Consider the following 57,671-nt stretch of genomic DNA (forward strand, 5'->3'; position numbering starts at 1 on the left):
ATCGCTAGAATCATTTAACACAATCTTAAAAATATTCTCAATGATTGATAAGCCGTCAAATATTGCAATAATAAGCGGTGCAGCCATGGTGCGACCACAATCATGGAAACGACGAACTGAAATACTAAATAGTGGAAATAAAGCAACAATTTCAACAAGTGTTATCATTGAGTCTTTAATAGGACGTGATATAGGAAACACAATTGATAGGATAGCTATCAAAAAATAAGCCACAATCACTAGCCCCCACGTTATTAAGACAGACGGCCAAAATTCTTTGCGTCTTGTTCTTCCTTCAAGCTTAAATGTATTTAACCAAAATTTTTTGTAAAAACCCACAGCATGATCTCTCCTTATTTGTAATCAAACATTCTTTGTTTATACTTTACCACAGATTAAGATGCCTATTATCTTTTAAGCAATATAGGCACGAATTGCTTCAGAGATATAACAATTTAGGCCTTCTCTTCTATGTCGATTAATATAAGCACTAAAGCGTGTATCCTCTTCATAGAGTGTCGCCATATAGTTTAAAAATATAGTATCGCATTGGGGTACTTGTTGCAATATAATGTTTTTTAACTTAACAATATTAAGGTAAACTTCTGGTTGTGTAGCTGAAACTCCTTGTATTAAATATTCATTCATGCAATCAAAAAATTGATTCATGGGTACTTCAATACGTTCATCCCACTTTTTACAAGCGCTATTTTGTTGCACTTGCTGTATGCTATAGGACTGATAATAGTCTGTTTGCCCATACTTTATTTTTGCTTCTTTAGCATATTGCGCATGCAAACGTACATGATCATAATCAAGTTCATCTAATGCTTTCTGATGTGATGAAGTGAGATGGTGTTGTAAATCTTGTAATCGCTGTTCTAACTCATAATAACGTTTCAAAATTTGCTGGTAATGTGCTTCAAGCAACTTGTTTTTAGCTTCTATATCACTATGACAATACCTATGAATTTGTGACAAAGATAGTCCCATATTTTTCAAAAACTGTATTTCTTGTAACTTCTCAATATCTGATTCACTATAATAACGATAACCATTTTCCGCAATGATAGAGGGGATGAGCAACCCTATCTCATGATAGTAACGTAATGTTCTAGTACTACTTCCCGTAATATGCGCAACTTCATTAGGTAAAAATGTGTAATGCAAACAACTCACCCCTTTAATATTTTTCATTCATGCATACTTATCTACTACTATAAACAATAACGTTACGTTAATGTCTATATTATTGTTCAAAATATTCATCTAAAAAGTTGTACTTTTTACTATTTGAACTATTGAAATAATTTTTACCAAAATTATCTAATAATGCATGAAACTCATTCGCATCTTGATTTGTAAAATTTACTGGTAATGTGATATGCTGCTTTAATTTATCATAGCTAGCTGTTTGTTGATAGCCTAATTTATGATATAAACGCCGTGTATAACTGTCAGGAATAAATTCAACACCATTGAATATATAAACCATTAAGACATCCGCTGTTTCCGAGCCAATCCCTTTAATTGCTAACAGTTCATCTCTCAATCGCTTATCAAATAAATGTGCAATGTGTTCATAGTCAAAGTGATACATATGTAACCAACTGAACAATTCATGTAGTGCCTTAGCTTTATTTCTATAAAATCCACTAGGACGAATTATACGCTGCAACGTTTCTAACGATAAAGATAAAATACTTTGCGGTTGAAATTGTGTTGCCTCTTTAAGACGAAGCAATGCCATATGTGCATTGTTCCATGCTGTATTTTGAACTAATATCGCACCTGCTATCATTTCTTCTGGAGTTTCTGCAGGCCACCACGCTTGTGGGCCCATCTCTTCGAATAATTTTTTATAAAGTTGCTCAGTTGTTAGCGTTGGCACATTATCACTCCCATTCATAAGATAAAAATACCCTCATAAACAACAGGCTATGAGGGTACTTTAATTCATTTATTTTACATAGACTCAGGTGCTGACACGCCTACTAAAGTTAAGGCATTATGCAATGTAATTCTTACCGCTTCAATAAGTGCAACAAGTGCTTTTGTCTTTTCTTGATGATCTGTCAAAACCTTTTCAGCATTATAAAATTTATGGAATGCTGCAGCTAAGTCTTGAATATAATTTGTTAAACGATGAGGTGCACGGTGCTCGGCAGCATTGTCAATAACTTGTTCAAATTCAGCAACCTTTTTCAATAAGTCAATCGCTTTGTCATTCGTGATCAATGAAAAATCAACATCTGTAGTGATGTCTATTCCTTGCGCTCTTGCTTGTTTCAAGATAGAACAAATACGCGCATGAGCATATTGTGCATAGTAAATTGGGTTGTCTTGTGATTGTTCTTTTGCAAGTTCCATGTCGAAGTCAAAATGTGAATCTGGACTACGCATGGTTAGGAAGTAACGCGCCGCATCTACGCCTACCTCGTCCATAATTTCACGTAAAGTAATGGCATTTCCAGTACGTTTACTCATTTTTACTTCTTCGCCATTTTGCATTAGACGAACCATTTGCATGATTTGTATTTCTAAACGATCGCTATTTACGCCAAATGTTTCTAAGCTTGCTTTAATACGATTAATATAACCGTGATGATCTGCACCCATTAAATCAATTAAGATATCATTACCTCGATTAATTTTGTCATAATGATAAGCAGTATCAGGTGTGAAATAAGTATACGAGCCATCACTTTTGATTAAAACACGGTCTTTATCATCTTTAAAATCAGACGTGCGTAACCATGTAGCACCATCTTTTTCGTACGTATAACCGTTTTCTTTCATACGTGCCAATGTGTTTTCAATAGCACCATTGTCATATAACGTTGTTTCACTAAACCAACTATCAAAGTGCGCATTGAAATCAGCCAAATCTCTCTTCAGCTTTACCATTTCGTATTCAACACCTAATTGTCTAAATGTTTTTAAACGGTCATGGTCAGAGTAATCTTTAATTTCCGGATGTTTCTGCGCTAAGTCTTTACCAATTTCAATAATGTCTTTGCCGTTATACCCATCTTCCGGCATTTTATGACTCGTATCACCTAATGCTTCAAAGAATCTTGTTTCAATAGAACGCGCTAAATTCGTGATTTGATTACCGGCGTCATTAATATAATATTCTCGTGTTACATCATATCCTGCAGCAATTAATATATTGGCTAGTGAATCGCCTACTGCTGCGTTTCGAGCATGACCAATATGTAAGTCCCCGGTAGGATTGGCAGATACATATTCTAATAAAATACGTTTGTTTTTAGGCTCACTTGCATAACCATAATGCGCTCCCTTAGAAATGGCTTCAGGAATGATTGCCGTCAAATAATGATTATCTAAATAAAAATTTATAAAGCCTGGTCCTGCGATGTCTACTTGTTTTACATGTGCTTTCGTTGTATCAAGATGATCTACAATGGCTTGAGCAATTTCGCGTGGATTCCGCTTTGCTAATTTAGTTAAGACCATCGCAATGTTGGTAGAATAGTCACCATTTTTACTATCTTTAGGAATTTCGATTTTTATTTCTGGTATTGATTGATCTTGAATGAGTTTAGCTGATTTTATGCTCGTTTTAATTTCATTAATTAATGTCTGCTTTACTTGTTCGATAATATTCATTCGCTTATCTCCTTATAGTTTATTTCATACTGGTACGTGCCCATTTTTTCATCTTCTTGATACAACTCATAATGTATCTTCAATTTGCCACCCGACTTGTTGACAAAATGCAGGATACTCAATGTTTTAACCGTTAAAGTGAGTCGTCCTGCTGAAATATCGTACAAAGTCGTTGTTGTTTTACCTTCAACAAAATGGAGGTTCATATTAATATCGCTTTTGCGAATGAGCTTGACCCCTTGTTGGTCTATTTTAATCGTTACATTTACATTAGCATCTTCTATATTTTCTTCATATCGAATGAATTCGGACTGACGCTGTTGCCATACACCAATCGTTGTCATATCAAATTGTTGCTTATCGCCATTTTGCTTTAAGACTTGCTTTGTATTAATCTTTACAGTCTTAGTCAAAAGTTACTCACCTTAATCTCTAAATAATTACACCACATTATAGCATAAATACTATAGCGCTTGTAGTCGTCAATATACTAAAAATATGGACTTATCGACATATTAAATATCTTATCATTAAAATTAATCTTGCTTTAAAAAACTTTGCTATTGAACTACATGGACCAATATCAGAAATACAATATGCATTCGTTAATCATATTCAAAATAGCGATATAGTCAGCATGAGTATGCCGATAAATATGCATCATTCTATGACAATTATTCCCCTTATGAAACTGGACATATCGCTAAGCTCATCATCAACTGCTTCTTTTTTAAAATTATATTGCTTTAACTACTTAAATCGTTAAAAAGCTGAAACAACTCTTGCATAAGTTGCTCCAGCTTTTGCTTTGCTTCTTCATTTTAATCTATCATATACTGTAATTTGCCATCTGCGTCACAATATTTATCTATTCTTTCTAAAAATATCTGCTTCTGATTCAAGTTCTACTATGTCATAATTATATTTATCTACCAACATTTTATACTTATAGAAATAGATGATGCCAAAACAAAGCGTTGTTACAAACAATAATAGTTTAGTCATTTGTTGTCCTCTCATTCTATAAATCAATTCACTTACAAAAATTATACCATTTATTAAGTTGATTACAATATTAATTGATTAATAGACTGTGCTACATTAACATAGAGCAACCTTTTCAAATATATGTATCGCTCTGGTTATTACATAGCGTTTAAGCATCTTGTAATATGTTTATATATAGCAGCTTAGAGTTAATCTATGCTTGATACAACATAGGTTTTTTGACATTTCAAATAAATCATTAACGGTGATTTTAGACAAATTTCCCATTTTTAAAAATGACACGTTCTTTTTGACCATCTATAAAATAATTAAAGTTTTCTGTTTGGAAATCACTTAATAGCACTTTGGAAGTACCATATTTCATACGTTCATTTTCAGTTGTAATAATCATTTTGCGATATAGCCAACCTTCTTTTAACGTGATATCCTTCACTGCAGTGTAATCTAATAGCATAGCTTCTCTCGTTTCAAATGTGTTAAATGCCACAATGATAGCGGCAAACAATTCTTCACCAAGATAATAGACTGTCAAATCGTCACGATGATGTTGACCAACTAACATTCTCCCTTTTTTAAATTCTTTATCTGGAAAATTTATTTCTAAAAAATCTATAAGTTCTTGTTCTCTTAATTTCATCTGCATAACGTCATCTCTCCCATATAATTATTAATTTTATTATATATAAAATTTCAGTATTTGTATATTTTATCACTATGCGCTGAACAGAAATAATTCATATTTTGTTTTAAAATTAATTCATTTAAATGGGAAAATCACGTTAAACATTATTATTCAATCTTACTATATTGCTCATCATCGACGGGTTCTAACCATTCGTTAGAGCTATTTTCTGCTGGAACTTCAATCGCTAAATGTGTAAACCAGCTATCTTTTGTAGCACCATGCCAATGTTTGACTTCTGCTGGTATATGAACCACATCACCTTTCGTTAACTTACGTGCAGGTTCTCCCCAGGCTTGATAATAACCTTCACCTGCTGTTACAAGTAAGATTTGTCCACCTTTATGATGGATATGCCAGTTATTTCTACAACCAGGTTCAAATGTTACATTACCAATAGTTATGCCTTCTGTAGACAACATATTAAGATAACTATCCCCAATAAAATATTCTTTAAATGCGTCATTTTTTTCACCCATTTCAAAAACTGTATCAATATTTTTGTTAGTCATTTTTATCACACTTTCCTAAATTTGTTTCTTTAACCAATGAAAACATATAGAAGCTGGAACAGTAACAAAATGTCCCAGCTTGATGTATAGCTATAATGATGTTGTATCGTTCAAATTAAAACTTAATAACCATACGACCAGTGATTTTACCTTGTTCCATTTCTTCAAAGATATCATTAATATCCTCTAAGTCACGTGTTTTAACTTTAGGAACAACTTTACCTTCTGCAGCAAATTGGAAAGCTTCTTTTAAGTCTTGACGTGTTCCTACTAAAGAACCGACGACTTCAATACCATCTAACACAAGACGTGGTATATCTAAATCCATTTTGTCTACAGGTAAACCAACAGCAACAACACGTGCACCAGCTTTAACAACATCAACTGCTTGGTTAAAAGGTGTCTTCGCTACTGCAGTAATCACTGTGGCATCTAAACCTTTATTATTGGTTAGTTGATTAACGATTTCAGTTGCATCTTGATTTTTAGTGTTCACGACTGCATCGGCACCTAATTCTTTGGCAAAATTCAACTTATCATCACTAATATCAAATGCAACGACTTTAGCATTAAACACATTCTTAGCATATTGAATTGCTAAATTACCTAAACCACCGATACCAAATATTCCAATCCATTGTCCAGGTTTAATTTTGCTCACTTTAACCGCTTTATATGTTGTAACACCAGCACAAGTAATTGATGAAGCTGCGGCAGGATCTAAGTCATCAGGCACTTTAACGGCATAATTTGCATTTACAATAACCTCTTCTGCCATTGCATCATCGACCGTATAACCTGCATTTTGGACATCACGACATAATGTTTCACGTCCAGAAGTACAATATTCACAACGTCCACAAGCTGCGTACATCCAAGCGATTGACACACGATCGCCGACTTTTAATGCGGTAACATCATCGGCAACTTCAATCACTTTTCCGATTCCTTCATGACCTAGTATTCTACCTGTAACATCACCAAAATCCGCATTTTTCACATGTAAATCAGTATGACAAACACCACAAAATTCTGTCTTAACAAGTGCTTCTCCAGGTTTCAAAGAACGTAAAGTTTTATCTTCTAAACTTACTTTATGATCTTGCGTAACAACAGCTGCTTTCATGATTACTCCACTCCTATCATTCGTTGTAATACAACACTATTATAGTTTAATTATACCATGCAAAAGCTTACTATCGTTAGCAATAACCTAGCTCACAATGTTTTTCATTAAATTATATTTTAAGCATAAAATATATAAAGCATCCGGGATAACAATGTCTTTGACAAGTTAAACAAGCATGTAAGACAGCATTCATATTCCCACGCAGGCAAGCTTGACTAAGATTGAAAAAACTCAGTTTAAGCGTATTTTCTATCCAGTCAACTACTGCCAATATATTGTTACGAACCTAAAATAAATGAGGCGTTATCTCTCAGGCGCTTCTTTATTCTTTGTTATATTACCTACCACTTAAGACCAAACCAAGTGCTTTTAAATACGACGTATTGAGCATAAAAGAAGCACAAAGACGATTTTTAATTTTTAATCATCTTTGTGCGATTATGCTGGGATTTATGTCCCAACCTGATATCTATATCCAAGACTTTACAAGTTTAGTGGTAAACGTGTTGTCTTTATATTTAAATAATATAAGCTTGTATAGCTCAATCTTATTCAAATGCTAAATGTAGCTCAGAGCTCGAATTATTCCACATTTCACTATTATGTGATTGTAAAAATTTCTTGAGTACCTGTTTGTTATTGTCACCAATATGATCTATGATAACATGATGTTTCATTGATTTATCCATCATATTAACATGTTCAGGCATGCTTTTATAACCACGGCGAATGGACTTATTAACGAGCAAGTAACATGCAGTAACGCCTGCATAGTATGGACCTTGTTCACTACGTTCAGTCGTCACCCAACAAAGCCAATATTCCTTTGCATCGTCACCTTCTACTGTTTCTTTATCAGTTATCCATTTCACACCTTTTTCTACTTGAGCTCGTGCATGCATACCTCCAATATCAATAAAAGCTTCTTGGTTGGCAACATCAATAAATACAGGTGCAATATTATCTAAGCTAATTGAGCCAATATTTGTACCTTTATGGCCATCTAAAGGGTCATTTTTAATAATATTAAACTTAAATCCTTTATTCTCTGCCAATCATGACACCTCCATATAAATCAAAAAGTATCTATTTGAACTTTAACTATTATCTATTCTACGCATCAGCTAATGTTACTGAATGGTTATATCAATCATTAATTTAACTCATTGAGTAAATTAATAATTGAACCTTTAACTTCAAGGTCAGCAATATTAAGGATGCGCTCCTTAGGATAGTATAATTTATAATCTTCACGATTAATACCTGTAATACTGGAAATTACTAATGATTGACTACTAATTTCTCGAATATGACCATTTTTTCGTAGCAAATGAATCGGTTGACGGTTAGATCCTGGTCTATCATAATCGTAGGGTAAATCTGAAAAAGCTTCACTAACAAAATAATACGTTGGATCTATGCCAGCTTGAATAAATAATTCTTGTAATTCCGTAATTGTTATAATAGAACCATCAAAAGGAATGTACTTAAACAAATCCCTATTGATAAACCGTCGCGATAAATCGCTTAATATTGCATCATCTTCTTTAATCCAATTTTTAAGATAATAAAGAACAACGGCTTCGTCTAAATCAATATATTGTTCTATGGTCATTGTTCCTTCAAAAAACGGTACAAAGTCATGTGGATGCATTTTAAATATATAGCCTTCTTGATATAAGTGTTTCGCTCGTTTCAAACAATTATTAAGCAATACTTCTCCTCCACGACTAACTGGGTGAAAATAGATTTGCCAATACATTTGGTAACGACTCATAATAAAATTCTCAACAGCATGCATACCACTTTCTTTAATTAGTACTTCATCCTTAGAAGGTCGCATTAATCTCAATATCCGTTCCATATCAAACGTGCCATAAGATACGCCTGTAAAATAAGCATCACGTTGTAAATAATCCATTCTATCTGCATCAATTTGTGATGAAATCATTGAAATCACGAGCTTATTATTATGCGTCTTATTAATAACATCTGCAACTTCTTGTGGGAAGGTATCCGAAACGCGACTTAACACTTCGTTTACTTCTGTATCTCCAACAATAATTGCTTGAGTAAAGGCTTCATGATCAGTATTGAAAATTTTTTCAAAGCTATGTGAAAATGGTCCATGTCCTAAATCATGGAGTAGCGCAGCACATAAAGCGAGTGGTCTGTCACTGTTATCCCACGCTTCACGCCCGTTAAATGACTCATCAATAAGACGTCTGACGATTTCATAAACACCTAAAGAATGACCGAAACGACTATGTTCGGCTGTATGAAAAGATAAATACAACGTTCCAAGTTGTTTAATACGTCGTAAGCGTTGAAATTCCTTCGTTTTGATTAAGTCCCAAATCAGTTGATCTTTGACATGTATATATCTGTGTATAGGGTCTTTAAACACCTTTTCTTCTGCTAACTTTTTTGTCGCGTATGATGATAAATTCAAAGTTATCCTCCTTTTGAGGCTTGAAATATCATGAATCATGTTGCTGTCTGCTGTGCAAAACGAAGCTATTTTATTTCCTTTTTCATTAAAGCTAAATCCATATGTTCGCCATACATTTCTGGCTGATACGAACGCACGATTTCAAAGCCATGATTTTGATAATATTCAATACCTTTAGCATTTTTATTGTCTACTTCTAAATATACTGTATCGTACTGACCTTTAAATGTTTCTATACCTTTATTTAATAAACTTGTGCCGTATCCTTTATGCTGTGCTTCAGGATGCACATAATGGGCAGATAAAAATAGTTCTTTACCATAAATAAAGTTGGCAAATCCTACAATAATCCCTTCTTCTTCAGCAACTAAAAATAATTGTTCTTTTAAACGTTTCGCTAAATGTTGCTCATTATAAGAAGCTGCCAATAGTTCGTTGACTGTTGATGCAGCATAAATTGCTAAATACGTGTTATACCAAGCTTTTGTAGCAACATCTCGAATGGCTACTGCATCTTGCTCAGTCGCTTTTCTAACTCTATACATGCCTGTCTCTCCTGACCGTTAATGAAGTAATAATAGTTGCATTATATCACATTTTGAGTTATTCATATCATTATTATAGATATGAGACTTAAGCCATTAACTTTTTAGAAATGTTACCCTAGAATATCTCTTTAAAATTTAAAAATCACGCATTTAAAAGATAGCTTATCATCCAACTTGCTAGCTTATATCTTATTACTAAATGCTTGATTCCATTCTGTTGCTCTATCTAATGCTAGTTTATCTTTCATAATATCTCCGGGACGTTCGGCTGTACCAATAATGTATCCTGATAACTCTGCTTTTACAAAATCTAAACTATATTTCATTTGTGTAATACATGGTTTAGCTTTTACTTTAGGTACATCTCCACCTACTAAAATCAAACGAAAATCAATTTGGGACATACGCATTTTAAAATCTTTGTATTGTGGATCTATAAGTGTTTCTGACCAATGATCGATAAATGCCTTTAATGAAGCTGAAACACTATACCAATATACGGGTGATGCAAAAATAACCACATCACTTGCTAACACTTGGTCAATAAGTGCTTTATAATCATCATAATAAGAAGTGATTTCTCCCTTATCATGTCTAGCATCTCTAACTGGATTTAGCTGATATGTTGTCAAATCTATCCAGTTATATTCAAGTCCTTGTAATGCATATTTTGTTAATTGTGCCGTATTACCATCAGGACGACTTCCTCCAAATAACACTGTAATCATCATACTCATTCTCCTTTAATTCATAATATCATTATTATTTATGATGCCAATCTTGACATTGTTCTTAATACCCATTCTTCTTACTTTCAAGTTCTATAAATACACATTAACATACTCAATATAAAAAAAGACTTCTGACACTTATATAAACGTTATCAGAAATCTTTTTACTTATTATTAAGACATTATTTTTCTATTGGAAATAATTGTTCAATCGTCTCAATATCTTTGTCCGTCAATGTAAGCTGTGCTGCTGCAATATTTTCTTTAACCTGTTCAACTCGTTTAGCTCCAGGTATAACGACATCCAAGGCTGGTCTTGTTAAATAAAAGGCTAATACAATATTAGCTATTGATGTTTGATGCGCTTCCGCAATTGGTTTTAAAGCATTGACACGGCGGACATTATCTTTAAATGTTTCAGGTTGAAAATCCCGACGTGGAGCTCGGTGATCGTCAAATGTCATATCTTCTGTGTATTTGCCAGCTAAAATGCCTGAAGCTAGCGGAAAATATGGAATAAATGTAATATTATTTTCAGCCGCATAAGCCATAATATCCTCATTTTCACGATGCAATAAATTATACTCTAATTGCACAACGTCGACATAACCATCTTTGTTGGCTTCTTTAAGTTGTTCTAAAGTAAAGTTAGACACGCCAATCGCCCTAATCTTTCCTGCTTCTTTCAATTCTTGCAATGCAGCAACAGCTTGATCTTTAGGCGTTGATTCATCCGGAAAATGTATATAATATAAATCAATATAATCTACTTGTAAACGCGCAAGACTCTCTTCTACTTGTGACTTTAAAAATGCCGGTTCATTATTATGATAAACTTTACCGTCTTCATTTATGACATGAGATCCCTTGGTTGCCACTTGAACTTGCTCTCTTGGATATTCTTTAAGTACTTGACCTACAAGTTCTTCGGAACGTTTAGGTCCGTAAATGAAAGCTGTATCAATTAATGTAATACCATTATCAATTGCTTCACGTACAACTTGTTTACCTTGTTCTTCATCTAAATTAGGATATAGATTGTGTCCACCAACTGCATTGGCACCTAACGCAATAGGGTAAACATCAACATTTGATTTGCCTAATTGTACTTTAGTGGTCAAAACAATACACTCCTTTAACTTTATCTATTTATTATTATTTACCCACATCATGTAAAAACATTCCATACTTCTGCTCAATAAGACTAATAAGTTGACACATTGCTTAACATTTTATTTAATGTAACTATAATAGTTACATTAAGGTGGTGACATGATGAACTTAGAATTTAACATTGCTGTACATGTCTTATGTTTTTTAGCAAAGCATAAAGATAAGCATTATAGTAGTACTGAATTAGCAGAATTGACGTGTTTAAATCCAGTACAACTCAGACGTGTAATGTCACAATTAAACAATAGTAATTATATACAAACAATTCGTGGTAAACATGGAGGATATCAAGCTAATCAACATACGGCTGCTATCACCCTAGCAGAACTTTATTCACAATTTGTTCTCGATAAAACACACACACAACGCTTATTCACAGGCAGTATCGACAGTGATTGTATCATTTCAAATCAAATTGCCACTACCATGTCACACTATCGCGAACAAGAACAGCAACTGATTTTAAATTTTTATCGTGATAAGACAATCGATGATGTGATTGAAGATATAATAAAGGAGGCATAATGTTATGACACATTATGATTTATTAATTATAGGTTTTGGAAAAGCAGGAAAAACGCTTGCAAAATTTGCTGCGAATCAAGGGCAACGTGTCGCAGTAGTTGAACAATCTGCAAACATGTATGGCGGTACATGTATCAACATTGGTTGTATTCCTACAAAGACACTCATTCATGATGGACTTCATAACCGTTCATTTGCTGATGCTTTTGCAAGAAAAAATGAAGTCGTATCAGCATTAAATAAGAAAAATTATGGAAATTTAGCAAATGATACGCATATTGATGTTTTGGACTATAAAGCTACGTTCAAATCTAATACTGAAGTTAATTTAATTAATGCTCAAGGACAAGTTGAGCGTACCATTAGTGCAACAGATATTGTTATTAACACAGGTGCAAAAGCGCGTATTCCGAATATTAAAGGTGTAGATCGTGCCACGCGATTATATGACTCTACTGGCATTCAAAATCTCGCTACGCAACCTCAACAGTTAGTCATTGTTGGCGGTGGATACATCGCACTTGAATTTGCTTCACTATTCGCTAACTTAGGAACACATGTCTCTGTGCTTGAATCTAGTCAAACACTCATCCCAAATGAAGATCGTGAAATTGCTGAACTTATCATCCATGATTTAGAAAATAAAGGCGTCGAGATTCATACCGATGTTGAAACATTTGAATTTATTGATAGTAATGATCATACAATAGTGAAAACATCTCAAGGAGATTTTGTAGCTGATGCCGTTCTTCTAGCTACTGGCCGTATTCCGAATACAGATTTAACCCTTGAAAATACAGATATTGAATTAGAAGAACATGGTGCTATCAAAGTGAATCCACATCTACAAACTACAGTACCGCATATATATGCTGCTGGAGATGTAAAGGGTGGACTACAATTTACGTATATTTCTCTAGATGACTTTAGAATATTGAAAGCTAAACTATTTGGTAATAAGGATAGAACAACAGAAAATCGTGGACAAATTCCTTATACCGTATTTATTGATCCGCCACTATCTCGAGTTGGTTTAACTGCTGCTCAAGCAGAGGCACGTCATTATAACTATTTGGAAAACAAGCTAGCCGTTAATAACATTCCTCGTCATAAAATTAATAATGATCCTCGCGGCTTGTTTAAAGTAGTCATTAATAAGGACACAAATGAAATTTTAGGCGCAACGTTATACGGTAAGGAATCTGAAGAAATGATTAACCTTATTAAATTAGCTATGGATCAACACATACCTTATCAAGTATTAAGAGATAATATTTATACTCATCCAACAATGACAGAAGCATTCAATGATTTATTTAATTTATAATAAAAACAGACTGGAACATAAATCCCAGAAAAATGGCACTCAGATGAATTGAATTCAACTCAATCTGAGTGCTGATTTTTTATTCAATACTACGTATTAACATGTAATTTCACCTTTAAATGCTTAAAAAATAAGGCAGTTTCGTATCATTTAATAAATACTACTAAACTAAATGAACGAGGTGCCTTATGTATAATAATGATAACATGACGCAACATACGTTATTAATAGAAGCTTCAGTTTTAATCACTTCAAATTATATTGTAAAAATCATACCGAAGAAAAGATTTTAACATTACAATTTTAATACTTTGTATTTATGTTCCAAATTGTTTATTTTGCAGCTTTGCGTTGTTCTAATTTTTCTTTTAGTTTTCGATCTTGCTCTTCTTTACGTCGTTTACGTTCTTCATTACGTTTTCTCAAGCGTTCTTCTTCTTCAGGGTTACGTGGTTTTTTTAATTGTTTTACCACTTTCTCCATCAATTCGTCTTCTGTCAATGCTGCTAACGGTCTATTATTAACAAATGCAAAGGTTTTTCGTCGGCCTGGGCCACAATATGACTGGCATCCAATCTCAATCTCTGCATCTGGATCAAGTTTTTCTAATTTTTTCTTTAGCGACTTCATATTAACTGCCTGACATTCATCACAAATTAAAAATTTGTTTTTCATTGTGTCACCCACCTTTACTTCGCATTCATATTTAACTCTATTTATTTTACTCTATTGAGAGAAAATTTCAAGCTGTTCTCTTTAGACACATCATCACATTATTACATTATATTTCAAAAAGAAAAACAACCTCTTCATTAAATTCAAAAGGTTGTCACATCTGATTTACTGTCCATGATATATTTTGAAAGGTAACGGTTTAATGCCATCATGCGCCCATGCTTCATATATTTTGTGTTTATCAACGTTCGTATCAATAATCGCTATGCCGCAATCGCCGCCACCTGCACCAGACGTTTTAGCTGCGCCACCATGGGCTTCTGCAATATCACATAACCGTTTTAATTTATTTGTTTCGATATCTACAGATGCTGCATCATCCATTTTACGTATCACTTTACGATTTTGGCGAATCATTTTCTGAACACCTTTAATATTATTCATCTTAAAGGCATTGATTAATTGTTCAACACACAAATGTGATTGCTCAATAAAATCACCGTAAAATGCTGGATCTGATTTTAAACGTTTCACTTCACTAACTAAATGTGGTGAAGATGCTGGAGATCCTGTCCATCCGATAATAACTTCCATATTTTCAGGTGCTTGTAAAGGCTCAATATGCAAGCCAGGCCAGTTCTTTTCTAGAACATCACTTACATGGCCTTCTTCCATTTGTTGCTTCACCCAATCATGATCAAAGGTACTATAGGCTAACCAACCACTGTAAACACTAACAGCTATATCACCACAAGAACTTAAACTTTGTAATTTCATATTTGCAATAACAGCTAATTTATAGATATATAAATTAGATAACTGCATATCATAAAATTTATTGAGTGCTTTAACTACAGATACTAATACTGCAGCACTTGAACCTAAACCATATTTCTGACCTGATTCATCTGCAAGATTACTATCAATAGTTAAATGAAAATGCTCAAGCTTAATATCACAGCTTCTAGCATATTGCTCAAAAACTTCAATTGCAGTGACAACATATTTCAACTGTTTCGCTGCATGTGTATCAGAAATTTCAATTTGATTATCATTACGATTATATGATACTGGATCATGATGCAGCGTTTTAGAATGAATAGTTCCAACAACTTCATTAGAAGCTTTAATTGTAGCTGTGACAAAACGATTCACTGCAATCAAAACGGATTTATAACCCGGTTCAGTAACGGCATATTCACCTGCAATATAAAGTTTTCCGGGAGCTTTCACACGAATCATTTTATCTCTTCCTTACTTAATAATTTCGACGCCTGATGAAATGATGTCACTCGACATAATCTGTGATGTTTCAAATGTTTCTTCAAAAGCTGATTGAACAGCTTGTAGATTTTTCTTTTCAACAATGACTTTGACATTGGGCCCTGCATCCATAGTGAAGTAACAGGGAATACCATTTTCACGACATTGGTGAACAATTTCCATAGCCAAATAGCTTTCTGGTACTAAATAGGTAAAAGGTGGCTGCGCCCCTAAATTTGTTGCATGCATACGTAATCCATTAGCTTCAATTGTTTCACCAAACCGTTGAAAATCTTTGGTTTTGATCGCTGCTTTTGCATCTGCTAAATCTTGCTCTACATAATCTAACCAATATTGATAAAAACGCGATGTTTCTTTAGTCAGCGACATGCCCGCTCGACTAGAAACTTTTTTAGATTGTTTGTTAATAACAATAAAGATCATGGCCAAATCCTTTTCCCAATCTTTGGCATCGATTTGTTCAGCATATGATGTTAAGTCATCATAGCCTTTATGCCATTCAACAAATCCACCAAAAATACTGCGACTTGCCGAACCAGAACCACGACGTGCCAATCTCGATAAATCTTTATCTGTCATTTGTAATTCTAAGGCTTCATTACAAGCGGCGGCCAAAGCAGCATAAGCACTTGCAGATGAGGCTAAACCGGCAGCTGTTGGCACATGATTTGTACTTTCAATAAGGGCATGCATTGTTATTCCCGCTTTGGCTCTAACAATATCCATAAAACGTTGAATTTTTTGGTTTTCTGTCGCGCTAACATGTTCACCATTTAAAATAAGCTGATCTGAATTATAACTATGATTAAATGTCACTTGTGTTTCAGTATAAAAACGTTCTAACGTAACAGATAAACTATTATTCATTGGGATGATTAATGCTTCATCTTTTTTTCCCCAATATTTTATAACAGCAATATTTGTATGTGCGCGTGCTTTGCCACTTTTTACCAACGCCCTAACCTCCTAAATATTCAATCCAAGTATGCTCAGCCCCAGCCTTTTCTGCAGCTGATACTACACGTTTCGCGGTATTCAGGTCTTCTGCTAAAATCAGCATGCTTCCACCACGACCCCCACCAGTTAATTTACCAGCAACTGCACCATTTTGTTGCGCCGTCTTCAAAAATAGTTCTATTTTGTCATGACTCACTGTTAATGTTCTTAAGTCTTCTTGACATTGATTAAATATCTCAGCTAATTGTTGAAAACTATGGTGTTCAATTGCATCGCTTGCTTGATGTACTAACTGACCTATATGCGTTATTTTATCCATATAATAAGCATCATTATTACATAAACGATGAACGTCCTCGACTGCTTGTTTCGTTGATCCTTTCACACCAGTATCAATAACAACCATATAGCCATCCAATTGTAAAGTTTTTAAATGTTCAACTTTACCTTGCTGATACCATACCGGTTTATTACTAATAATCGTTTGTGTGTCAATGCCACTTGGCTTACCATGGGCAATACGTTCAGCCCAATTGGCATAGGTTAAAAGGTCGTCATCAGATAAAGGAATACCTAAATAGTCATAGCTTGCTCTAACAAATGCAACTGCAACAGCAGCACTTGAACCTAATCCACGTGATGGGGGCAAATTGGCTTTAATTTTAACCAATAGTGGATCTTCTATGTGATGTTTATCCACAAAACGGGTAACGATGGACTTTAAATGTTCTGGCGCATCATATAAAGGCCCATCATAGACATCACTTTGAATCGCAGAGTAATTTCCTTTTTCTAAGCTTTCTATTAAAATTTTAACCTTTCCAGCGTTAAACGGAATCGCAATGGCTGGTTGTCCAAATGTTACTGCATGTTCACCTATTAAGATAATCTTACCAGTCGATTCACCATATCCTCGTCGCGTCATGTTAGCTCACCTTTAGTCTTTTTTCTATTTACTTATTTGCAATTAAAAAACGCGAAGCTCGAAATCTTCACATTCTATCTTTTGCTTTATTCAACTTATTATTTTATCGAACTTTGTCACGTTTCCGCTACAATTATGTCATAAAACTTTGTTTTTATAGTAGACTAATACCACAAAAATGTAAAATAACAATTATCATTCGTTGCACAACACTTAAATAGTATATAGCGATTGTATTTTTGTTTCAAAAATTTAACTTACTCTACCTTAAATCTTGATTTTATAAACATTTATAGTCTTAATTTCATATTCTTTATTTTCTACCTAACCCATCATACTACAATTTCAATTTAAATGTGCACGTTATTTGTATCAAAATTAAAAAACATCCTAAATCATTGTAGATAATCATACAATGATTCAGGATGCTCACATCTTAGTGCTATAACAATCGTGACATTTTATCGTTGCGCTCCACTATTTTATCAAAATGTCCTTCATATCGTTGCCATTCATCTTCTGTAATGGCATCCATGTTTAGCTTGCCGCCTAAATCTTGAATCGCATGTAATAATTGGAACATAACATCTTGTACTTTAATATCACGTTCTAACAACGTTTCTAGTGATGCCATACATTGGGGTTCGATGTCTGGATATTTAAATTTTGTTGTTTCTCCTTTAAGTGCCTGTTGGTAAAAATGGCGCATCATCTCAGCACGCTTTGACCCAGAGCCTTCCACGCACAAATAAATTTGTACGGCAATGCCACCTCGGACACGTCGTTGCGAAATACCGGCAAACTTTTTATCATTAATGCTTAAATCAAACTTTCCAGGACAATAAGAACGTTCAATTTCATGTGTTTCAATTTCAACATCATCGTCTTCAAACATTTTACAAATTAATAAATACATCACTGAGAAAGCTTCATCAATTGTTGTTTCTGTCTGTCCTTTAAAAATTAAAGATATATTCAGTATGCCTTGATCTAATACAACTCCTAAACCGCCAGAGTTGCGCACAATCGCATTATAACCAACTTCATCAGTTAAATAGCGAATACCATCCTTGAGATAAGGTAAACGTGAATCATGAATACCTAATATAACAGTATGTTGATGAATCCAAGTTCTTACAACATTACATGATAAATCTTTACCCACGCTCTCTGAAAACGTATCATCAAATGCAAATGATTGCATTGGCGCAAGTCCATTCGTATGGTCTATATAGCGCCAATCCACACCATTAAAATATTTACTACTTAGTTCCATTATTGTAATGTTTGAGCAGCAGTAATAATTGATAAATTATACACGTCTTCGATTGAGCAGCCACGTGATAAATCATTTACTGGAGAATTAAGTCCTTGCAATACTGGACCAACCGCATCAAATCCACCTAAACGTTGTGCGATTTTATAGCCAATGTTTCCTGCTTCTAAACTTGGGAATACAAAGACATTTGCATCACCTTGGATTTTAGCGCCTGGCGCTTTTTTCTCAGCCACTGCAGGTACGATGGCAGCATCAAATTGGAATTCTCCATCAATAATGACATTTTCTAAATGATCTGCTGAAACTTTTTCTTGTGCTAATTGAACGGCATTAGCCACTTTTTCAACATCATCAGATTTTGCTGAACCTTTAGTAGAAAAGCTTAACATTGCCACACGAGGATCCATACCAAAGCTTTGAGCAGATTTAGCACTTTCTACAGCAACTTCTGCTAAGCCCTGTGCATCTAATTCTGGGTTGATTGCGCAATCACCAAAGATATATTGTTTGTCGTCTTTAATCATAAAGAAGATACCTGATGTTCTTGAAACACCTGGTTTTGTTTTAATAATTTGTAATGCAGGACGCACTGTATCTCCTGTTGAATGTGCGGCACCACTTACTAAACCATCTGCTTTACCAGCATATACAAGCATCGTTCCGAAATAGTTAACATTGTTTAGTAATTCTTTAGCTTGTTCTTCTGTCGCTTTCCCTTTACGACGTTCTACAAATGATGACACTAGTTCTGGTTTTAGTTCGCTTGTTGTAGGATTGATAACTTCAATACCAGTAAGATCCAATCCTTTGTCTTGTGCTAAAGCATTAACTTTAGCTTCGTCACCTAATACGATAGGCGTTACATAGTCTGTTGCTTGTAATTGCGTTGCAGCTGTTAAAACACGTTCGTCTTCACCTTCAGGTAGTACGATTCTGACATTTTTTCCTGAAAGTTTACTTTGTAATACATCTAATAAAGACATAGTACCCTCCTATTTGTTATACATAATAATATTTGCACTCTTAATTATACTTGATTTATCATGAGAATTCCATTTCACTAATTTGTAATCTTTTATTTAGAATAAGCAACCAAACTTATGCTAAAATTTTAAATAAATGATACGAAAAGGAGCGATTATTAATGAGTGAAGCAGCAGAAACTTTAGATGGTTGGTATAGTTTACATTTATTTTATGCGATAGATTGGACAACATTTAGACTCGTACCTGAAGATGACCGTCATGCTATGGTTCAAGAACTACAACAATTTCTTGCCGATAAAGCAAATGCTAGAGCCTCTCATACAGGTGATCAAGCACTCTATAATATTACAGGTCAGAAAGCAGATCTTTTATTATGGGTGTTGCGTCCAGAAATGAAAGAATTAAATATAATCGAAAATGAATTAAATAAATGTCGAATTTCAGATTTTCTAATTCCAACATACTCTTATGTATCTGTCATTGAGTTAGGTAATTACCTTGCTGGTAAATCTGATGAAGACCCATATGAAAATCCACATATTAAAGCACGCTTATATCCAGAATTACCACATTCTGAATATATCTGCTTCTACCCAATGGATAAACGACGAAATGAAACATATAATTGGTATATGTTACCGATGGAAGATAGAAAAGAGCTCATGTACAACCACGGTAAAATCGGTCGTAAATATGCTGGTAAAATCAAACAATTTATTACTGGTTCAGTTGGCTTTGATGATTTTGAATGGGGCGTTACATTGTTCTCTGATGATGTACTACAGTTTAAAAAAATCGTCTATGAAATGCGTTTTGATGAAACTACAGCGCGCTATGGTGAATTTGGCAGCTTCTACATTGGTCATATTCTAGAACTTGATCAATTAGATTCATTTTTCGCTATTTAACAAAAACATTTAAGACATGAACTGTTAATATTTTATTCCAATTGTATTATTGACAATTGAGTCCCAAAACCCTTAACAAATTCAAAAACTGTTGATGCGGCAGGTTAATAGCTCGAGCTATTCCGATATTCGTCACTTCAGTTTAGTTAAGGGTTCTTTTTAATGCACAATAAATTTTTCATCATAAAGTATGGGGAGCAGGACAGACTTCATTATGAATTCGTAGTTCCGCCCGGCAAAGCTGAATAGGATTGGAAAAAGCTTGGTATAAGCGCATTTTCAATCCAGTCAACTACTGCCAATATTTAGTTCATAGCCTAGAACATAATGATGGCCCATACTGTTTATTTAAAACTTGCTAATGTTTAAAAACACTTTAAATACTTCTCAAATGAAAAGTTTCGTTACATCTTGTGTACCTAGCACAGAAAATGGCAATCTGATATTTTCTCTTAAATCCCCCAAAAATCATCGATCTGAACTTTCCCGTGCTTATCAACAGGGATATTCCTTCCATCTTTATTGAGTTATACTTATCTTGTCGAAAATCTGTAACTTTAAATCATTTTCATTATTTTTATATGTAACTGTGATATATGAAAAAGTACAATATGTAGTATCGTTATTATATAATTCATCCATAGATTTCACCTCAGTTTAGGAGTTGATTCAATGTCAAAAAAACACATTTTTATGATTCTTGGCATAATCTTGAGTTTATGCATAATTAGTGGAGGTGTCTATCTCAAAATGAAACATGACGAACGTGAAAAACAAAAGGAAATCTACTACAAAGAACAACAAGAACGTATTTCACTTTACCTTAAACACAACACCAAAGAACCCAATACCATTAAATTCGTAAACTTTACTAAATTGGAAAACAGCCCTATGGGTAGTGTTGTAATTAAAGGATACATAAATAATAAAAAAGATGATGACTTTGTAGCCTATGCATCCCCCGAGAGTAACTTTCAATTTGTAGGTGATATGATTAAAAGTCAAGGCGTTGATAAATTGTTAAAAATCGCACATGAAAGAAAATCACCTGATGAAATCAAAAAAGAATTAGACAAAAAAAAAGACCACTAAGTTTAGTGGTCTTTTCAAGTTAATTTGCGCTTTAAGAATGTATCAAATATCTATGTTTGAATGTTTTATTTTCAGTAAATTGTCAATCTAATTCATAAATCTGATTGTTTTGAAATGGATTAACAGCGTTTTTCGTTTCAGCTTTTATGTCATCGAGTTCATCATTTATCGCTGATTGGAAACCTTGTTTTAAATCAGCGTTATTAATCCATTTAATATTATGTTTAGTGATACTCATAAACCATATTTCAGTTTGTTGCGCTCGTTCTCTTGATTCCTTTGAAATTTTCATCAGAAAATCTTGCAAACTCTACTGCATGTCAACTACACTGAAGTTCTTTTGTAGCTTTAGCGAATTTGTCCCAATATGTATTTTTAAAAAACAGGGCTTTAAACCCTGTTCTTACTTAGTATCTCTTGGGAGAACTTTAATTACTACTACTCTATTCGTTAACTACACAAAATATACTGTCGCTACCCAGTATATTTTCCCTGTTAACACTTTTATTTTAACCCTTTTTAATAAAAATAAACATATTTCGTTAAGTTCTCGCAATAATACTGATAAAAAAGTAATAAAAATACAATTTTTGTTACTAAAGTTTAACCTTTCATCATTATAATATCGCTACATGATTTAAATTATTGTGTAGCCATTTCGATACGCATCTACTATAATTAATGTAACATTCTACTTGATATGGTGATGAAATGAACAAAAAACAATATATAGATACAGAGCGAGAAACTCTAATTAAAGATGTGATAATGTTAGCAGGTCGTATCTTATTAGAATCAGGCGCAGAAGGTACACGTGTTGAAGATACAATGACGCGTATTGCTAAATCATTAGGCTATTCAGACAGCAATAGTTTCGTCACAAATACTGTCATTCAATTTACTTTACACGATGAAACATATCCCCGTTTATTTAGAATCAACGCCCGTGATACTAATTTAATTAAAATATCACAAGCTAATGAAATTTCACGAATGATTTCAAGTAATAAAATTGATTTAGAAGATGCCAAACATAGACTCGAACACATTTATATTGCTGAACGCGATAGTAGCTTAAGTTTTAAAGGAATAGCAGCTGCAATCATTGCGCTAAGTTTCTTATATCTTCAAGGTGGTACGCTCATCGATACCTTAACAGCCATTTTAGCTGGTGGTCTCGGTTATTTAGTCGTTGAGATCTTAGATAGAAAGCTTCACGCACAATTTATTCCTGAGTTTGTTGGTTCTTTAGTCATTGGAATGATTGCTGTGACTGGGCATCATTTTATTCCCAATGGTGATCTTGCCACCATTATTATTGCTGCTGTAATGCCTATAGTTCCTGGAGTATTAATTACGAATGCAATACAAGATTTATTTGGTGGTCACATGCTGATGTTTACGACCAAGTCATTAGAGGCGCTCGTTACTTCATTTGGTATCGGGGCAGGCGTAGGTTCAATCTTAATTATGGTATAGGAGAAATGTCTTATGTTTTGGTTACTAAACTTTATATTTAGTTATACCGCATCATTATTCTTTTGCGTCATTTTTGATGCGCCTAGAAAATTATATCTGACATGTGGGCTTGTAGGTGCATGTGGTTGGATGGTCTACGTTATATTTTTCAACGGCTTAGGCCTCCACACGATCTACTCTAGTTTCTTTGGCAGTTTAGCTTTAGGCCTTATCAGTCATTTTATGGCGCGAAAACAGAAAGAACCTGCAATTATATTTATGGTTACTGGAATCATACCACTCGTCCCTGGTGGTCTTGCTTTTGATGCCACTAAAAGCCTTGTCTTATTGGAGTTTGGAAAAGCTATCAATACAATGTTAGAAGTAACACTTATCGCAGGTGCCATCGCTTTAGGCTTATTATTTGCAGACCAAGTTTCTAAAATTAGTGTGTCCGGTTTCGTTAAAAGATATAAGCGTCTATAGTGTTTCAAACGTTTGAACACAACAATTTAAAATAAAGACACACAGTGCATAGATTGACGCTGCGTGTCTTTTTGTATTCTTAAAATTTATATATTCATTGATAGTCATTATTCATTTTTATCTTCGTTCATCATGTCATTCACTTCATCTTCAGAGTGATTTAATATCAAACGACTTAGCTCATCATTGTTCATCGCTTTTATTTTTGGATAGCGAATAACAAAGAATACTAAACCAATAATTAACCAGCCAGCTAAAGCAACATATGAAGGTAACGATAACGATGCCGGAGACCCTGGTATTAATAATAAGTATAAGAATATAAATGAGATAATGGATCCAATAATACCAAAACTCTTAAATACTGGGCCGTATGTTTCACTCTCTTTATTAAAACTAAATAATTTAGCAGCAGATAAACAAGTAATAAAGTATGCAATCGATACACCCGTGGATGACATATTAACGATCCACGTCAAAGCTGTACGCCCCAACCATGGTGCAATTAAAGTAACTGCAACTAAGAAGACAATTGCCACATAAGGCGTTTTATATTTGGGATGTAATTTACTAAACATCGTAGGCATAATTCCAGAACGCCCCATTGAAAAGAGCAGTCGACTAGCACTCATCAAGAAGCCATTTAATCCAGTAAAAATCCCCATAATAATAGCAATCGCTAGGACAAACAATCCAATATAGCTAAAGGTCGATTGTGTCACCGCACCAGTCAACCATAAATTGCCATTCACACTTTTTGCTGACGTGCTTAACCAACCTGTATACAAAATCATTAAGACATAAGTAAATGCTGCAGCTAATAAGCTATAAACAATTAGCTTAAATGTCTTATTGGGTGAAAAGTTAAACTCTTCTGCCGTTTGTGGAATATTATCAAAACCAACGTAAGCCCATGGAGCAACCGCAACAATCATAATAATAGATGTAAACCATCCACGTTTAGGATTTGCTAATGGTTGCAAATGACCGAAATCAAAGGTACTACCAAAAAATGAGCCTACAAACATTAACAATACGACAAGCACCATAGCAACACAAAAATAATATTGTAGTGACCCAGAGACACTTGCACCACGAATCGAAATAAGCATAAACACGATAAGTAATACGCTTGCTATAATAATTTCAGTTATGTAAACATCCCAACCAGCTATAGTATATAACTTTCCAGTGTTTAAAACATTGGGCAGTAAAAATTTAATTAATAAACTAAAAGCCGTTGCATTTAACGCCACGACACAAACATATCCAAATGTTAGAAACCATGATGAAAAGAAACTAACATATCTACCAAAGCTTAAATAGCTAAATGCAAATGCACCACCAGAAACGGGAAAGCGCTCAACTAATGCACCATAACTGACAGCGATTAAAATCATCAACAATGCGCCTATAAAAATACCTAAAGATGCGGCTACAGGTCCTGATTGCATAATCCAATCACCTGGTAAAATAAATGCTCCCCATCCTATACATGAACCATAAGCAATGGCCCATACGAATTTCTCAGATAGATTTTGCTTTAAATCGCCTCTATCAACTTTATTTTGTTTTTCAGTCATAAAAAAACTCACCTCAAGGTAACTGTATACCCCAAAAGTGAGTTCTCTAACATATTTATATGACCATTACTTTTATACTGGCAGTTTAAACGCTGCGATAACTAGCATTAACCAACCCGCAATAAATAAGACACCACCAATAGGCGTAATTGCACCTAAAATACGAATCTCTGTTAATGCTAAAATATAAAGCGAACCACTAAAGAAGACGATACCCAAAAACATTAACCAACCTGCCCAATTAACATTCATGGATGTAGTTCCACTAATTATGCCAATTAGAATTAATCCTAACCCATGATACATTTGATATGTTGTTGCTTTTTCCCATACAGAGATATATTTTTCATTGAGTTTATCTTCAAGCACATGGGCACCAAAAGCACCTGTACCAACTGACATCATAGTACATAAAGCACCTAAGATAATAAATACTTTCATCATTATTTGTTCTCTCCTTACGCTTAAAAATCAAAAATAGAATCGCCGTTACCAATTTCATCATCTGTGACCATAGTATTTGAAGAAGCGACGTTCGTGTTGTGTGATGATTTCATGGAATTTGGTACTTTACCGCCCATAGCTTCTATTTCAGCAGCTGTTACCTTTGCTGCTTGCTTATGTCCTGTCTGTTGCACTGCTGATTTTGTATTTGACTTCACCGTGGTTGAAAAAGTTGGTCCCATAATATCATCCTGGGATGTTTCTTGACTTGCTCGATGGCCTGATGTTGTGGTTGTATATAAAGACGTTAGCGTATGAATCGCATATATGTGCTTCTCAAATTGTTGCTCATTACTTGCTTCATCCGCCTGAACTAATTCTTGTTCAATTAACTGGATGATTTTCTCTCTATCCATGAGTATTCTCCCCACTTTCACACCAATGTACTGGTGCTATTCCTTTTGACTCTAAATAAGCATTGGCTCTGGAATAAGGTTTTGAGCCAAAAAAGCCACGATAAGCCGATAACGGACTGGGATGTGACGATTTAATAATATAGTGCTTTTGCGTATCAATCAATTTCATTTTTTGTTGCGCTGGTTTGCCCCATAATATAAAAACCACATTTTGCCTATATCGTGATACAGCCTGAATAATTTCATCCGTGAATATTTCCCAACCTATATCTTTATGCGAATGTGCCTGGCCTTGGCGCACAGTCAACACCGTATTTAATAGTAGAACACCTTCACGTGCCCAATCCTGTAAATGCGGCGATGTCCTATGACAGCCAATATCATCTTCTAATTCTTGGTACATATTTTTTAAAGATGGTGGGAATTTCGCTTTAGGTTGTACCGAAAAAGCTAAACCATGCGCTTGATTTGGTCCGTGATAAGGATCTTGACCTAAAATCACAACTTTTATATTTTCAAAAGGCGTTAAACTAAAAGCTTGATAGATGTTTTTTCTATCTGGGTATACAATTTGCGTCGTATATTCTTTTTCTAAAAAATCATGCATCGCAGAAAAATCATGTCTCGATGTTATATCATGAAAAATTTGTGCCCACTCCATTATCTTCACCTCAAGCAATAGTTTAACATATACCTCTTAAAAGGTTCACTATCTATATAATGTAAACTTATAATACACAAAAGTTTACAAATCATATCTATTTCATTATGCTATGAATAAATAACAACACTGGAAATAAAGGAGAAATAACGATGTGTACTGGCTTTTCTTTTTATACAAAACAAAATCATCATTATTTAGCACGTACCATGGATTTTGCCTTTGAATTTAATGGCATACCTACTGTAGTGCCAAGAGATTTCAAATATGATTTTGATTTAGAAGATGCTTTGCAATTAACGTATGGTTTTGTAGGTACTAATCTTAAAGTGGGACGATATCGTTTTGGTGATGGTATCAATGAACAAGGACTTGCTATCTCCAATCATTATTTCACCGGCGAAGCCTCTTATTGTAAACATAAACGCTATGGATATTTTAATTTAGCACCTGAAGAATTTATTGTTTGGGTATTAGGCTTCGTAAAAAACATTGCGGATTTAAAGCAAAAGGCAGCACATATCAATATATTAAATGAAAAAAATACGACATTAAATATTGTGCCCCCATTACAATTTATGATCACAGATAAAACAGGTCATACTGCTACAGTTGAACCACGTAATGGTAGGGTCATTATCAAAGATAATCATGTAAACGTCCTTACCAATGCACCAAGCGTAGAATGGCATATAGAAAACTTACGCAATTACGCGTTTCTGTCACCAACGAAAACTGCTTATCCTATTGTAGGAAAGATACTTACTCGTCCTATGGGCATCGAAGCAGGTACAAATGGTTTGCCTGGAGGCTATACTTCGACCGAGCGTTTTGTTAGAGCAAGCTATCTTCGACAACAGTTACACAGTGCCACTGACGAAAGCCAAAATCTTAACAACTGCTTTAAGCTGCTGGATAGTGTGAGTATTCCAAAAGGTGCTGTATTAGATGGTGGCACACCTCACTATACTCAGTATCAACTAGTCATGGACAGTGAAACATTAACGTTTTACATCAAGCCATATTCAACGAATCAAATTTTTTCGCTTACATTAACTGAAGAAATACTGACACAAAAAGAGATGGTGTTTTTCCCATTGAAACAAGAAATTCAATTTACACCGCTAAAAAACACTAAAGACTAGCAACCTATGTAAGTGTCCCTGCTATTTCTTAACCGTTAAAACATGATATGATAAAAACGTATTAGAAAATAATTGGGAGTGAACTTAAATGGCTTTTAAAAAAGTTTTAACAATTGCCGGTTCTGACACCAGTGCTGGCGCAGGAATGCAAGCAGACCTAAAAACATTCCAAGAATTAGACACTTATGGCATGGTGGCATTGACTGCTGTCGTTACCATGGACAAAGATACGTGGTCTCACGATGTGACACCATTACCAATGGAGTTACTCGAAAAACAACTTGAAACTGCAATTTCAATTGGTCCAGACGCCATTAAAACAGGTATGTTGGGTACACAAGAAATTATTCAACGTGCTGGCGAGGCCTTTGAACAATCGGGTGCAAAATACTTCGTAGTAGACCCAGTGATGGTTTGTAAAGGCGAAGATGAAGTACTTAACCCAGGAAATACTGATGCGATGATTAAATATTTATTACCTAAAGCAACCGTAGTGACACCTAATTTATTTGAAGCAGGACAACTTTCAGGTTTAGGTAAATTAACTTCAATCGCAGACATGAAACAAGCAGCTAAAATCATTCATGATTAAGGTGCACAACATGTCATCATTAAAGGTGGTAAAGCACTAGATCAAGATAAATCTTATGATTTATACTTTGATGGCGCAAATTACTATCAATTAACAACAGATATGTTCCAACAAAGTTACAATCATGGTGCTGGTTGTACATTTGCAGCAGCAACAACAGCTTATTTAGCTAATGGCAAATCACCAAAAGAAGCTGTTATTGCCGCTAAAGGTTTTGTGGCATCTGCAATTAAAAATGGCTGGAAAATGAATGCGTTTGTTGGACCGGTTGATCATGGTGCATTTAATCGTGTTGAACATATCGACGTAGAAGTAACAGAAGTATAGTTTTTTAACATGAAGCTTTTAATTATTCTCTTGGCTTTAACAAAAGCAAACGGGAATAGTTAAAAGCTTTTTTATATAGTATTAAAATATCAACTTGTTCATTTTAGCCCCTATAAGTTACAGTAACTATTTCTACTTCGTCTATTTTACTTTCTAATATTTTAGTAATATAAACGATCAAAATCATCGACGAATAGGAAAAACTATATCACATTTATTATTTTATGTTTAAACTAACTGTTTTTTGCGTAAAGTAAGAATGCATTTAATTATTGAGTTTTAAAGGAGTTTTATGATGAATAAAGTAAAAGAACCTATTACAATTATTGGTGGCGGTATCGGTGGTTTAACACTTGCCCGTGTGTTATATGTGAATGGCATACCTTCAAAAATCTATGAGGCAGATGCATCGCCGAATGCTCGTACACAAGGTGGTCAATTAGATATTCATGAATATAATGGTCAGGTTGCTTTAGAAAAGGCTAATTTAATGGATGAATTTCATTCGATTATTCATGAAGGTGCCGATGCAGCAAAAATTGTAGATACCAATGGAGAATTACTTCTAGAGGTGCCTGCTGATGAAGAAAATGGACGTCCTGAAGTATTACGTGGTGACTTACGCCAAATTTTAATTCACTCACTTCCAGAAGAAACAATTGAATGGAATAAAAAAGTAGATCATATAGAAGAAATTCAACACGGAGAATATAAAGTCGTATTTAGAGATGAAAGCTTTATAAACACTACAAAATTAATTGGCGCAGATGGTGCATGGTCAAAAGTACGCAAATTATTAACAGATATTACACCGAATTATGTAGGTACAACCTTTATTGAAACTTATTTACACGATGTTGATAACAAACATCCTAAAACAGCTGAAATTGTTGGTGAAGGAGCGATGTATGCCCTTTCTCCTGGAAAAGGTTTTGTAGCTCATCGCGAAGCAAATAATATTATTCACACTTATATAGAAATGAACCGTGATTTAGATTGGATTAATCGAATAGATTTTTCTAATAAAACAGAAACGATCAAAACGATTTTAGCTGAATTTAAAGGCTGGGCACCAGAAATTACTGCATTGTTAACTGAGTCAGATTCAAATATCGTAGCTAGAAAAATCAATGCTTTACCTGACAAACATCGCTGGGAACCTAAGTCAGGCATCACTTTAATTGGTGACGCTGCACATTTAATGGCGCCATCTGGTGAAGGCGCTAACTTAGCTATGCTAGATGGTGCAGAATTAGCAGAAGGCATCGCTAAAAATTACAATCATTTCGACGAAGTAATCAAAGAATACGAAAGTCAAATGTTCCCTAGAAGTGAAGCAGAGCAACAAGAATCACACGAACTATTGGATATTTGTCTAGGCCAAGATAGTCCTGAACGTTTTGTCAAACTATTTAAAGGTGAAGCATAATCACTGATAGCATTGCGTATTCTAAGTATTTAGTCGTAGAAGATTATACGTAGTACGTCGTATTAAAAGTTGGTACTTGGGGCTCATGATTTTGAATTAAAAATTCAGTAAGATATGAAGTGTAGAGAGATAAAGGAGGAGCAAGTCAACATGATTATTCACAAGCAAAATATAGAAAACGGTGTCCCTATCTACGAAATCATTACGCGAACCTTCAAGACAATTACGGTAAAATTCGATGAAACGTTTAATAAAAACGAAATCTATAAATTGCTCTCTCTACTAGAAAATGACGTTGATAACATGAAATTAAGTTATTAACCTCATTGGCCTCCATGTTATTTCGTCATGGATCCACCCTTAAAAAGTACGATGTTACTGACCCCCTATCATGTAACAAACGTCAAATAGTATTCCTAAATTCACCTTATTAAAGTCAAACAAGCACTGAATTCATTCCAAAGTTGTCCCCTTTGGCGAATATCAGTGCTTGTTTGTTGTTATGCATGTAATTTATTAAACAATACATGATTTTCAAGATGCACATGTCGATATGTTGCTTTTTCAATTGCTTGGAGGCGTTGATAAACGAGGCGCCATGTATTACATGCTTCATTTGGAATTGTATAATCATTTGTTAGCTGATTCATTTTCTTCAGTATTTGACCAACCTCATCATGATCTATCTTCAAATCTAGAATAATTTGTTCTATTTCTGCAACATCTTGCCCATTTGAAAAAGCAATCATTTTAGGAAAATCATGATCATCTTCTTGTGCCGTGTGTGCAGTCATGTTGTTTTTATATTGGGTATATAACGCTTTTAACTCAATGAGATAATCGTGTTGCGGCCCATGTACTTTAGCTACTTTTGTTATATATGGCGTTAGTTGTTTTAATTCTTCCTTTAGTGGTTCATGATACGCAGCTTGAATATACTGAATCAATGAGGCCACGCTTAAATATTTAGGATTTAAACCGCCACCTGGCTCACTTTGTCTTTCGAGTTGTTGAAGCTGTGATAACAACGCTTCTAACGATAATTTACTCTTTTGGCTTGCTTGTTCGATTGAAATAGCACCACCGCAACAAAAATCTATGCCTGCATGCTTAAAAACATCTGCTGCTTTTGGATAATCAGTCACTACTTCTGCAACAATTGTTTCTTTCGTTATCATATTAATCACCTTTATCATATAAGTTATCCATATTATAAAACGTGTTAGCACGATAACCTAGTCTGTTCATAAGATTGACAAAATGACGTCGCCTTTTATTCAAATTTAGCGACAAAAACAAATAACGTGCGTGCCAATTCATCATAAATTGACATGCACGTCTAATTGTCATACTAAAAGTCTTCTTTTTCTTTACGTTCTTGTACCCACCATAATGCCTCTTTAGGATGCTCTTCGAAGTATCTACGGTCTTCTTCACTATCGACATTAGGATAAGAACCTTTCAATGATTTTCCAGCCATACTGAAATGCAGTAATGAAATGACAACAAAACCAATGACGCTTATCGCAGTTAAATAATATGCAGGTGCTAAAATATTGTTTGTGTAGTTTACTAACCAAGCAGCTATAAGTGGTGTCGTACCACCAAATAATGACACTGATAAGTTAAAGGTTACAGACAATGTTCGATATCTAATATGCGTATAGAACATTGTTGGCAACGATCCAGGCATTGTCGCCTCATATGTTGATAAGAAGAATCCTAATACTAGTACACCAACAATAATCAGTGGTAATGAGCGAGTATTCAATAAGCTAAAAGCAACGATACTTAATAGTGTTAAACCACCCGTACCTATTAAGAACACTTTTTTCTCACCAATTTTATCTGCAATTCTACCGAACATAAGTGCTAATGGAATCATAATAGCCATCACACAAGTAATCAGCACACTTGTTGTTGTCGCATCCAATTTTACTATTTGTTCTAAGTAAGTCGGTAAATATGCAGTGACTGTATAATTTGTTACGTTAAAAAATACAACCGCTACAAAACAGACTAAAATATCCTTGTAATAGTAACGAATAATAGTTAAAAAACCAATATTATCTCGTTGTGGCGCCGTTTCAATATCATTTTCGAAAATAGGTGATTCTTCTAAGCGACGACGTAAATATAATCCAAATAAACCAAGGAATAAACCTAGAATAAACGGTATTCTCCAGCCCCATGATTGCATTTGTTCTGCCGTTAATAAATAACTTAAAATGGCAATCATAATTGAAGCTGCTATATAACCTGATAATGTCCCAATTTCCAAACCACAGCCTAAACGATTACGGCTTTTATCTGGAGAAGACTCTGCTACGTATGTCATTGCACCAGCATATTCTCCTCCTGTAGAGAACCCTTGCAACACTCTAGCAAGTAGTAATAGTATTGGTGCCCAAATTCCTATAGTATCGTAGTTGGGTAACAAACCAATCGTTAACGTTGAAAACGCCATTAAAATAATTGTCGTTGTTAATACGACTTTCCGACCATATTTATCTCCTATAACGCCAAAAACAATTCCCCCAATTGGTCGTAATAAGAAAGCAATCGCTAACGCAGCGAAAGTAAGAATTAGTCGAATTTGATTGTTTTCAACTGGAGAAAAGAAGTTTGCACCTATGTATGCAGTTGTGTAGGCATAAACCCCAAAATCAAACCATTCCATGGCATTACCAATTCCTGTTGCGATAACAGTTTTTTTGGCTTTTTGAGCGTTTACCATGTTAATATTTTCTTTTTCGAAATCCATGAATGATACACTCCCTTGTAATATGTTACATAATTATACGTTATTAATTTATAATGTCAAATTGATTAAAGAAAAATTAATTTTTAAAATTCAAGTTTATTCATTTTACAGAATTTTTAATTATATTTATATAAATTTTTAATGCTTTATCGTGTTATAGTAAATTGCGTTGAAATATTGCCCGCTACATTTTGACTTTAAATATTCACTATCGCATAGTTAAACATAGGGATTCCGGCATATTCCCACTCGTTTTAATAATGCTTATATCTCCATTAATATCAATGACTTAAGGATTTTGAAAAATGTTGTCAATCTAGCGAATACTCACTTTAAAGGCAATAAAAGTTGTCAAAAATTTATATTGTTTTTTCAACATAAATCCGGTGTTATATAAAATATAATATGTCATCTAACTATACCCGCTATATATTTATCCAATCATATGCAATATTTTGTATAATCTATATGTATTCACTTTTATTAATATTTATTTATTTCGATTAGAATGGCATTTTGTATCTATTTCGCTAAAAACCAAAGTGGTTACTGCTCTTTTTACTAGTAACTCATTTATGTAAAATAAGACTTTTAAGCACATCATTTAATTAATAAAGCCCATCGAAATTTACTATTTCAACGGGCTAATGAATATATTATATATAAATTTTCATTCTAAATTAGCATGATTATTTTGCATTGTTTCTTCATCAATATTAAACGTATCCATGAGTCCAAGTACCACACTATCTAAAAACAGGAGTGCAGCTTGTTCAAATAAACTGCCTAAAGGTTGTTCTGAACCTTCTGCGTTATATTTAGTTCCAGCAGGTAATTCAATCACCGTTTCTGCTAACTCCCCAATTGGAGAATCAGGATTTGTTGTTAATAATACGACTTTAGCACCTACTGTTTGGGCTTTTTCAGCTAACAAACGTAAATGCGCTGTTGAGCCTGAACCAGACAAGATTACAAATAAATCATGTTCTTTGATAGACGGCGTTGTTGATTCCCCTACGACGTACGCATCTTTACCTAATTGATTTAGACGCATCGCAAAGCTATTCGCAATAAAGCCCGAACGCCCTTTACCTGCAGTGAATATACTTTGCGCACCATTTACATCATTCGCAAAACGGTCGTATTGTTCATCTTGAACATGTGATAACGTACGCTCTAGCTCTTCAAGAATAAGACGGTAATTTGTAAATTGAGACATATTATTTACCTTCAATCGCATCACGACATTGTTTAGCCGCTTCTACAGGATCTTCAGCGTTAGCAATACCGCCACCTACAATAACTAAGTCCGGATTTTCAGCAACGATTTCTTTTATCGTATCTGGTTTAATACCACCAGCAACGGCGACTTTAGAATTTTTAATTACAGATTTAACTTTACGTAAGCTATATAATGGCGATTGTCCCTCAGCTTGTAAGTCATAACCTGTGTGCACTGCAATATAGTCAGCACCCATATCATCTAATTCTTGCGCACGTTTTTCTAAATCTTGAACAGCAATCATATCTACTAATAGTTGTTTATCATGTTTATGCGCTTCTTCAACTGCTGCTTTAATTGAAGCATCTTCAGCAACACCTAAAATAGTTACAACGTCTGCGCCAAATTTAATCGCTTGGCTTACTTCATAATCTGCTGCATCCATTATTTTAAGATCTGCTAATACTTTTGCATTATTTATATTTTTATTTAAATGTTCAACGGCTGGTAACCCTTCATTGATAACAATAGGCGTACCTATTTCTACGATATCTACATATTCCTCAACTTTTTTAGCTAATTCTGCCGCTTCTTCTTTGTTTAATAAATCGATTGCTAATTGTAATTCCAATGCAAACATCCTTTCAACATTAATGTTATATAAATCATTATTTGTTTTTCTATTTCTAGTTAGCAGTTTACCCGTCTCATCTTTTTTTAAACGACTAGATTTTTCTCTAACAATTAACTTTTAACTGAAGTATTCGCATAGTCTATATGTATAATGACAACGTTATTGTTACTTTTTTAAATAAATTGAGCAGAGATATACAATTACGCTGTTCTTTTTAGTAAAATAGAATGATAAACATGTTGTATGGCACAAGGAGTGAATGTGTTGGAACCAATTAATGAAATAGAAGTACAAAAAAGACTCACATCATACGAAAATAAACCTGTTTATTTACACGTTGAAACAACAAATGGTGCGTATGCAAACCATTTCGACCAACGTGTTTTTAATGCGGGGACGTTTTTAAGAAATATACAAGTCACATATGAACACGCACAACTTAAAGGCGGAGGCAAAGATCCTTACCGCGTTGGTCTCAAACTTCGTGATGGTGGCTGGGTCTATGTACAAGGACTCACACACTTCGAAGTCAACAATAATAATGAATTTTTAATTGCTGGATTTAATTATGAAGGACAATTGGCTGCCACTATTGAAATCAGTGATAAGCCATTCACATTATAGAGGAGGTACAGTCATGAATGATGAAAGACATGTACTCGTTATATTTCCACATCCAGATGATGAAACCTTCTCATCTGCTGGGACGATAGCAAGTTATATTGAGGCAGGAGTACCTGTAACATATGCTTGCCTTACATTAGGACAAATGGGACGTAATTTAGGTAATCCACCATTTGCAACAAGAGAATCCTTACCAGATATTAGAGAGCAAGAACTTGACAACGTCGCAAATATTTTAGGAATTACAAATTTGAGAAAAATGGGTTTACGAGATAAAACAGTAGAATTTGAACCTCATGCGCAAATGGATGCAATGATACAAGGATTAATTGACGAAACACATCCTTCTGTCATTATTTCTTTTTATCCTAATTACTCAGTACATCCTGACCATGAAGCTACTGCAGACGCTGTGATTAGAACTGTAAAACGTATGCCCGCTGCACAGCGCCCTCGTTTACAATTAGTCGCATTTAGTAATGATGCAATCGAACATTTAGGAGAACCAGATATTTTAAATGATATTTCAAAATATAAAGAACTAAAATTAAAAGCATTTGAAGCTCATGCATCACAAACAGGTCCGTTTTTAAAACAATTAGCAAGTCCTGAAATTGATGGTGAAACGCAAAGTTTCTTAGAAGTAGAACCATTCTGGACTTATCATTTTAAAGCATAAGGGGAGTTTGAAATATGACTGAATTTGATTTATCAACACGAGAAGGTCGTTGGAAACACTTTGGCTCAGTTGATCCTGTCGAAGGTACAAAACCAACGACGAAACAAGACATGACAGACTTACAAAGCACACATAAAAATTTCCTTTTTGAAATTGAAGAAGTTGGTATAAAAAACCTTGTGTACCCTGTTCGTATTAATCAATATCAAACAGCCGGAACATTTAGTTTTTCGACTAGCTTAACACAAAATGAAAAAGGAATTAATATGAGTAGAATCTTAGAAAGCGTTGAAAAGCATTACAGTAATGGCCTAGAATTGGACTACAGCACATTGTATCAAGTATTACGGACACTACAAGAAAATATGAAACAAAATTCAGCTGGTGTCGATGTTAAAGGAAAATGGTTCTTTGATCGCTATAGTCCAGTAACAAACATTAAAGCAGTAGGTAATGCAGATGTCACATATGGCCTGGCAATTGAAGGCAATAATATTACCCGTAAAGAGCTTACGATAGAAGCAACAGTAACTACACTATGTCCATGTTCTAAAGAAATTAGTGAATACTCTGCACATAATCAGCGCGGAATTGTTACTGTTAAAGCATACTTAGATAAAGATGAACAAATTGTAGATGATTACAAGGAGAAAATCTTGGACGCCATGGAAGCGAATGCAAGTTCGATCCTATACCCTATTTTAAAACGTCCAGATGAAAAACGTGTGACTGAACGCGCATATGAAAATCCACGTTTTGTCGAAGATTTGATTCGCTTAATTGCTGCTGACCTCGTTGATTTTGAGTGGATAGATGGTTTTGATATTGAATGTCGTAACGAAGAGTCTATCCATCAGCACGATGCTTTTGCTCGCTTAAAATATCGTAAATCATAAAAATAAATCCTGATAATCATCGCATTGTTTGTCAGAATTGTTTCATTCATAAATAATGAGCCAAACAAGGTTGTTTACACAACTGTTGCTTGGCTCAGTTTTTTATTGTCTTAATATTTGTCTTTTTGTTAATGACTAAGTGATATCATTGATTCAAGAGTAACACCGTGATTTAATTTAAGAAAAATCTTTTGACAATTGCTTCGGCAGCATGACCAGTTTCAAATCGACAAAATCGCTCATAAAACGCATCATACTTCTCACCATAATGTTCTCGAACAGTTTCTATTCGTTTGATTGCATCAATTAATTCATCATTTGTACGTACCAGTGGTCCTGGTGCAGTTTGTTCAAAATCAAAATAAAAACCTCTTAATTGATTTTTATAATAATCTAAATCATAGGTAAAGAATAACATCGGTTTTTTAGTGTTAGCAAAGTCAAACATAACCGAAGAATAATCGGTAATACAAATATCTGTGATTAAATATAAATCACTAATATCATCATATGCACTAGCATTAATTACGAATTCATCTAATGATGCGTCTAAATGTAATGCATTACTAATGATAATATGAGGTCGTAATATAAGAATGTACTCTTCCTCGAAATTTTCTTTCATTTTTTGTAAATCCATGTGTAATTTAATGATGTGTTTTTTAGCTTTATTAATATCATCGTCTCTAAATGTTGGTGCATATAAAATAACTTTACGCTGATCTTTAATGCCTAGTTTTTGTTTAATCATCTTTTTCTTTACTTCTAGTTGGGCTTCATTATTGCTGTAAAAAATATCATTTCTAGGATAGCCTATTTCTAATATTTCTTTCTTAAAGTTGAAAGCTGATTTAAAACATTTACTTGCGTATGGGCTAGGTGAAATAAGATAGTCCCAATTTTTAATGGCCTGATTTACTCGATCTTTATAACCCTCATCTCTACCTTCAAATGTATCAACATCGTTTAACATTTTTTTCAAAGGTGTTCCATGCCATGTTTGAATATAGATGGTGTCTTTTGGCTTAGCAAGATAGTATGGAAAATTTTGATTATTAATCCAATATTTTGCTCGAGAAAGATAATGGAAATATTCAGGTGATAATCTTTCCACAGTTGTCACATGTGGATCATTGAAAGGATAATCCTGATTTGTCACCCACACGATATCATAATGATGATGATACTGCTTTAATGTATCATAAATTACTTTCGGACTATCTCCAACCGTTTTTCCGACATTACTTTCAAACACAATTAAGTCTTTTTTAGTTGGTAATACTTTTGATACTACAGAATTATACTTATCCATTGTTTTGAAATAGTATTTATTTTTTCTAAACCGTTTAAATAGATGCTGTGAAACAATATCATATTTAACTTTATTTTTCAAAGTATACTGTGCTTTAAAATAGCTGATTGCTTTATAAATTCTACAGCTATTATGCTGATCACGATACTTTATAAATTGATTCGCCCTTGCTTTAATCTCATCTTCAACCTCAAAATTATGATTAACATAATGACTAAGTTTTTGTTCTAATGATGCTAGTGAATTAACTATCACACCAGGTAATTCCTGCTCAATATCAATATGCGAACCATCTTTACCTAGAAATCTTTCTTTATCAAATTGATAATATATCACAGGTTTATACAAGAAACTAAAATCAAAAGCGACACTTGAATAATCCGTAATCATTAATTTACTTTCTTTAATCAATTGTTGAACATCTACGTCACCCTGTCTAATGCATGTGACATACGGAGGCACATCAAATAAATCAATAAATGGTTGCATGTTAGGATGCAAACAGAAAATAACTTCTATACCTTGGTCAACAACCTCTTTGATTTTAGAACTATAGAGTAATGCATTGATTCTACTCAAATAATCCGACTCAATAAGTTGTTCACTATTGATTAACCAGTCACGCCATGTAGGAATAATAAGCAGCTGATTCTTCACCTGATTATCAGGATTAAATAACTCATCAAATCTGGCTAAACCTGTCACAACAACTTGATTATTATCAAACTTCAAATCTCTGACAACAATTTCTTTTTCACGTTCCGAGCTTGTTACAAAGAGGTCGACATTAAAATCTTTTAATTGATTTCCATTAATTTGTGATAAATTTTTTGTTCCTAAAACGCCGTGTTGCAAAAACACCTTTATTGCTTTGATTTTCCGTGTGTATATTTGACTGTTTGTTGGATATAGTAGCTCTGGATGATGTGTCGAACAAATATAGTCTGCTTGAAGCATAATATCAAAATGTTCTGGTGTCTTATAAAATATGACATTACCTAAAGGCAGCACATGTTCGGCTTCCTTTGAGCTTTCTTCAATAACATAGTACACAGGTCGTTCCGGATAATGTGTACGCATATATTTAAAGAAATGATACCCATTATCCTGCGCTTTATATGATTTTTCACCAATCACCCAAATCTTTTCTTGTTCTTTTTTAAGTATATGGTGTATGTTGGTTTTTTTAATATTGTTTATATATTGTAAATAACTCTCGATACTATAACGGTTAATTCTGAATGAAAGATTGCGCCCTTTCATTGTGAAATATGGTGTAATTGAAATGATTTCATTATTGTATTCCGTTATGATTTCACCTTTTAAAAAACGCTCGGCTAAAATGCGTGGATTTCCTAATTTATATTTAATCGGCTCTAATACTTCTTGAACTTGTATTTCTAAAAAAATATCTATGATATCACTACTATCATATGGATACTGCATGAATTCTATCAGTTCATCATAAATATCTGCTGAAAAATCATATGTTGCTGCATTCTTGTGATTGCCATTTAATTGAGGTACAATGGCTATCCTTTTTTCTCTATCCGTAAATCTCGTTTTTATTAATAAATGTGTTGTAGTTAAATGTGAGTTTATAATCGCAAACTGTCCATCAATTTGTGCTTGACGATTATTCATTTTCAAGGAATCAATATGTCTGCGAGAAAAATATATTTTACTTGGCACATAGTCACTCATTGATAAATGTAAAAAGCCATTTTTAGTAATGTATGGATAAATGATGCAATTATTTTCAACAACAGCACTTAAATTTTCCACTTCAAAATCTTCGGTGAAAACCTTTAAAGTTCTTTGTGTAGTTAAAATATCAGTAGATTCTTCCACAATAATATAGATTTTAGGATCATCTTGTGATTTAAAATGTTCAGCAACTTCTAACAAATTGATTTTAAAGTGATTACTGCCACTTGCATTATCATATTCAATAGAATCAAATTCATTTTTTACAAAAATTCGGTGAATCACTTTGTCCGGTCTATCAAATAATATATGTAAAACCGTGCCTTCTTGTGTTATTTTATGCAACTCATTTCCCTCCAATTACCTTATAGCTAAGCTCTAATAAGCTTTATAATATCAGTTATATTCTCATATGATTGTTAAAATATTGTAAATTTCAGAATTCTAATTACATTATATCAATTAACAAGTTATAATGTAATGAGAAACAAAATATTATAATTAATATATTGAGGACCGTTTTTATGAATAAACCATTTTTTTCTATAATAGTGACTACCTTTAATAATGATAAAACTATTGAAAAAACATTGAATTCTGTAATAAACCAAACGTTAAATAACGATTTATATGAAATAATAGTCATCGATGATAAATCGACTGATGATACTTTTAATAAACTACAGACATTTAATGCAAATAATCTTACAATTCATCAGTTAGAACTTAACAGTGGCGGCCCATCCGCACCGCGCAATCTAGGCATTCAATTAAGTCATGGCCACTATATTTACTTCCTCGATGGTGACGATTGGTTAGATTTAAATATTTTAGAAAAGATAGCCAACAAATATGTTATTTACGATACCAATCTGATTATTGCGAAAGTAATAAAATATAAAGATGGTAATACAACCGTTCATGCCAAATTTATGACGATCGATGAACATATAGATAAACCAGGCAGCGATATTCCCTATCTTTATTATTATATGGGACCCAGTGGCAAATTTATTAAAAGATCGTTGATTATTGAAAATAACATTCAATTTCCTCTGAACTTACATTTTGGTGAGGACAAATTATTCTTTATGACTGCCTTTGTGAATGCACATCATGTTACAACGACGCCTATCGTAGCTAACTATTTAAATCGTTCAACAGATAATGTTTCTATCGTTAAAAAATCAGATTTTTTAACAAAAAGAGAAAGTGATTACATCATATTTAAGTCTGCTTTAAACATCTCAGATAAAAAAATTAGAGATAAATTTTTATTACGCATTGTTGAATATGATTTATTCAATAATTGTAATTCAAAAGTGTTTATTAATTTAAATTTCACGCAAAAAATTAGCGTGTTTGATATTATTAAAAAAATATGCACACATCCATATATACGTGATTATATTATACCAAACGTTGCTCATAAATATGATGATGTAATAAATGCAATTTATCACGACGATGTTGATAAATTTAACGCCTTTTTTGCTTGGTACAATAGCGGTGCTAAACTTCTAACTAAGCCCAATCAACAACATTATTCGCTAATAAGCGTAGACGATTATCGTTTTGAAGTGAGAGACCCACTTGCAACAACTAAAAATTTACAACAAGTTCAAAAGTCTGTCTATTTACAATTAGCAATCCATAATTTATCTGAACTTTCAATTAGTGGCATTCAATTAGCAAGTCGATCAAATTTTATGCATTCTATATTTTTATCAGATTATTCAATCAACCACGACTTGTTAACAATTAAACTACCTGAAACAATTCTAAATGACCTTAGCAAAGGCATTTATAATGTATTCGTTATATATGATAACTATAAACCGTTAAATATTAGATATGCTTACAACAAAAATATGACATTACCTTCAAATGATATCACTTTTTATCCGACAATTAATGGATTTCTTTCTATGAAAGTAAAATAAATTATCTAACAGGAGCTATTGCAATGAAAAATTTATTAATATTTACAAATATTTTACTTGCAGTATTGTTTTTCTTAAACCAAAAGAAATTAAAAGAAGACTATAAGATTAATATGACTAATATCGACTCTGAAGAAGATATATTAGAACGTATGGGATTACATAGAGATAGCGAAGGACGGTTGATTCCTATAGAAGAATTATATGAGTAGTCTACTATAAGTATAAAATTTTGTATTAAAAAAGGCCTAACGAGGAATAATTTGTCTCCTCGCTAGGCCAATTTAATGTCATTATATTAAACATTAAATACTAATATACTGACTATTATTTGTTGTCTTTACGACGTTTTCTAGATACAAACATAGCTGTAGCTAATGCTGCGAACAAGCCAGCGAATAATGTTGTATTTGTAGTTTCTTTTTGACCTGTATCAGGTAAAGATTTCTGTTCAGAAGCTTTAGCTGGTGCTTGATGTTTATTATCTAGAGTTGATTGGTTAGTAGCTGTTTTTGCATGATTTTGCGTATCAACAGTTACATGATTTCCATCGACTAAAGGTGTTGCGTCTTTAGCTGGTTGAACTGGTTCATTTGGTTGAACTGGTTGTACTGATTCAGATGGTTTATTTGGTCTAGTAGTTACAGAAACTGTTACATGATCTTTTGATCCATCTGGATATGTCACTGTTACTGGTACATATACAGTACCTGGTGTTTTACCGTTTGGCAATGTACTTGGATTATCTACAGTTACTTTTGGTGCTGGTTTATCACTTGGATAGTTTGGCACGGTTACTGCTTTAGTTACATCATCAGTTGTTGTTGGTGTGCCAAAGTCTTTTGTGATTGGCGTTACTTTTGGTTCATATTTTCCACTATCCGGATTACCAACTTTAACTGTAACATTCACATGGTCTTTTGATCCGTCTGGGTATGTCACGGTCACTGGTACTGTGTATTCTCCTGGTGTTTTACCGTTCGGTAATGTACTTGGATTATCTACTGTTACTGTTGGTGTACCTTTTGAACTTGGATAATCCGGAACAGTCACTGCTTTGGTTACGTCATCTGCTGTTGTTGGTGTACCAAAATCTTTTGTGATTGGTGTCACTTTTGGCGGATAATTACCACTATCTGGGTTTCCAACATTTACAGTTACATTAGTGTGGTCCTTAGTACCGTCTGGATATGTCACTGTTACTGGCACGGTAAATGTACCTGTAGTATTTCCATCTGGTATTTTACTTGAATCATCTACACTTACTTCTGGTGTTGGTTTATTGCTTGGATAATTTGGTACTGTCACTGCTTTTTTAACTTCGTCTGCTGTCGTTGGCGTACCAAATGGTTTAGTAATTGCCTTAGTAGATGGTTCATATTTATCTTTGTCTGGTTGTTCTTTTACTGTTACTGGTACATCCACATGGTCTTTTGTACCATCTGGGTATGTCACTGTTACTGGTACTGTGTATGTGCCCGGTGTTTGACCATTCGGTAATGTACTTGGATTATCTACACTTACTTTTGGTGTGCCTTTTGAGCTTGGATAATCCGGAACAGTCACTGCTTTGGTTACATCATCTGCTGTTGTTGGTGTGCCAAAGTCTTTTGTGACCGGTGTTACTTTTGGTTCGTATTTATCCTTGTCTGGTTGTTCTTTCACTGTTACCGGTACATTCACATGATCTTTTGATCCATCTGGGTATGTCACCGTTGCTGGTACTGTATATGTGCCAGGCGTTTGACCATTCGGTAATGTACTTGGATCATCTACACTTACTTTTGGTGCTGGTTTATCACTTGGATAGTTTGGCACGGTCACTGCTTTTGTTACGTCATCCGTTGTTGTCGGTGTACCAAAATCTTTTGTGATTGGTGTCACTTTCGGTTCATATTTACTACTATCTGGATTTCCAACTTTTACAGGTACATTGACATGATCTTTTGTACCATCTGGATATGTTACTGTTACCGGCACTGTATATGTGCCCGGTGTTTGACCATTTGGCAATGTGCTTGGATTATCTACTGTTACTACTGGTGTACCTTTCGAGCTTGGGAAACCTGGTACCGTTACTGCTTTTTGGACTTCATCTGCTGTCGTTGGCGTACCAAATGATTTAGTAATTGGTTTAGTAGTTGGTTCATATTTGTCTTTATCTGGTTGTTCTTTCACTGTTACTGGCACATCCACATGGTCTTTTGTGCCATCTGGATATGTCACTGTCACTGGTACATTGTGTGTACCTGGGGTTTGACCATCTGGTAATGTGTTTGGATTATCTACTGTTACTACTGGTGTACCTTTTGAACTTGGATAATCTGGTACGGTTACCGCTTTTTTGACTTCATCCGCTGTTGTCGGTGTACCAAAGTCTTTTGTGATTGGTGTTACTTTTGGTTCGTATTTATCTTTGTCTGGTTGTTCTTTCACTGTTACCGGTACATTCACATGATCTTTTGATCCATCTGGGTATGTCACCGTTGCTGGTACTGTATATGTGCCAGGCGTTTGACCATTTGGTAATGTGCTTGGATTATCTACTGTTACTACTGGTGTGCCTTTTGAACTTGGATAATCCGGAACAGTCACTGCTTTTTTGACTTCATCCGCTGTTGTCGGTGTACCAAAATCTTTTGTGACTGGCGTCACTTTTGGTTCGTATTTATCTTTGTCTGGTTGTTCTTTCACTGTTACTGGCACATCCACATGGTCTTTTGTGCCATCTGGATATGTTACCGTTGCCGGTACTGTAAACGTTCCAGGCGTTTGACCATTTGGTAATGTGCTTGGATTATCTACTGTTACTACTGGTGTGCCTTTTGAACTTGGATAATCCGGTACTGTTACCGCTTTGGTTACGTCATCTGTTGTTGTTGGTGTGCCAAAATCTTTTGTGATTGGTGTTACTTTTGGTTCGTGTCTACTACTATCAGGATCACCAACCGTTACCGGTACATTCACATGGTCTTTTGTGCCATCTGGATATGTCACCGTCACTGGCACATTATGCGTACCTGGGGTTTGACCATTTGGTAATGTGCTTGGATTATCTACTGTTACTGTTGGTGTGCCTTTTGAACTTGGGTAATCTGGTACTGTTACTGCTTTTTTAACTTCATCCGCTGTTGTCGGTGTACCAAACCCTTTTGTGATTGGTGTTACTTTCGGTTCATATTTGTCTTTGTCTGGTTGTTCTTTCACTGTTACCGGTACATTCACATGATCTTTTGATCCATCTGGGTATGTTACCGTTGCTGGTACTGTGTACGTTCCAGGCGTTTGACCATTTGGCAATGTGCTTGGATTGTCTACTGTTACTGTTGGTGTGCCTTTTGAGCTTGGATAATCTGGCACGATTACTGCTTTAGTTACATCATCCGCTGTTGTTGGTGTACCAAAGTCTTTTGTGATTGGTGTTACTTTTGGTTCGTGTCTACTGCTATCTGGATCACCAACATTAACAGGAACATTCACATGATCTTTCGAGCCATCTGGATATGTCACTGTCACTGGTACATTGTGTGTACCTGGGGTTTGACCATTTGGTATTTTACTTTGGTCATCAATTGTGACTTCTGGTGTACCTTTTGAACTTGGGTAATCTGGTACTGTCACTGCTTTTTTAACTTCGTCCGCTGTTGTTGGCGTACCAAATGGTTTGTTTATTGGTTTAGTAGATGGTTCATAAGCATCTTTTAAAGGGTTTCCTGTTACAACAGTAACTGTTGTTTTATCTTTTGAACCGTCTGGGTACGTTACAGTTACTGGAATAACTACTGTACCTGGTGTTTGACCATTTGGTATTTGATTTGGATTATCTACTGTTATTGTTGGTGTACCAACACTTGTAGGATAACCCGGCACTTTAACTGAATTTTTAACTTCATCTGGTGTTGTCGGCGTACCATAATCATGATTAATTTGACCAGGCGTTGGTTCATATTTTTCTTTGTCTTGACGTTGATATTTAACTAATACTTCTGTTGAGATTGTAGAGGCATTAACACTTACTGCTGCCACTGAAGGTGTCGTTGTTTCATGATAACCTTGTTCAGTTAACTCATTTGCTTTTGGTGAAGTTTGTTCAGGCCAAGTTGTAGCTCCTGAATTTTCTGGAACCCAAGCATTCTCAGCTGATGTCGTATCAATTGTGCCATTGCCGTCTTCATCATAGCCAACAATGCGACCATTTACTACGTTAACAATTGGTGTGCGCGTAAATTTAACTGTTTGAATAACTGGTGCATGTAACACTTTACTTGTATTTTCAGCATCTACATATTTAATTGTTCGAGTGACTGATTTTGTTAATGATGCTAAATCTGTATAACGTGGCCAAACGATACTAGGGTTATTTGGGTCAATCGGTTGACCTGGATGACCAGGATTTTCTGGTGTTACAGATACATATGCATTAGTGTACTTATAAACTACACGTGTCGGTGTTTCTGCGATTTGACCTGTTGCATTTGAAGGTGCATCAGCAGGAACTTTACTTAATACATAAAGGATACCGTCTTTTTCAATCGTATTTGGCACTTTATCACTTGGAACTGTGTATTGATTACCTACGATGTTAGTTAATTGAGCAGAACCATCACGAATGACTTCATCAGCTTTTAGTTTTTCATTTGAGTCTTTAATTTCATAACCTACTGATACTGTACCGAATTTTGCATTCGCATATTGTGCTACAACGTTCACTGGAGAATGTTCGATTGTACCAGAAGTTCTTGTGTTTTGATAATAATTACTTTTTGTTAAATATTGGTTAAACACATAATATTTACCATCTTTTTTAATAAGATAAGGTGGCGTAATATCTGTGACTTTTTTATTTGAACCATTTGTAGTCGTAATTGTTGCATGACTATTATCAGGATTACCAACTTGAGCTTCATTAAAGTTTGGTTGTGGATTATGTGTATTAAACTCATCCACAGATGCTAAACCATGTTCAACAGCTGGATCAGCTGAAATTAATAGGTTGCCACTGCCATCAATATATCTTGATGTAACATCATAGAATGCAAGACTAGCTCCAGTATTCAGCTTAGTACGATCACCAACTACATTCCAGTTTACTCCTGCAGTTGTAGTGTATGTGTCTGTCAATCTTTGTCCATCTTTTGTAACTTCAAATGTTGCTCCCTGCTCACTAATTGAAGATTTGTCAGGGCTTAAATAGTTCAACGTTGTGCTGTTAACTTTTCGTTCTACACCCATATTTTTAAGTAGAAAAACATATACCTTGTTTGGATCTAATTGACCAGAAACAAGTTTAAATACTAACTTATTAGGTTGAACACTTTCTACACGAACTTTAGCAATTCGTGATGGATCCTCTTTAGGTGCTTTTAATACAACATCATTTTCATTGGCTACTGAATTGGAAGCATTGCTTGCTACCTCTACAATCATAACGCCTGTTTCATTAAAATCTCCAACCTTTTCAAATGAGTTCATACCTGTATCTGGTAATGTCACTGTAAACGTTGTATTTGTTGTAAATGTTTTACCATTAGTATTTAAACGTAAATTTTCCCATTTACTTTTAACGGTGCCATCTTTGTCAATGTTAATGTCACCACTAGTATCTATAACAGCTTTGTTTAAATTAACTGGTGCCGGTGAAATTGCTTGTCCGACCACTGTATAATCTTTAGATGCTATCACTTGATCATTAACTAAAATTGCACCTGTCACTCTTTTATCTTTAGTTACTTCTGGGAATCGTAATCCATCTTTATTACTAAATGAAAAGTGTAGATTTTTTAATTTTTCTACTTCTTTTGTAAATTTATAAACCCCTTCTAAAAATGTACCTCTACTTTGTAAATGCCAAGAGCGTTTTTCGTCGATTGTACCTGGGTTACGTTGAGAGAAGAATGGTATTTGATTCGTATTAGGGTTGTTATATAAGCTTTTGTATGAATCACGGATTGCAAAAGTAGTGCCATCATCTGCTTTTAATTCTTTAGGTAAACGTGTATCTTCACCTAATTCTTTAATACCTATTTTAAATGTGTCGCCTTCATGAAAAGCGCCTTCTTTAAAATTAAGCGTATAGTCATAGCTGATACCAGTTGTCGTATTGACACGGTCGTCAACATTTACATGTCCACTAGCTGTAATTTTCCCACCATCAATAGACACCGTATTTCCTCCATCACGGAAGCTACTTGTGCCATATCCTGGAATTGCTTGTCCATTACGTGGATCGTGTTTACCGGTATTAGCGATAGCGTTAGTTCCTTTTTGTGGTTCTGTATTATTCGCTTTGTATCCACGTGTTTCTTTTTTGTCTTGCGTTGTTGCTTTATCGCTTACAACTTTGTCTTCTTTCGGTGCGGCTGTTGGTGTTATTGCTTCTTTATCAGTAACAGCTTTAGCAGTGTTTGGCGCTTCAGAAGTTTTCACTTCATTTTGTTGTGTACTTGCTGCCGGTGGTGCTTCTGTTGCTTTAGCTGTGTCTGATTTAGCTACATTAGCAACATGTTCAGCTTGTTGAGCTTTATCAGCACCATGTACTTCAGCTGCTTTAGCAACGCCTGCCGTACCAAAGATTAATAAAGATGCTACGGTCACACTCGCTGCACCTAATTTGAATTTACGAATTGAGTATTTATTTTGTTTTATCGGACTCAAACCTAAATTCTTGTTTGATTTGGACTTCATTGATGATCACTCCTTGTTGTTTAAGTCTAAAAGTCACTCTATTAATTATATTATCACCTAAATATATGCCAAACAATACATAATAGAATATTTTTATTTAATTTTTGATTAATATAGTATACTGTTGTTAACCAATCTATATAAAACTGTTCAAGTCTTCTAAAACAACCATTCCAATATAAAAACACACCCCTAAAAATTAGAAATTAAATCTAACTTTTGGGGTGCGTATCAAAACTGAAATGTTTTGTCTTATTATTTTAAATGTTCGTATGGGCTATTGTTAGCAAATGATACAATTTGATCAACAAATAATTTAGCACGTAATTGGAATTCATCATCTTGTAAATAGTATGTACCATCAGCTGCTGTTCCATAATCATGATCGTGTGTTGCAATTTGTGTTGGCACTGCAATACCTAGTAAACTGCGTACAATTAAACGTAGATGAGATAATGGTTCTGACGTTAAAATGCCACCACTATTGCCTATTAATCCAATTGGCTTCATTTTGAAGTGATCCATATTCAAGAAATCTAACGCATTTTTTAAAATACCAGAATAGGAACCATGATACGTTGGTGTGCCTAGAATCATAAAATCTGCTGCCATAGCTTTTTCTTGTAACACTTTAGCATTTTCTTTGATTGTGTTAGCAGCTTGTGTTGTTCCTGAAAAGTCTAATTGATGTAATGGCTTTTCTGCTAAATCAAAGATTTCGCATTCTACCTGGTGATTATCAAAAAGCTGTTGTAAGTATTTTGCCAGTGCATTCGTATGAGAATTGACACGTGCACTACCCACAATAATTAATCCTTTCATTCTAAAAAACACTCCTTATTTATTTTCGCTTTGCAATAATTTCATTATGGCTTTACCTACACCACTTTGTTCATTGGTGTCTGTTACATATACTGCCGCATCTTTCACTGCTTGTGTGGCATTAGCCATCGCTACTGGATACCCTACACGTTCTAGCATTGACATGTCATTTAAATTATCACCAATTGCCATAACATCTGCTAAATCTATACGTAACTGTTCAGCAATCGTTTCTAATGCGATACCTTTTTGTGCATCAGAGTGCGTAATTTCTAAATTGCCTCTTGCTGATGATGAAACTGCTAAATTTGGTGATTGTGCTAATAATTGTTCTATCTTAGTTAATTTTTCTAGGTCTGGATTAAATGCTAATATTTTCATAATAATCTCGCCTGGAATTTCTTCGATATCATCATAATTTTTAACAATGTTAAGCGTACCATTATCGATGCGTTTTTGAATTCCCGCTCTAATCTTATCGATATCACCTTGTTGACCCGCATGCTTAGCTATATCCATGTATATTTCTAAATCTTTATCTGGATTTTCTGTATAAATCCCTCTATTGGTGTAGATTTGATAATACGTATCGTGATCTTTTAACACATTCTGAATGCGCTGTGTTAACTCATGATTAAGATGGGATGTATGCAAAATGTTAAATGTCTCATCTCGTACTTCTGCACCATTTAAACAAATAAATGGTACACATAAATCGGTTTCCGCAATTGGTGTACTTGCCTCATAGAAAGCTCGGCCTGTAGCAATCACCACAGTTACACCTTGTTGTTGCGCATATTTAATTGCTTTAATATTTTCTTCAGAAACTTCATGAGCAGCATTTAGTAGTGTGCCATCCATGTCTGTAGCTATTAACTTTATCATTCATTAACCTCATTTCATTTTTTGTAGTTAAGTTAATTTATGTTTTATATACTATAAAATGATGTCCAAAAATTGTAAGTATCTCTTACCCTTCTTATTCTAACAAACTTCACACACTTTGTATTATGACTTGAATTGTCTTCTCTTTTTTTCTCTAAGCCGTTGAAAAAATGATCGCAACAATTGACCACATTCTTGTTCAAGTACACCTGTTTTGACAATAGCTTGATGATTAAATTGTGGTTGTTCTAATAAATTCATCAAACTACCACTACAGCCGCCTTTAGGATCAATCGCACCGTAGACTACTCGAGGTATACGACTCATCACAATCGCACCTGCACACATCACGCATGGTTCTAAAGTGACATAGAGCGTGCACGCTTCTAAACGCCAACTACCTAATACTTCCGAGGCGCGTTCAATTGCAATATGTTCTGCATGTGCAGTAGGCTGTTGTGAGGTTTCACGTAAGTTATGTGCACGTGCAATCACTTGTGTGTCTTTAACTATCACGGCGCCAATGGGAACTTCTCCAATAGCCTCAGCTTTTCGAGCCTCTGCTATAGCTATTTTCATGTAATATTCATCGTTTCTCATATGTCTGCTACCTCACTTGTGATACAATATTCAATATCTATTTTAACATTTGGAGAAGTGATTATGAACAAACCTTTTATTGCGATTGAGGGGCCAATCGGCGTTGGTAAATCGTCTTTGGCTCATCAATTAAGCCAAACATTTGATTATTATGAAGAAAAAGAAATCGTTGATGAAAATCCATTTTTATCAGATTTCTATGAAGATATTAGTAAGTGGAGCTTTCAAACTGAAATGTTCTTCTTATGTAACCGATATAAACAATTAAATGATCTTAAAACATTACAACATGGTATTGTCAGTGATTATCATATTTATAAAAATAAAATCTTTGCCCGTAATACGCTCAACGCTAGTGAATTCGATAAATTTGAACGTATTTACGACATTATTACTGAAGATTTAGTATTACCCAATATGATTATCTTTCTTGATGCTGAGCTAAGTGTGTTGAAACAACGAATTGCGCAAAGACAACGCAGCTTTGAATCTCATATAGAAGATGATTACTTATTGACATTGCAACAAGAATACCACCACTTTTATGAAACGCTAAAAGCACAGGGTGCTCGCGTTATTCAAATTGATACGACACATATCGATTTTGTACATAACCCTGAAGATTATGCTGATATATTAACTCAAATTAAACCTTTGCTAGGAGAATTGACAAATGACTAAGACACTTATTCCTCGAGACGCTGTTATAACAATTGCTGGTACAGTGGGTGTTGGTAAATCCACACTGACACGGGCACTAGCAGATAAACTCAATTTTAAAACGTCCTTTGAAAATGTCGACCAAAATCCGTATCTTGATAAATTTTATGATGACTTTGAACGTTGGAGTTTTCACCTACAAATCTATTTTTTAGCTGAACGCTTTAAAGAACAAAAACGCATGTTTGAATATGGCGGTGGGTTTATACAAGACCGCTCTATTTATGAAGATGTTGATATCTTCGCTAAAATGCATCAAGAACAAGGAACAATGAGTCCTGAAGATTTCCAAACTTATTCCGAACTATTTAATGCCATGGTCATGACACCTTATTTTCCTAAACCAGACGTTTTAATTTATTTAGAGTGTAACTATGACGAAGTCATTGAACGCATTAAACAACGTGGACGTGATATGGAAATCAACACAGAACCTGATTATTGGAAAAAATTATTTAAACGTTATGAAGATTGGATTAATAATTTCAATGCTTGTCCTGTAATCCGAGTCAATATTAATGACTATGATATTCATGAAAATCCAGATTCATTAAATCCTATTATTGAAAAAATTGCACATGTTATTCAAACGCATCGTCAAGTAGATACTAGACATTGGACGAATTAAGCAAACAAAGTGAACAGCCTGGGATAAAATTCCTAGAAAAATAGGGAGCAGAACTACGAATTCGTAGTCCCGTCCTGGCAAGATTGACTAGGATTGAAAATAGCTTGGTATCAGCGTATTTTCAATCCAGTCAACTACCACCAATATAAAGTTCATAGCCTAAAACATAATGATGCCCCAAATTTTCTTTATTGATGTTTTTCTATAATATCAAAAACTTGTGATGCATCCTCCACAATTACATCTGCGTTAGTTAATTCTTCTCGTGTAGCTATACCAGATAACACACCAATTGCTAATCCCAAATGTGCATTGGTAGCAGTCTTCATATCATTATTTGTGTCTCCTATAATTGTAACCGCTTCTGGTTTCACATCAAAAGCTTCAAATAACGGTGCTAACACTTTTGGGTCTGGTTTTTCTGCTGCATGCGTTTCCGTAGAAATAACTAAATCAAACAGTTCACTTGAGTTTGTCTCTTCTAAAAACTGAAGTGTTCCCTTTTTCGTATCACTAGTTACAATACCAATTTTATACCCTTTAACACGCAACTGCTGAATTGTCTCATAAACACCAGTAATCCAGTTATGTTCAGGTTGACGTTCATCTATTAAACTTTGGCTTGCCGTACGTGTCCATTTAGAAACATCTTGTCCAGCAAGATCACCAAATGCCGTTATGATTTCATCTAATGAACCTGAACCCATAACCGAACTGGGAACAATAGCATCATCTATAATACCCAATTGACGATGCGCTGTTTCTTTATGTGCTACTGGGAAAGTTTCTAAAAACTGATCCACCAATCGCAATCCAATTTTTTCCCAACTTTTATCAAATTCAATTAACGTACCATCTTTATCAAATAATATCCATTCCATATAATGAGACACGCTCCCAATATGTTATTTATCTAAGTTTATGTCTATTGTAATATAAATATGAGGCTCACAACAAAAATATGCTATTTTATTAAGTTACAAAATCTTTGGACTTCCTCGTAATCATCTTAACTATTCAACGCTGTAAAAATTCAACCTAGTCAACCATCTCTTTATGAATCACGATACCCTTTTGTATTGTAGGAATCCCTCTATTCCATGTAACGATTTAGCTACCTTTTTATCATTCTCACCTTTTTACAAAATTTCCGAATTTTACTTAATTAAAAAATAAATCTAATTGAAATAGTTATAAAATAAAAAACATCATATCACTTAGGATTACTTTTTATTTCATCTCAAAAAATTCTAAGTTCAAATTTATTTTTAGTTTAAAATTACAATTAATCTCAAAATATCAAAGATTCATAATTTTCTTATTTAAAAGAATTTTCACGAACTAAAATGTATTTATACCTATGTGTATCAAGGAATCGGGCATGTTTAATGTAAAATTACTATATATGAAAGCGTTTGACAAATGGTGCTCTCGCGATGTATATTTTTTGTGAAAAAAATCACAAAGGAGCGTTTTAATAGTGAAAATTGGAATTGTAAAAGAACTTAAACCCGGAGAAGGTCGTGTCGCTTGTACACCAGAAAATGCTGAAAAATTAGTAAAAGCTGGTAATCAAGTGATGGTTGAGCATGATGCAGGTGTAGGCTCAGGCTTTTATGATGATGCATATGAAGCTGCTGGTGCAACAATCGTTACGCATGAAGAATGTTGGACAGCAGACTTGATTGTCAAAGTTAAAGAACCTGATGCAAAAGAATTTAAATTTTTCAAAGAAGGACAAGTCATCTGGGGCTTCCAACATCTTGCATCATCTAAAGAAACGGTAGAGGCTATGCAAAAAGCAGGTGTCACAGCTATTGGTGGCGAAACAATAGAAAAAGATGGTGCTGCACCTTTACTTGCACCTATGAGCGCAATTGCTGGTCGCCGTTCTATGTTAATGGGTGCTTATTATTTAGAAGCTCAACATCAAGGTGAAGGTATTCTCATTTCTGGTATAGATGCAATTTCAGGTATTCCATCAGGTAGAGTTGTTATTTTCGGTGGAGGATCAGCTGCAGTAAACGCTGCTACAATCGCTTTAGGACTACAAGCAGAAGTTACAATTATCGAGCTTAAAGACGAAAGAATTGAATGGTTAGAACAACATTTCAAAGATGATAAAGTTACCGTTGTTAAATCAACACAAGAAAATTTAGCTGAACATATTAAAACAGCTGATGTCTTTATTTCAACAATCTTATTACCTGGTCAAAAACCACCAAAATTAGTTACTCGTGACATGGTTAAATCAATGAAAACCGGTTCAGTATTAATCGATATCGCTATTGACCAAGGTGGTACGGTTGAAGGTATTCACCCAACAACAATTAGTGATCCTGTTTATGTAGAAGACGGCGTTGTTCATTATGCCGTGCCAAACCAACCAGGCGCTGTTCCACGTACATCTACTATGGTGCTAGCTGCTGGTAATATTGACTACTTAATGGCAATTAGTCAAAAAGGTATCGACCAAGCAATTAAAGATGATGCCGTATTAGCAACAGGCGTTAACATTTATCGTGGTCATGTAACTAACCAAGGACTTGCAACTTCTCATGATATGACTTATGAAGAACTATCTTCTCTTTTAAAATAAAGTACTTTAGCACTTAGTTAACACATTGTATTTAAATCATAGTTCCAAAATATAATTTTACAAAAATATAACTTAAATTAAAGGATGTTTTATCTATGACGATGAATAGTGAAGTAATAAAAACAGCAGGTTACTGTGATATACGTACCATTCAAGAAGCTAAAATGAAATTAAAAGGTATTGCTCGACAAACTCCTCTTATACAATCTATGTATTTAAGTAATAATACAACTGGTGGTAACGTTTATTTAAAACTAGAAAATATGCAATTTACAGGTTCTTTTAAATATAGAGGTGCTGCTAATAAAGTTATGCATCTTACTGATGAAGAAAAAGCTAAAGGTATCATTACAGCATCAGCAGGAAACCATGCGCAAGGTTTAGCTTTAACAGGGAAATTACTTGGCGTTGATGTTACAGTTATTATGCCAGAAGAAGCACCTATTTCTAAACAAGAGGCTACACGTGGTTATGGTGCCAAAGTTATTTTAAAAGGTGAAACCTTTAATGACTCTCGATTATATATGGAAGAGTTGGCAAAAGAAAAAGGAATGACAATCGTACATCCTTATAACGATCCAGAAGTTATGGCTGGTCAAGGTACGATTGGCTTAGAAATCTTAGATGCGATTTGGGATGTTGATACCGTGATTGTTCCAGTTGGTGGCGGCGGTCTTATTTCTGGTGTCGCAACTGCTTTAAAATCATTTAATTCATCTATCCATATTATTGGTGTACAATCCGAAAATGTTCATGGTATGGCTGAATCAATTAAACAAGGTGAAATCGTTTCACAATATAATGATCATACAATCGCTGATGGCACAGAAGTTGCTATTCCAGGTGATAAAACATTTGAAATAACAAAAGAATTAGTAGATGAATTTATTTTAGTTTCTGAAGAAGAAATTTCTAATGCGATGAAAACACTTATGCAACGAACCAAAATTATTACTGAAGGTGCTGGTGCATTACCAACAGCCGCATTACTTAGTGGAAAAATAGACCCTCGCTGGGTTAAAGATAAAAATGTTGTTGCCCTAGTTTCTGGTGGTAACGTTGACTTAAGTCGTGTATCAAATATTATTGATCACTTATTAAAACCTGCAGATACTAGTAAAGGTGTCGTTGGCTAGTTCAATCCCGTAAATTGGAGGTCGCACCATGAATACAAACTCAACAGATTTAAAGAAAAATATTGGTTTTTTTGCAGCACTTTCTCTTGTTATGGGATCTGTAATTGGATCAGGTGTATTTTTTAAAGTGTCCAATGTAACAGAAGTAACAGGCTCAACAAGTATGGCTATGCTTGTATGGTTCTTAGGTGGTCTCATGACCATTTGTGCGGGACTAACAGGTGCTGAATTGGCTGCGGCTATCCCAGAAACGGGAGGCCTCACCAAATATATTGAATATACCTATGGTGATTTTTGGGGCTTTTTATCCGGGTGGGCTCAAGCCTTTATTTACTTCCCAGCCAATATCGCAGCACTAGCGATTGTCTTTGGGACACAACTGATTAATTTGTTTCATTTGAGTCCAGCTTGGATTATTCCCATTGCCTTTCTTAGTGCTGTATCAATATTAGCATTTAACTGCATGGGTTCTAAAGTCGGTGGTATTCTACAATCCGTAACTTTAGTAATCAAACTTATTCCTATTGCCGTTATCGTAGTATTCGGCTGGTTCAATAGCAGCAATGTAGACTTCTCATTGTTCCCTATAGAAAACGGCACGCATTCAGGTTTCTTCACAGCACTTGGTAGTGGATTGCTAGCAACGATGTTTGCATATGATGGCTGGATTCACGTAGGAAATATTGCAGGAGAACTTAAAAATCCACGCAAAGATTTACCTGGCGCTATCGCAATAGGTATAGGTTGTATTATGCTAGTATATTTATTAATAAATGCTGCATTTTTAATGACATTACCTATTTCTCATATTGCCGGTAACTTAAATGCTGCCAGTGATGCTTCTAACCTATTGTTTGGACCAATTGGCGGTAAACTGGTTACCATTGGCATTTTAATATCAGTCTATGGAACAATGAATGGTTATACTATGACAGGCATGCGTATTCCATACGCAATGGCGCAAAATAATCGCTTGCCATTTAAACGTCTATTCTCAAGCTTAACACCTACAAAAGCACCATGGTTTGGTGGCATGATACAAGTAATCATTGCTACAGTAATGATTTTACTTGGCGCTTTTGATACGATTACAAATATGCTGATATTCGTTATATGGTCATTTTATTGTATGGCATTTATAGCCGTATTCTTGTTACGACGTCGAGAACCAGAGTTGCCCCGTCCGTACAAAGTGCCATTGTATCCATTTATTCCTGGTATCGCGCTTATTGCCGGTATATTCGTTCTAGTTAATACCTTAATTACACAACCGATACTAGCGTTTATTGGGATAGCTATTACGTTAGCAGGTACCCCAATATATCTTTATACTAAAAAAACAACTTAGTAGTTGTAGCTAGTATTATAGAAATTAAATATTTATTTATGTAATGGCAACAAATATATTGATACAAATCGAGAACACTCTCCAAACCATGTTATGGATGA

At 34.4% G+C, this 57,671-nt stretch carries 54 protein-coding genes and 1 pseudogene (1 of these 55 cut by a window edge); 20 read left to right on the plus strand and 35 right to left on the minus strand.

Annotated features, from left to right (window positions below):
* From CD041_RS06390 to CD041_RS06450, 14 genes are all read right to left on the minus strand, one after another.
* Positions 1-339, minus strand: the 5' portion of a protein-coding gene (locus CD041_RS06390; RefSeq protein WP_002459862.1) for a DUF805 domain-containing protein. The gene continues 156 nt to the left of window position 1, outside the view; 339 of the gene's 495 nt are visible here — the first part of the coding sequence; its start codon is at positions 337-339; its stop codon lies beyond the left edge, outside the window.
* A gap of 75 nt (positions 340-414) precedes the next feature.
* The gene (locus CD041_RS06395; RefSeq protein ID WP_225306497.1) at positions 415-1,179 is read right to left on the minus strand and encodes a MerR family transcriptional regulator; all 765 of its coding nucleotides are present in this window, start codon (positions 1,177-1,179) and stop codon (positions 415-417) included.
* Between the two features lie 70 nt (positions 1,180-1,249).
* Complete coding sequence (locus tag CD041_RS06400) at positions 1,250-1,909, minus strand: endonuclease III domain-containing protein (protein WP_037540831.1); 660 nt, start codon at positions 1,907-1,909, stop codon at positions 1,250-1,252.
* A gap of 56 nt (positions 1,910-1,965) precedes the next feature.
* Positions 1,966-3,633 carry an arginine--tRNA ligase gene (argS, locus tag CD041_RS06405; RefSeq protein WP_070647824.1) on the minus strand — a complete coding sequence of 556 codons (1,668 nt, stop codon included), beginning with the start codon at positions 3,631-3,633 and terminating at the stop codon, positions 1,966-1,968.
* Positions 3,630-4,046: a YwiB family protein gene (locus tag CD041_RS06410; RefSeq protein WP_080606634.1), complete on the minus strand. Its 417-nt coding sequence runs from the start codon at positions 4,044-4,046 to the stop codon at positions 3,630-3,632. Before CD041_RS06410 ends, argS begins: the two co-directional genes overlap by 4 nt.
* Before the next feature lie 451 nt (positions 4,047-4,497).
* On the minus strand, positions 4,498-4,638 hold the full coding sequence (locus CD041_RS12150; protein ID WP_002479420.1) for a hypothetical protein: 141 nt from the start codon (positions 4,636-4,638) through the stop codon (positions 4,498-4,500).
* A 253-nt stretch (positions 4,639-4,891) separates the two neighbouring features.
* Complete coding sequence (locus CD041_RS06415) at positions 4,892-5,284, minus strand: hypothetical protein (RefSeq protein WP_002459868.1); 393 nt, start codon at positions 5,282-5,284, stop codon at positions 4,892-4,894.
* A gap of 146 nt (positions 5,285-5,430) precedes the next feature.
* On the minus strand, positions 5,431-5,835 hold the full coding sequence (locus tag CD041_RS06420) for a cupin domain-containing protein (RefSeq protein WP_002459869.1): 405 nt from the start codon (positions 5,833-5,835) through the stop codon (positions 5,431-5,433).
* Positions 5,836-5,950: 115 nt separating this feature from the next.
* Positions 5,951-6,961 carry an alcohol dehydrogenase AdhP gene (adhP, locus tag CD041_RS06425; RefSeq protein WP_070647823.1) on the minus strand — a complete coding sequence of 337 codons (1,011 nt, stop codon included), beginning with the start codon at positions 6,959-6,961 and terminating at the stop codon, positions 5,951-5,953.
* A 551-nt stretch (positions 6,962-7,512) separates the two neighbouring features.
* Positions 7,513-8,019, minus strand: coding sequence for a YwhD family protein (locus tag CD041_RS06430; protein ID WP_002479423.1), 507 nt, complete (start codon positions 8,017-8,019; stop codon positions 7,513-7,515).
* A gap of 98 nt (positions 8,020-8,117) precedes the next feature.
* Complete coding sequence (locus tag CD041_RS06435) at positions 8,118-9,455, minus strand: HD domain-containing protein (protein WP_002459872.1); 1,338 nt, start codon at positions 9,453-9,455, stop codon at positions 8,118-8,120.
* Positions 9,456-9,481: 26 nt separating this feature from the next.
* Positions 9,482-9,961, minus strand: a complete 480-nt coding sequence (locus CD041_RS06440) for a GNAT family N-acetyltransferase (protein ID WP_002459873.1) — start codon at positions 9,959-9,961, stop codon at positions 9,482-9,484.
* 185 nt (positions 9,962-10,146) lie between these two features.
* A complete protein-coding gene (locus CD041_RS06445; RefSeq protein WP_070647969.1) occupies positions 10,147-10,692 on the minus strand; it encodes a flavodoxin family protein in 546 nt (181 codons plus the stop codon).
* Positions 10,693-10,877: 185 nt separating this feature from the next.
* Entirely contained in the window at positions 10,878-11,816 is a 939-nt protein-coding gene (locus tag CD041_RS06450) for an aldo/keto reductase (RefSeq protein ID WP_002459875.1), read from the minus strand.
* A 154-nt stretch (positions 11,817-11,970) separates the two neighbouring features.
* Here CD041_RS06450 and hypR point away from each other — a divergent pair, with 154 nt between their 5' ends.
* Both hypR and merA read left to right on the plus strand, forming a co-directional pair.
* Positions 11,971-12,393, plus strand: coding sequence for a redox-sensitive transcriptional regulator HypR (gene hypR / locus CD041_RS06455; protein ID WP_002459876.1), 423 nt, complete (start codon positions 11,971-11,973; stop codon positions 12,391-12,393).
* A gap of 4 nt (positions 12,394-12,397) precedes the next feature.
* Positions 12,398-13,720, plus strand: coding sequence for a hypothiocyanous acid reductase MerA (gene merA / locus CD041_RS06460; RefSeq protein ID WP_002479426.1), 1,323 nt, complete (start codon positions 12,398-12,400; stop codon positions 13,718-13,720).
* 333 nt (positions 13,721-14,053) lie between these two features.
* Here merA and CD041_RS06465 read toward each other — a convergent pair whose 3' ends face one another.
* The 6 genes from CD041_RS06465 to pta form a co-directional block, all read right to left on the minus strand.
* A complete protein-coding gene (locus CD041_RS06465; protein WP_002479428.1) occupies positions 14,054-14,395 on the minus strand; it encodes a YuzB family protein in 342 nt (113 codons plus the stop codon).
* A gap of 165 nt (positions 14,396-14,560) precedes the next feature.
* Positions 14,561-15,637 (minus strand): phosphomevalonate kinase, encoded by a 1,077-nt coding sequence (locus tag CD041_RS06470; protein ID WP_002459879.1) that lies wholly within the window; start codon positions 15,635-15,637, stop codon positions 14,561-14,563.
* Positions 15,638-15,649: 12 nt separating this feature from the next.
* Positions 15,650-16,633 carry a diphosphomevalonate decarboxylase gene (gene mvaD, locus CD041_RS06475; protein ID WP_002459880.1) on the minus strand — a complete coding sequence of 328 codons (984 nt, stop codon included), beginning with the start codon at positions 16,631-16,633 and terminating at the stop codon, positions 15,650-15,652.
* Between the two features lie 4 nt (positions 16,634-16,637).
* On the minus strand, positions 16,638-17,561 hold the full coding sequence (gene mvk / locus CD041_RS06480) for a mevalonate kinase (RefSeq protein WP_002479429.1): 924 nt from the start codon (positions 17,559-17,561) through the stop codon (positions 16,638-16,640).
* A gap of 442 nt (positions 17,562-18,003) precedes the next feature.
* On the minus strand, positions 18,004-18,837 hold the full coding sequence (locus CD041_RS06485) for a lipoate--protein ligase family protein (protein ID WP_002479430.1): 834 nt from the start codon (positions 18,835-18,837) through the stop codon (positions 18,004-18,006).
* On the minus strand, positions 18,837-19,823 hold the full coding sequence (gene pta, locus CD041_RS06490; RefSeq protein ID WP_002459883.1) for a phosphate acetyltransferase: 987 nt from the start codon (positions 19,821-19,823) through the stop codon (positions 18,837-18,839). Before pta ends, CD041_RS06485 begins: the two co-directional genes overlap by 1 nt.
* A gap of 161 nt (positions 19,824-19,984) precedes the next feature.
* On the opposite strand from pta, the gene hemQ reads away from it, so the two are divergent.
* Positions 19,985-20,734 carry a hydrogen peroxide-dependent heme synthase gene (gene hemQ, locus CD041_RS06495; protein WP_002459884.1) on the plus strand — a complete coding sequence of 250 codons (750 nt, stop codon included), beginning with the start codon at positions 19,985-19,987 and terminating at the stop codon, positions 20,732-20,734.
* Between the two features lie 672 nt (positions 20,735-21,406).
* Entirely contained in the window at positions 21,407-21,826 is a 420-nt protein-coding gene (locus tag CD041_RS06500; protein WP_070815380.1) for a DUF1433 domain-containing protein, read from the plus strand.
* Positions 21,827-21,908: 82 nt separating this feature from the next.
* Here CD041_RS06500 and CD041_RS06505 read toward each other — a convergent pair whose 3' ends face one another.
* Positions 21,909-22,118: a hypothetical protein gene (locus CD041_RS06505; RefSeq protein ID WP_002459888.1), complete on the minus strand. Its 210-nt coding sequence runs from the start codon at positions 22,116-22,118 to the stop codon at positions 21,909-21,911.
* A 419-nt stretch (positions 22,119-22,537) separates the two neighbouring features.
* On the opposite strand from CD041_RS06505, the gene CD041_RS06515 reads away from it, so the two are divergent.
* Both CD041_RS06515 and CD041_RS06520 read left to right on the plus strand, forming a co-directional pair.
* Complete coding sequence (locus CD041_RS06515) at positions 22,538-23,305, plus strand: threonine/serine exporter family protein (RefSeq protein WP_002459890.1); 768 nt, start codon at positions 22,538-22,540, stop codon at positions 23,303-23,305.
* A gap of 12 nt (positions 23,306-23,317) precedes the next feature.
* Positions 23,318-23,770 (plus strand): threonine/serine exporter family protein, encoded by a 453-nt coding sequence (locus tag CD041_RS06520; protein ID WP_002459891.1) that lies wholly within the window; start codon positions 23,318-23,320, stop codon positions 23,768-23,770.
* A gap of 107 nt (positions 23,771-23,877) precedes the next feature.
* Here CD041_RS06520 and CD041_RS06525 read toward each other — a convergent pair whose 3' ends face one another.
* The 4 genes from CD041_RS06525 to CD041_RS06540 all read right to left on the minus strand — a co-directional run bounded on the left by CD041_RS06525 (position 23,878) and on the right by CD041_RS06540 (position 26,874).
* The gene (locus CD041_RS06525) at positions 23,878-25,353 is read right to left on the minus strand and encodes an APC family permease (protein ID WP_002493015.1); all 1,476 of its coding nucleotides are present in this window, start codon (positions 25,351-25,353) and stop codon (positions 23,878-23,880) included.
* A gap of 72 nt (positions 25,354-25,425) precedes the next feature.
* On the minus strand, positions 25,426-25,794 hold the full coding sequence (locus CD041_RS06530; RefSeq protein ID WP_162285079.1) for a DUF423 domain-containing protein: 369 nt from the start codon (positions 25,792-25,794) through the stop codon (positions 25,426-25,428).
* Positions 25,795-25,817: 23 nt separating this feature from the next.
* Complete coding sequence (locus tag CD041_RS06535) at positions 25,818-26,213, minus strand: DUF5327 family protein (RefSeq protein WP_002479435.1); 396 nt, start codon at positions 26,211-26,213, stop codon at positions 25,818-25,820.
* Positions 26,206-26,874 carry a uracil-DNA glycosylase gene (locus CD041_RS06540; RefSeq protein WP_002479436.1) on the minus strand — a complete coding sequence of 223 codons (669 nt, stop codon included), beginning with the start codon at positions 26,872-26,874 and terminating at the stop codon, positions 26,206-26,208. The genes CD041_RS06535 and CD041_RS06540 overlap by 8 nt, the downstream gene beginning before the upstream one ends.
* Positions 26,875-27,026: 152 nt before the next feature.
* On the opposite strand from CD041_RS06540, the gene CD041_RS06545 reads away from it, so the two are divergent.
* From CD041_RS06545 to vraX, 4 genes and pseudogenes are all read left to right on the plus strand, one after another.
* Entirely contained in the window at positions 27,027-28,019 is a 993-nt protein-coding gene (locus tag CD041_RS06545) for a choloylglycine hydrolase family protein (protein ID WP_070647784.1), read from the plus strand.
* 88 nt (positions 28,020-28,107) lie between these two features.
* Positions 28,108-28,938 (plus strand): annotated as a pseudogene (gene thiD / locus CD041_RS06550) (bifunctional hydroxymethylpyrimidine kinase/phosphomethylpyrimidine kinase).
* Between the two features lie 295 nt (positions 28,939-29,233).
* Complete coding sequence (locus tag CD041_RS06555) at positions 29,234-30,367, plus strand: FAD-dependent oxidoreductase (RefSeq protein ID WP_062078517.1); 1,134 nt, start codon at positions 29,234-29,236, stop codon at positions 30,365-30,367.
* Between the two features lie 150 nt (positions 30,368-30,517).
* The gene (vraX, locus tag CD041_RS12155) at positions 30,518-30,688 is read left to right on the plus strand and encodes a C1q-binding complement inhibitor VraX (protein ID WP_002479440.1); all 171 of its coding nucleotides are present in this window, start codon (positions 30,518-30,520) and stop codon (positions 30,686-30,688) included.
* Positions 30,689-30,867: 179 nt separating this feature from the next.
* Here vraX and scdA read toward each other — a convergent pair whose 3' ends face one another.
* From scdA to hxlA, 4 genes are all read right to left on the minus strand, one after another.
* On the minus strand, positions 30,868-31,545 hold the full coding sequence (gene scdA / locus CD041_RS06560; protein WP_080606636.1) for an iron-sulfur cluster repair di-iron protein ScdA: 678 nt from the start codon (positions 31,543-31,545) through the stop codon (positions 30,868-30,870).
* A 173-nt stretch (positions 31,546-31,718) separates the two neighbouring features.
* Complete coding sequence (locus CD041_RS06565) at positions 31,719-33,131, minus strand: MFS transporter (protein ID WP_070647783.1); 1,413 nt, start codon at positions 33,129-33,131, stop codon at positions 31,719-31,721.
* 670 nt (positions 33,132-33,801) lie between these two features.
* On the minus strand, positions 33,802-34,350 hold the full coding sequence (gene hxlB, locus CD041_RS06570) for a 6-phospho-3-hexuloisomerase (protein ID WP_002479442.1): 549 nt from the start codon (positions 34,348-34,350) through the stop codon (positions 33,802-33,804).
* Position 34,351: 1 nt separating this feature from the next.
* The gene (gene hxlA, locus CD041_RS06575; protein WP_070647782.1) at positions 34,352-34,984 is read right to left on the minus strand and encodes a 3-hexulose-6-phosphate synthase; all 633 of its coding nucleotides are present in this window, start codon (positions 34,982-34,984) and stop codon (positions 34,352-34,354) included.
* 264 nt (positions 34,985-35,248) lie between these two features.
* On the opposite strand from hxlA, the gene CD041_RS06580 reads away from it, so the two are divergent.
* The 3 genes from CD041_RS06580 to folE2 are packed head-to-tail and all read left to right on the plus strand — an operon-like array spanning position 35,249 to position 37,186.
* Positions 35,249-35,611 (plus strand): YojF family protein, encoded by a 363-nt coding sequence (locus tag CD041_RS06580; RefSeq protein ID WP_002479444.1) that lies wholly within the window; start codon positions 35,249-35,251, stop codon positions 35,609-35,611.
* A gap of 13 nt (positions 35,612-35,624) precedes the next feature.
* On the plus strand, positions 35,625-36,290 hold the full coding sequence (bshB2, locus tag CD041_RS06585; protein WP_002479445.1) for a bacillithiol biosynthesis deacetylase BshB2: 666 nt from the start codon (positions 35,625-35,627) through the stop codon (positions 36,288-36,290).
* Between the two features lie 14 nt (positions 36,291-36,304).
* On the plus strand, positions 36,305-37,186 hold the full coding sequence (folE2, locus tag CD041_RS06590; protein ID WP_002459907.1) for a GTP cyclohydrolase FolE2: 882 nt from the start codon (positions 36,305-36,307) through the stop codon (positions 37,184-37,186).
* 172 nt (positions 37,187-37,358) lie between these two features.
* Here the strand turns inward: folE2 and CD041_RS06595 are convergent, their stop codons facing one another.
* On the minus strand, positions 37,359-40,550 hold the full coding sequence (locus tag CD041_RS06595) for a CDP-glycerol glycerophosphotransferase family protein (protein WP_070647781.1): 3,192 nt from the start codon (positions 40,548-40,550) through the stop codon (positions 37,359-37,361).
* A gap of 179 nt (positions 40,551-40,729) precedes the next feature.
* Here CD041_RS06595 and CD041_RS06600 point away from each other — a divergent pair, with 179 nt between their 5' ends.
* Positions 40,730-42,148, plus strand: a complete 1,419-nt coding sequence (locus tag CD041_RS06600) for a glycosyltransferase family 2 protein (RefSeq protein WP_070647780.1) — start codon at positions 40,730-40,732, stop codon at positions 42,146-42,148.
* A gap of 23 nt (positions 42,149-42,171) precedes the next feature.
* The gene (locus CD041_RS06605) at positions 42,172-42,360 is read left to right on the plus strand and encodes a hypothetical protein (protein WP_002459911.1); all 189 of its coding nucleotides are present in this window, start codon (positions 42,172-42,174) and stop codon (positions 42,358-42,360) included.
* Positions 42,361-42,475: 115 nt separating this feature from the next.
* Here CD041_RS06605 and CD041_RS06610 read toward each other — a convergent pair whose 3' ends face one another.
* The 4 genes from CD041_RS06610 to tadA all read right to left on the minus strand — a co-directional run bounded on the left by CD041_RS06610 (position 42,476) and on the right by tadA (position 51,139).
* The gene (locus tag CD041_RS06610; RefSeq protein WP_103284509.1) at positions 42,476-48,832 is read right to left on the minus strand and encodes a Rib/alpha-like domain-containing protein; all 6,357 of its coding nucleotides are present in this window, start codon (positions 48,830-48,832) and stop codon (positions 42,476-42,478) included.
* Between the two features lie 255 nt (positions 48,833-49,087).
* Positions 49,088-49,654, minus strand: coding sequence for an NADPH-dependent FMN reductase (locus CD041_RS06615; RefSeq protein ID WP_002459914.1), 567 nt, complete (start codon positions 49,652-49,654; stop codon positions 49,088-49,090).
* Positions 49,655-49,669: 15 nt separating this feature from the next.
* Positions 49,670-50,539 (minus strand): Cof-type HAD-IIB family hydrolase, encoded by an 870-nt coding sequence (locus CD041_RS06620; protein WP_002459915.1) that lies wholly within the window; start codon positions 50,537-50,539, stop codon positions 49,670-49,672.
* 123 nt (positions 50,540-50,662) lie between these two features.
* On the minus strand, positions 50,663-51,139 hold the full coding sequence (tadA, locus tag CD041_RS06625) for a tRNA adenosine(34) deaminase TadA (protein WP_002459916.1): 477 nt from the start codon (positions 51,137-51,139) through the stop codon (positions 50,663-50,665).
* Positions 51,140-51,202: 63 nt separating this feature from the next.
* On the opposite strand from tadA, the gene CD041_RS06630 reads away from it, so the two are divergent.
* A complete protein-coding gene (locus tag CD041_RS06630) occupies positions 51,203-51,820 on the plus strand; it encodes a deoxynucleoside kinase (protein WP_080606638.1) in 618 nt (205 codons plus the stop codon).
* Positions 51,813-52,487: a deoxynucleoside kinase gene (locus CD041_RS06635; RefSeq protein WP_002479451.1), complete on the plus strand. Its 675-nt coding sequence runs from the start codon at positions 51,813-51,815 to the stop codon at positions 52,485-52,487. Before CD041_RS06630 ends, CD041_RS06635 begins: the two co-directional genes overlap by 8 nt.
* Before the next feature lie 188 nt (positions 52,488-52,675).
* Here the strand turns inward: CD041_RS06635 and CD041_RS06640 are convergent, their stop codons facing one another.
* Positions 52,676-53,368 carry an HAD family hydrolase gene (locus CD041_RS06640; protein ID WP_002459919.1) on the minus strand — a complete coding sequence of 231 codons (693 nt, stop codon included), beginning with the start codon at positions 53,366-53,368 and terminating at the stop codon, positions 52,676-52,678.
* A gap of 599 nt (positions 53,369-53,967) precedes the next feature.
* Here CD041_RS06640 and CD041_RS06645 point away from each other — a divergent pair.
* From CD041_RS06645 to CD041_RS06655, 3 genes are all read left to right on the plus strand, one after another.
* Positions 53,968-55,086, plus strand: coding sequence for an alanine dehydrogenase (locus CD041_RS06645; protein WP_070647776.1), 1,119 nt, complete (start codon positions 53,968-53,970; stop codon positions 55,084-55,086).
* 95 nt (positions 55,087-55,181) lie between these two features.
* Positions 55,182-56,222, plus strand: coding sequence for a bifunctional threonine ammonia-lyase/L-serine ammonia-lyase TdcB (gene tdcB, locus CD041_RS06650; protein ID WP_002459921.1), 1,041 nt, complete (start codon positions 55,182-55,184; stop codon positions 56,220-56,222).
* 28 nt (positions 56,223-56,250) lie between these two features.
* Positions 56,251-57,570 (plus strand): APC family permease, encoded by a 1,320-nt coding sequence (locus CD041_RS06655; protein ID WP_002459922.1) that lies wholly within the window; start codon positions 56,251-56,253, stop codon positions 57,568-57,570.
* The last annotated feature ends 101 nt before the right edge of the window (positions 57,571-57,671 follow it).

The organism is Staphylococcus lugdunensis (assembly GCF_002901705.1).
In the GTDB taxonomy this organism is placed as follows: domain Bacteria; phylum Bacillota; class Bacilli; order Staphylococcales; family Staphylococcaceae; genus Staphylococcus; species Staphylococcus lugdunensis.

Coding starts and splice junctions, on each gene's coding strand:
- merA (WP_002479426.1), top strand. CDS start 12,398: ATGACACATTATGATTTATTAATTATAGGTTTTGGAAAAGCAGGAAAA.
- CD041_RS06555 (WP_062078517.1), top strand. CDS start 29,234: ATGAATAAAGTAAAAGAACCTATTACAATTATTGGTGGCGGTATCGGT.
- hxlB (WP_002479442.1), bottom strand. CDS start 34,350: ATGTCTCAATTTACAAATTACCGTCTTATTCTTGAAGAGCTAGAGCGT.
- argS (WP_070647824.1), bottom strand. CDS start 3,633: ATGAATATTATCGAACAAGTAAAGCAGACATTAATTAATGAAATTAAA.
- hypR (WP_002459876.1), top strand. CDS start 11,971: ATGAACTTAGAATTTAACATTGCTGTACATGTCTTATGTTTTTTAGCA.
- CD041_RS06500 (WP_070815380.1), top strand. CDS start 21,407: ATGTCAAAAAAACACATTTTTATGATTCTTGGCATAATCTTGAGTTTA.
- CD041_RS06505 (WP_002459888.1), bottom strand. CDS start 22,118: ATGAAAATTTCAAAGGAATCAAGAGAACGAGCGCAACAAACTGAAATA.
- CD041_RS06445 (WP_070647969.1), bottom strand. CDS start 10,692: ATGATTACAGTGTTATTTGGAGGAAGTCGTCCTGATGGTAATACGGCA.
- CD041_RS06465 (WP_002479428.1), bottom strand. CDS start 14,395: ATGAAAAACAAATTTTTAATTTGTGATGAATGTCAGGCAGTTAATATG.
- CD041_RS06440 (WP_002459873.1), bottom strand. CDS start 9,961: ATGTATAGAGTTAGAAAAGCGACTGAGCAAGATGCAGTAGCCATTCGA.
- CD041_RS06530 (WP_162285079.1), bottom strand. CDS start 25,794: ATGAAAGTATTTATTATCTTAGGTGCTTTATGTACTATGATGTCAGTT.
- CD041_RS06535 (WP_002479435.1), bottom strand. CDS start 26,213: ATGGATAGAGAGAAAATCATCCAGTTAATTGAACAAGAATTAGTTCAG.
- tadA (WP_002459916.1), bottom strand. CDS start 51,139: ATGAGAAACGATGAATATTACATGAAAATAGCTATAGCAGAGGCTCGA.
- CD041_RS06545 (WP_070647784.1), top strand. CDS start 27,027: ATGTGTACTGGCTTTTCTTTTTATACAAAACAAAATCATCATTATTTA.
- CD041_RS06605 (WP_002459911.1), top strand. CDS start 42,172: ATGAAAAATTTATTAATATTTACAAATATTTTACTTGCAGTATTGTTT.
- CD041_RS12150 (WP_002479420.1), bottom strand. CDS start 4,638: ATGACTAAACTATTATTGTTTGTAACAACGCTTTGTTTTGGCATCATC.
- CD041_RS06420 (WP_002459869.1), bottom strand. CDS start 5,835: ATGACTAACAAAAATATTGATACAGTTTTTGAAATGGGTGAAAAAAAT.
- CD041_RS06415 (WP_002459868.1), bottom strand. CDS start 5,284: ATGCAGATGAAATTAAGAGAACAAGAACTTATAGATTTTTTAGAAATA.
- CD041_RS06520 (WP_002459891.1), top strand. CDS start 23,318: ATGTTTTGGTTACTAAACTTTATATTTAGTTATACCGCATCATTATTC.
- CD041_RS06515 (WP_002459890.1), top strand. CDS start 22,538: ATGAACAAAAAACAATATATAGATACAGAGCGAGAAACTCTAATTAAA.
- vraX (WP_002479440.1), top strand. CDS start 30,518: ATGATTATTCACAAGCAAAATATAGAAAACGGTGTCCCTATCTACGAA.
- CD041_RS06635 (WP_002479451.1), top strand. CDS start 51,813: ATGACTAAGACACTTATTCCTCGAGACGCTGTTATAACAATTGCTGGT.
- mvk (WP_002479429.1), bottom strand. CDS start 17,561: ATGACGCGACGAGGATATGGTGAATCGACTGGTAAGATTATCTTAATA.
- bshB2 (WP_002479445.1), top strand. CDS start 35,625: ATGAATGATGAAAGACATGTACTCGTTATATTTCCACATCCAGATGAT.
- tdcB (WP_002459921.1), top strand. CDS start 55,182: ATGACGATGAATAGTGAAGTAATAAAAACAGCAGGTTACTGTGATATA.
- CD041_RS06615 (WP_002459914.1), bottom strand. CDS start 49,654: ATGAAAGGATTAATTATTGTGGGTAGTGCACGTGTCAATTCTCATACG.
- CD041_RS06525 (WP_002493015.1), bottom strand. CDS start 25,353: ATGACTGAAAAACAAAATAAAGTTGATAGAGGCGATTTAAAGCAAAAT.
- CD041_RS06485 (WP_002479430.1), bottom strand. CDS start 18,837: ATGGAACTAAGTAGTAAATATTTTAATGGTGTGGATTGGCGCTATATA.
- CD041_RS06400 (WP_037540831.1), bottom strand. CDS start 1,909: ATGAATGGGAGTGATAATGTGCCAACGCTAACAACTGAGCAACTTTAT.
- CD041_RS06435 (WP_002459872.1), bottom strand. CDS start 9,455: ATGATTCATGATATTTCAAGCCTCAAAAGGAGGATAACTTTGAATTTA.
- folE2 (WP_002459907.1), top strand. CDS start 36,305: ATGACTGAATTTGATTTATCAACACGAGAAGGTCGTTGGAAACACTTT.
- CD041_RS06610 (WP_103284509.1), bottom strand. CDS start 48,832: ATGAAGTCCAAATCAAACAAGAATTTAGGTTTGAGTCCGATAAAACAA.
- CD041_RS06470 (WP_002459879.1), bottom strand. CDS start 15,637: ATGATTCGTGTGAAAGCTCCCGGAAAACTTTATATTGCAGGTGAATAT.
- CD041_RS06655 (WP_002459922.1), top strand. CDS start 56,251: ATGAATACAAACTCAACAGATTTAAAGAAAAATATTGGTTTTTTTGCA.
- CD041_RS06600 (WP_070647780.1), top strand. CDS start 40,730: ATGAATAAACCATTTTTTTCTATAATAGTGACTACCTTTAATAATGAT.
- CD041_RS06640 (WP_002459919.1), bottom strand. CDS start 53,368: ATGGAATGGATATTATTTGATAAAGATGGTACGTTAATTGAATTTGAT.
- CD041_RS06620 (WP_002459915.1), bottom strand. CDS start 50,539: ATGATAAAGTTAATAGCTACAGACATGGATGGCACACTACTAAATGCT.
- CD041_RS06540 (WP_002479436.1), bottom strand. CDS start 26,874: ATGGAGTGGGCACAAATTTTTCATGATATAACATCGAGACATGATTTT.
- hemQ (WP_002459884.1), top strand. CDS start 19,985: ATGAGTGAAGCAGCAGAAACTTTAGATGGTTGGTATAGTTTACATTTA.
- CD041_RS06630 (WP_080606638.1), top strand. CDS start 51,203: ATGAACAAACCTTTTATTGCGATTGAGGGGCCAATCGGCGTTGGTAAA.
- adhP (WP_070647823.1), bottom strand. CDS start 6,961: ATGAAAGCAGCTGTTGTTACGCAAGATCATAAAGTAAGTTTAGAAGAT.
- pta (WP_002459883.1), bottom strand. CDS start 19,823: ATGTCTTTATTAGATGTATTACAAAGTAAACTTTCAGGAAAAAATGTC.
- scdA (WP_080606636.1), bottom strand. CDS start 31,545: ATGATAACGAAAGAAACAATTGTTGCAGAAGTAGTGACTGATTATCCA.
- CD041_RS06565 (WP_070647783.1), bottom strand. CDS start 33,131: ATGGATTTCGAAAAAGAAAATATTAACATGGTAAACGCTCAAAAAGCC.